This is a genomic window from Pantoea sp. Lij88 (assembly GCF_030062155.1).
GTDB lineage: Bacteria > Pseudomonadota > Gammaproteobacteria > Enterobacterales > Enterobacteriaceae > Pantoea.
Genome location: NZ_CP118269.1, coordinates 2,357,098 through 2,414,768 on the forward strand (window position 1 = coordinate 2,357,098; position 57,671 = coordinate 2,414,768).

The window sequence follows — 57,671 nt, forward strand, 5'->3', positions numbered from 1 at the left end:
CAATGCGGGTGCCTGGTATCTGGATCTACTGGCTGAGCGCCACAATCAGTCACTGAAAGAGGAAGGCAAATTCTATGGCTACACCGCCCGTCTGGCGATAGCCGGAGAGGATGTGCGCCTGCTGGTGCCGACCACCTTTATGAACCTGAGCGGTAAAGCGGTGGCGGCAATGGCGACCTTTTATCGCATTGCACCGGAAGAGATTCTGGTGGCGCACGATGAACTCGACTTGCCACCCGGCGTAGCGAAATTCAAGCAAGGCGGCGGGCATGGCGGCCATAACGGGCTGAAAGACATCATCAGCAAACTGGGCAATAACAATAATTTCCACCGTCTGCGCATCGGTATCGGGCATCCCGGCGATCGCAACAAGGTAACGGGATTTGTACTGGGCAAGCCGCCTGCCAGTGAGCAGAAGCTGATTGATGATGCCATTGATGAAGCGGCGCGCTGCACCGAACTGTGGCTGAAAGAGGATCGCATTAAGGCGATGAACCGGCTGCACGCCTTCAGGCCTGCTTAAACGCCCGAATCGTCGCGATTCCGTGTATAATGCGCGAAATTTTTCTATTCGTCTCCGACAGCCCGCTTACTGGCGCGCTGTCCATCCAGTTATAAAGGGTATCAAACCATGGGATTCAAATGCGGTATCGTGGGCCTGCCGAACGTCGGTAAATCCACTCTGTTTAACGCGCTGACTAAAGCGGGCATCGAAGCGGCTAACTTCCCCTTCTGCACCATTGAGCCAAACACGGGCGTGGTGCCAATGCCTGACCTGCGTCTCGACCAGCTTTCTGAGATTGTTAAGCCGCAGCGCGTGGTGCCAACTACCATGGAATTTGTCGATATCGCGGGTCTGGTAAAAGGCGCGTCAAAAGGTGAAGGCCTGGGCAACCAGTTCCTGACCAACATCCGCGAAACCGAAGCGATCGGCCACGTGGTGCGCTGCTTTGAAAATGACAACATCATCCACGTTGCGGGTAAAGTTAACCCGGCTGAAGATATTGATGTCATCAACACCGAACTGGCGCTGTCCGATCTTGAGACCTGTGAACGTGCCATTCAGCGTGTGCAGAAGAAAGCCAAAGGCGGCGACAAAGATGCCAAGGCTGAGCTGGCTGCGCTGGAGAAGTGCCTGCCGCATCTTTCTGAAGCGGGCATGCTGCGTTCACTGGATCTGGATGCGGACGACAAAGCGGCCATCCGCTATCTGAGCTTCCTGACCCTGAAACCAACGATGTACATTGCGAACGTCAATGAAGATGGTTTCGAGAACAACCCATACCTGGATCAGGTTCGCGCTATTGCTGAAGCAGAAGGTTCCGTCGTGGTACCCGTGTGCGCCGCCGTCGAGTCGGACATTGCCGAGCTGGAAGATGAAGACCGTGACGAGTTCATGGCCGAACTGGGACTGGAAGAGCCGGGTCTGAACCGCGTGATCCGCGCCGGTTACTCCCTGCTGAACCTGCAGACCTATTTCACCGCTGGCGTGAAAGAAGTGCGTGCATGGACTATCCCGGTTGGCGCAACGGCCCCACAGGCAGCCGGTAAAATCCATACCGACTTCGAGAAAGGCTTTATCCGCGCCCAGACCATCGCGTTTGAAGACTTCATCGCTTACAAAGGCGAGCAAGGCGCGAAAGAAGCCGGCAAGATGCGTTCAGAAGGTAAAGAGTACATCGTGAAAGATGGCGATGTGATGAACTTCCTGTTCAACGTCTGATTAAACTTTGCTGGCTTATGGGGTTTCAGCAATCCCATGAAGTCAGACAGACTCCCTGAAATCCACGCCATTGCGTGGATTTTTTATTTCATAATGTCTGACTTAACCCCGCAACAACGATACTCCGGCCTCTTCCTGAAGCCATTTTTTGTGCAGCACCTCACTAAGTAAATTACCCTACTCCGCCAGCATTGATCTCAATCGGTTGAGCCAGGACTCCGTATTGTTCAGCAACTCACAACTGAGATTTTCAATGGTCATGTGTTGCGCCATTGAGGCACGGCGCAGCAGGCTGTAGGCGTCATCCTCCTCCAGCCGAAGCGCAGACATCACCCGCAGCTGCGCGGAAAACAGAAACTTCCGTGCGCGAAGTCGCTCCTCCTGCCGTCGGAGTTGCGCTTCAAGCTGGCTGATGTGTGCAGCATGGTAGAGCGCCAGCGTAAAAGCAGTCATCACACCATCAAAGCGCACCGGTTTACGCATATAGCTGTCGATCTTCTGTTCGGCAATCCACTGTAAACGCGACGGCGTTTCAATGGCGGTCAGCGCAATCTTTGGCAGCGCGGGCCAGGGAAGCGGGTTCGTGGGGTGAAACAGGGTGGAGTTATCGCCGTCGAACACCAACAGCTGCTGGTCAGCCAGCTGGTTCTCGTCCGGAAACGCCGCACAGAACAGGCCCTCAATCCCTATGCGGCTAAACTGCTGCGCCAGATGGTGGTTATCACGGTCGGAACAGCCGATCACACAGACTTTTAATCCGCGCATCTGCACGTTTTTTCGGCTCATGCGGGACCTCCGCGCTGCATGAGGCTCGCGAGATCCACCCAGGCCAGCCAGGGATCGGGTTCCACCGGCGCATCAGCCTGCCAGAAACTCTCCAGCCTGCCGTTGTGGCAACGCGCCAGATGCGGGGTCAGCCAGCAGTGATTATTCCCGGCGTTAAGGCGGATCCGCCCGGCTGGCGAATCCATTTCATCCTGTAATACCGCATTGCGCACACCTTCGACGTCATCATTGCCGTGGCTCGCAATGGCTCTCGCCAGCAAATGTCCGGCCAGCCAGGCACTCTCGCTATCCACTGACGGCGAAACATGCTCACCAAAGCGTTGGTGATAGCTGCTCAGAAAACGCCGGTTGGCGATGCTGTCTATCGACTGAAACCAGCTTGCCGAAACCAGATATCCCTCTAACGCTTCTGCGCCGATTAACTTAACTTCCGGTTCACACAAGGTCAGGCTGAGCTTGAGCACCTCGTTTAACCACGGCTGCTGCTGGCAGGCCTGATGCCAGGCGCGATAAAAACTGTAGGCGCTTTTCCCGACCAGGGTATTCAGGAGGACTTTCGGCCGGCAGGCGATGATATCGGCGATTAACGTCTCGACATCTTCTTCGCCCATCGGCAGTAATTTACTTTGCAGCACGCTGCCGCCCGCAGGGATAACGGCTTCACGGGTGATGCGATCCATCTCCCAGGACCAGACATAGTTTGAACCGATGTGATAGATCTCCGCCGCCTGCTGCTGCAGGAGCCAGCTAAGCATCGGCAAAATATGCTGATTAGGGGTGGCACCCAGGTAAATCACGCTATTGCTGCTCTCAAATCCCTCATAGCGCGCGGAGTGCCACAGCAGCGCGTTGGCCCCTTCGATCAACGGCAGAATGGTCTTACGCGCCGCGGACGTGTAGCAGCCAATTACATGACGCACACCGTGGCGATAGAGTAAGTCGTGGCAATATTCGTAGTAGAGATCCAGCGAACCCTGCGGATCGCGGATCACGGGCGCAAGGGTAAATTGATGGGCGGGATTGGCGTTTATCTCCTCAATTGCCAGCAGAATGCCGTTGAGCATCTCACGCCCGATAACCGCATAATCGCCAGAAACAGAATAGAGAATACCGACCGGAATAACGCGTTTAGGCAGCGGCTGAGTGACAGACATAATAGCTCCTGAATCAACGCGGCCCACCACAGGCCGCGTCTTGGGGTCATCGCGGTGGTTTAGCAACCAGCGCCGTGTAGTAATGCGGCTGACGCATCAGCACCAGGTCTTTACGTCTGACAACATGATCGGGATATGACGTACCGGCTGATCCCGTGGAGATATTCAGCACCGCCAGCCCCTTCGCACCGGTCGCTTTCGCTTCCTGACGCGGAAAAGCAAACGTATCGGGGCCAAATATCCCGCTCAGACCAAAGCTTTCGCCTTCCGCGGCTGGCCAGTTAGCAAACGCCAGCCAGACGTTGTTCTCACCCGCGCGAACGCGCGGCAGCAGCCAGTGGTAAGGATCGGCGCCGCGCGGAATCGGCCAGACGTGGGGGATCGCCGTGCCTGCGTGCGCCATGGGCGCAGGTGAATGAAGCCGCGCCGGACAGGCAATGATGTCGCAGCCTTCCAGCGCCAGAATCCGTGCGGCTTCCGGCACCAGCAGATCCTCACCCAGCAAAATACCGACCCGCCCGCAGGGCAGATCGCACGTCACCCATTGATTGCCTGCGCTGGCCCAGTGCCGATCCTGGTCACTGACATGAATCTGCCGATAATGGGCACTCAACCCCTCACTACTCACCAGCACCGCGCTGTTATAGCACTGCTCCCCTTCCTGTTCGGCGAACCCCACCAGCAGCGCGATATCCAGTTCCATTGCCAGCGCGATCAGCGCCTGTACAGGCGCATCATCCCGTTTAAGTGCATAGCGGCTACCGTCACCACCGGTCAGCGCGCGTTCCGGCAATACCAGCAGCTCTGCGCCGCCCGATTTCGCCTCTTCGGCCTTCTGCCGAATCTGTGCCAGATTGGCATCAACATCGTCTTGCGGACGAAACTGCGCCACCGCAATGCGTGAAGCTTTACCGTCGGGCAAGGGATTACGGCCATATAAGCCAAAAAAGTCCCCTGGATTCCAGAAGAACGTGTTGGTCATCAAACGCTGATACAGCTCAGGCCGACGTTTATTCAGTTGCGGATTCTGCTCTGGAAGGGGTAATTCAGCACTGAGTATTCGATCGCCGCTGTCGCAACTGGCCAGCAGATGTCCGTGGCTATCCACGATACAACTGCCGCCGCTGAACTGCACGCCCCGCTCCCATCCCCAGCGGTTACTTTCAATCAGCGCACAGCCATTCTCCCAGGCGCGCGTAAGCCAGTAAGGCGCTGGCGTGCGTTCAGCCAGCCAGTTGCTGATGTGGCAGATAATTTGCGCCCCACCCAGCGCGGCCAGCCGGGCGGTTTCAATAAAGTGAATATCCATACAGATCAACAGCGCGATATTGCCGATCTCCGTCTGAAATACCTGATGACCGCTATCACCATTCGCCGCCCATTTCGGTTCTGAAATATAGGGATGAGTTTTACGATGAACGCCGATTACGCCCTGCGGCCCGACCAGAATGGCGCTGTTATAGTAGAGGTCGGTGACCGTGTCCCGCTCCGGCATGCCGAAGACCAGAAAGCAGTTAAACTCCCGCGCAATGGCAGCAAATGCCTGGCTGGTGGCACCGTCCGCCGTTTCGACATAGGGGGCGACTTCCGCGCGATCCAGCCAGCAGTAACCGGTGGTGGCCATTTCCGGCATAACGATCAAACGCGCGCCACCCCGCGCGGCCTGGGTTGCCAGTGCCAGCAGGCGAGCAACGTTCTCCTCTTTTCTGAACTGCGTGGGTTCAAACTGGATGGTTGCAACATTGATGCGCATTATTCTGCCTCCTTGCTCAGTAACGGATTAAATACCGGTTTCGGTCCCTGGTAAGCATCGGAGGGTTTCCAGTTTGTTTGCATATCTTCAGGGAAGGTTTTGAAGTAATAGCTGCCGCGGGTGGCCACGCTGATCGCGACATGCAGCACAGGGCCAACCAGCATGGCAATAAACGAGGCGTACACCATCGGATAGAGGCCTAGCACGCCCGCCGCGCCGATTGCAACAGCGACGCACAACGCAATGACGCCGGACGGGTTCCACATACGCAGATACGCTTTGCGGAACTCCACGAAATCAGATGGCGCAAGGTGCAGCACTTTGCGGCAGATAAAGTAATCAGCAAGGATAATAAATACCCAGGTGTTGGTGAGAATGCCGGTAATGGACAGGAAAGTGCCGGTGTACTGCAGGATATTGCAGATATAGAACACCACGCCGAGCAGCCAGACCAGTAACATCCACCACTGACGCCCAGGCCGATAGTTAAACGCCATATCCATGGTATTCGACAGTGCAATTGAACCTGAGTAGAGATTGAGCACGTTAATGCGGATCTGGGTAATCACCGCAAATAACACGCCGGTCAGACCAATAATCAGCGGGAAGACGAAGCCCGGATCGAGCGCCAGCGACCAGACATCTTCGCCCTGAATATGCGGCATCAGGGTATAGGCCATAAAGGCGCCAAACAGCATGACCACGACAATCGGGATCAGCATCCCCAGCATGATCGTTGCGGTGCCTTTATGACTGATGCCCGGACGGGCAAAACGACCGTAGTCGGTGGCCATCAGGCCCTGAAAAACAATCTGCCCGTTGGCCATATTCATCACCAGCCACAATGCGTTACTGTCGACCTCCCCTTTTGGCTGCCAGCCGCTGAAGCTGACCGCCGGATAGTGGTGCGTTAATTGCCAGATACAAAAGCCAAACAGCACAATGAAAATGGGAACGCCCCAGGTTTGCAGAAATTGCATTGATGACATGCCTTTCCAGACAAACCAGATGGCGGCCAGCCCCATCAGCGCAAAGATGGCGATACCGATCGGGGAGTTGACCGGCACGCCCGCATAGTTGGCGATGGCGTGGGAAACAATGGTGCCTTCGAACAGGAAATAGAAAATGAAGTTCACCGCGTAAATCAGCGAGGTGACGGCTGAGCCCATATAGCCAAACCCCAGGCCGCGCGTCATCAGATTGAGTGAAAGTCCCTCTTTGCTCGCCATCTTCATAATGCATGAGCCAATCAGGGTGGCGAACACCACCATATAACCTATCGGCAGCAGCAACATTGGCCAGCCGACCTGGTAGCTCATGTCCGCGCCAAGGCTGAACCAGAACATAGCGGTAGAGTTGCCAAGCAACACCAGAATAATGGCCGGGATGGGCCAGCGATAGTGCGACGGCACGCGGCCAACCGCGTAATCCTCAACGGCCTCTGCTTCGGTGATATCCTGCGGCCCCTGAAACCAAGCTTTCAACTTATTCATAGATTTACTCCAAAAAAAAGCCCTGCCGACAGCATTGCCGGTAGGGCTTCTTCGCCTGAAATCGATGTTGTGGAGTGGCGGGTCGCCACAAGCCGCTTACCAGGCTACGGTGCCTGTTCCTGCCAGGCAGGATGCGGTAACTTTCAGAAAGCAATTACTGCGCCAACTGTTAAAACAGCGGAGTATGGCGGTGAAGAGGCCTGATGGGGAGATGAATGCGCATGATGTCAGTGCAGCGCGCACCATTGTGATACAGACGCTCTGAGCGTGATTTCACGCCACACCGGGGTCAATAACTGGTCGAACTTCAAGCAAAATGCCTCCGCAGGCACCTGTTCAGCCATGGATAAACTGCGTCTCACACTGCCGGGCGATCTCCCACAGTCTGTTACGGATGACCTGCTTAAGTTGCAGAGTGGACTGCGACTGAGGCTGGTCACGACGACTGATCAGCATCACTTCAAACGGCAGGGGCTGCGCGATAGGCAGCAGTTTTAACTGTTCGGCATAGCGACAGGCAGTGAAGAGATCCACGACGCCCGCGCCGCCGCCTGCCAGCACCATATCCGCAATGACCGAGTAGGTTTTGATCGACAGCGAGACGGCCGGGTTCAGTTTTTTATCGCGCAGCGCACGATGCAGTACGCGCCCCAGCGGATCCTGCGCCTGCATCATCAGTAAATTATTGTTGCACAACCACTCCAGCGTAACGGGTTCATGCCGGGGATGATGGAGCGGTAACAGCGCCACCATCGAGGACTGGAACAGAGGTTCAGCCAGCAGATCCGCATCGACCTGCTGACCAAAAACCAGCGCGAAGTCGAGCTGATTCTCCAGAATCATCTGGCATAAGGTACTGAAGTGCTCGGTGACCAGTTCCACACTGACGGAGGCCATCTGTTGCCGCCAGGTGACCAGCGCAGGAGCCATCACCATCTGACCAAACGCGTGCGCCGCCCCGACGCGGACTAATTGCCCTTCGCCACGCCGCAGCTGCTCGGTGAGCTGGGTGATAGATTGCAGGCGCTGGCAGAGATCCTCTATTTCAGGCAGCAGGCGTCGCCCTTCTGCCGTCACACTCATTCCCTGTAGCCGTCGCTCAAACAGCGCAAATCCCAGCTGCTGCTCAGCGTGATTCAGCACACGGCTGATATTCGGCTGCGACACATTCAGCAGGCGCGCCGCTGCACTGATGCTGCCGGTCTGTACGATGGCCTGAAAGACCTCTATATGGCGGAGCCGCATGGTGATTTACCCTGGCTGGAATAGCGAACACGGAGGCCTCTCCGACCGGCTGCACCGGCGGAGAGTGAGAGAGCCATCATGATCATGAAGCAAAAACTGTACCGCAAAACCGGCGCAGTCACCCAGGGATAATGCCGCTACGACTGGGTACTCGCCAGATAAGAGAATGCGCTGAGTAAGCTGATTAACGTCTCCATCTTCTCCGCCTGATACGCCACGGTAACGGCATCGAGGCGCGTGACGCCGGGGATCAGGCTGAACAGATCGGCCAGCACCGGTTTAGTGGCCTGAAGCTGCATCGCGTAAGGTGCCGTCAGGCGGGTTGTGCTCACCTGAGGGGGATGTTGCAGTGCGGTGCTGGCGGCGGTGGCGATGGCACGCTGGGCCGCCTGGGGGCTTATCGATTCCGCGCAGGTATGAGAAATGGCGCGTTTTACACAGACGTAATCGACTGACGGGTAGTGTTCCGCTATCCAGTTCTGTAACTGATCGTCGCCGGTGACCAGCAGCAATGGCGTGCCCTGTTCAGCGGCAGCGGCGGCATAAATATCGGTTTCTCCCATCACCAGGCCATTGATATGAATACGCCAGAATGCACGACCGTTGATGGTATGCGCCAGTACGCCGGATTCACCTGCTGCGCTGTGAAATCCCACCAGAAACAGCCCGTCGAACGTCTGCTGTTCTATCCCCTCCACCATCGACAGGCAGCGGGGTTTTCCCTGCACCAGTCGGGCGCGGGGATCGATATTTTCCGCACGTAAATTGGTCATCTGAGCATGGCTGTCTGCCACAACCACTTCCGTTGCCCCGCCTGCGAAAGCCCCTTCAATCGCGGCATTCACTTCCTGCTCCATCAGTCCCCGGGCCAGCTGATGTTCCGGGTGACCAGGTGTACATTGCTCCGGGCGCATGACCCCCGCGATACCTTCAATGTCGGCCGAGATAAAAATTTTCATGAGGTTAATTTATCCAGAATCTGCGTCAGTGAGGGGCGATGATGACCGCGAAAGCCGGTAACCGCCTCTGCGCTCAACAAGGCATCCAGTACAGCCTGTTCCGTTGCATCTGCCGCCGCCGCAAGCAGCGGCTCCAGCATGTCATCCTGTGGCGGCTGCGGCAGCGGTTGTGTTGAAAATGCCACCGCAATATCGCCGGAGCCGTGGCCCCAGTAACTGCCCAGCCGTCCCAGACCAGCACCGGCCCGCTTCGCAATGCGCTTCAGCTGACGGGCGTCCAGCGGGGCATCCGTCGCCATGATGATGATGACAGAACCGGCATCCAGCTGTGGCGCATCTCCCGCCAGCAGCGGCGCAATCATCTCACCCGTCCGCACGCCATCCAGCGTTAACGCCTCCAGCGTGCCGAAATTGGCCAGCACCAGCACGCCAAGCGTGGCGTTGAGCGAGGGAATCACGCGCGAGGCGGTTCCGATGCCCCCTTTCAGGCTGAAACAGCTCATCCCGCGTCCCGCGCCAACGCTGCCACGCGCAAAGTCGGCAGAGGCCGTCTGCAGCGCCGCCTGCGCCATCGCCTCACTGATAGCCAGCGCCTGGATATCATTCAGCCAGCCATCGTTGCACTCCAGCGCCAGTGGGTTGACCGTGGGCAACGTGCGGCCCAGTTCCGGGTTGCGACGGATGGCATCCCGCACCAGCGTGGTAAACAGCGTGCCGACCGCCAGCGTGTTACTGAGCAGGATCGGCGTCTGAAGCACGCCCAGCGCCTCTATCTGGACCAGTCCGACGGGTTTGGCAAAGCCGTTCAGCACCTCAGCGCCACACGGCAGCGGCGTGAGAAACAGATTGTCGCCCGGCGGTACGATAGCGGTGACGCCAGTCTGCTTTTCGCCTTCATTCAGCGTGTAATGTCCGACACGTACGCCCGCAACATCGCTGATGCGATTAGTGGGGCCGCATGCGCTTCGCGGCTGCCCAAGCTGACGTCTGTCACGCCAGCGATCCAGCAGCAGATCGCGCTGCCGTTGTTGGAAATCCATAGTCAGCCCTTGAGTTTGGGATCGAGCGTGTCGCGCAGCGCGTCTCCAAGCAGATTGAATGCCAGCACGGTGATAAAGATCGCCAGCCCCGGAAATACGCTCATATGCCAGGATCCGGCCATCATCATGCTGCGGCTCATCGCCAGAATGTTGCCCCATTCCGGCACGTCTGGCTCCGGACCCAGTCCGATAAAACTCAGGCCCGCCGCGGTCAGAATACTGGTGCCGATGCGCATGGTGAAGTAGACAATGACGCTGGAGAGCGTGCCGGGCAGAATATGCCGCAGAATAATCACCCGGTCTGGCGCACCGGCACAGCGCACGGCTTCAACATAGGCAGCCTGCTTCAGAGAGAGCGTTGATGCCCGCACGATACGCGCAAATACCGGTACGCTGAATACTGCGACCGCGATAATAACATTGTTCAGGCCCGTGCCCAGCAGCGCCACCACCGCAATGGCCAGCAACATGCCCGGAAAGGCAAATAATACGTCGGCACCGCGCATGATCAGCATATCGACCCAGCCGCCGTAATAGCCCGCCAGTAAACCCAGCATGACCCCAACCAACATACCGATCGTCACCGACAGCACGCCGATATAGAGCGAGATACGCGCGCCATAGATAATGCGACTGAGCAGATCGCGCCCCAGTTCGTCGGTCCCCATCCAGTGTGCCGCCGTGGGTGGCGATGATAACGCCATCCAGTCCGGGGCCATGGGATCCCAGGGCGCCAGCCAGGGTGCAAAGATCGCCACCACAATTAATAACAGGACGAACCCGCCTGAAACCAGCGCCAGAGGGTTACGTACAAAGGCATGCAGGAAGTCACGCCACGGCGAACGAATGATCTGAGGCGGGTTTTCAGTCAGCGATTGAATACTCATTTCGGCTCCTGTCGCAGACGAATAGCCGGATTGACCACCGCGTATAGCAGATCGACCAGCAGATTAATCACGATAAACTCAAACACGAACAGCATCACCAGCGCCTGAATGACCGGCTGATCCTGCGCTTTGATCGACTCAATCAATAACCAGCCTAACCCTGGCCAGTTGAAAACACTCTCCACGACGATGGAGCCGCCCAGCAGAAAACCGAACTGCAGGCCCAGCATGGTAATCACCGGGATGAGCGCATTGCGCATCACATGTTTCCACGTGACCAGGCGGTTACGCAGCCCTTTTGCCCTGGCGGTCCGCACGTAGTCTTCCTGCGCGACCTCCAGGAAGGCCGAGCGGGTAAAACGCGCCATGACCGCCGCAACCGATGAACCCAGCGTGATGGCGGGCAGGACAATATCGCTGGCCTGGTTAAAGCCGCTGACCGAGAACAGCCCGAAAGGCATCGCGACGAACTGGATGAGCAACAGTCCCAGCCAGAAGGCCGGCATTGAAATGCCGCCTACCGCCGCGCTCATCAGCGTCCAGTCCTGCCATCGTCCCCGTTTCAGTGCAGCCATCACGCCGAATAACAAACCGAGAATGACGGACCAGGTAAAACCCGCCAGGGCGAGCCACAGTGTCGGCATGAAGCCTTCCCTGATCACCGTCAGCACGGGTTGCTGGGTGCGATACGTGGTGCCCAGATCGCCCTGCAACAGGCTGCCGATCCAGTGAACATACTGCTGCGGCAGCGGATCGTTAAGCCCGAGATGCTGACGCGCCGCTTCGATCGCCTCAACCGGCGCATCCGGCCCGGCATAAATGCGCGCCGGGTCGCCCGGCATGAGCTTGATAAAACCGAAAACCAGCAACGAGACCACCAGCAAAACCGGGATCATCTCCAGCAATCGGCGAATGATGTATGCAAACATGCCATTCCCTGAAATGAGGTGCGACTGGCCTCCTCACGCCCCCGACCCGTTGCGGACAGGGGGCGAGAAAGAAGAAACCGTCTTATTTAAAGGACGCCTGAGTGAACAGTAAATTGCCATCAGGCAGCATCGAAACGCCGCCGAGCGTGTTGCGCTTGCCCACCAGATTGTCTGGCGTGCCAAGGAACGCCACCGGGGCTTCTTTCCACAACACCTTCTGCGCCTGGGCATAGGCGATGCCACGCTTTGCCGGATCGGCCGTCGCCAGCCCGGCCGCTATCGCTTTGTCTGCGTCAGGGTTGCTGAAGTAAGAGACGTTATAGGAGGTCGGCACCCAGGATTCGGTGGCAAACAGCGGACGCAGCGCCCAGTCGGCATCACCGGTTGAGGTCGACCAGCCGCCATAATAGAGGTCAAACTCCGCCTTTTTCGGGTCCTGAACGCCCCACAATTTTGCATTGCGCGTACCGGAATCCATCGGGGTTACCGTGACACGAATGCCCGCCGTGGCCAGTTGTGCTTTCAGCACCTGAGCGGCACGGACGCTGGCCGTGGCATTCGTTACCCAGAGCTTCAGATCCAGCCCGTCCGGATAGCCCGCCGCTTTCAGCAAGGCTCTGGCCTTATCCGGCGCATAGCTGTAATCAGGATCGCCCTGTTTCTGATAGAACTGTACGCCTTCCGGTATCGCGGAGGTGGCCGGTTTGCCCAGACCGGCAAAGGCCACTTTCAGCCACAGATTACGGTCAATCGCGTAGTTGATTGCCTGACGCACCCGAACATCGGCCAGCGGTTTGTGCTGCGTGTTGATCGCCATGTAATAAAGATAAATGCTCGGATCGCGCTGAATGGAGAGATGGCTGTCCTGCTTCACGGCCGCGATCAGGTCTGACGGCAGCGGCCAGATGGCATCCACCTGACCCGATTTCAGCGCCGCTACTCGTGTCGCATCTTCCGGACTCGGCGAGAAGATGACATGGTCGACTTTAGGCCATCCCTGCTGCCAGTAGCCTGCATATCTGGCCAGGGTAACGGCTTTGCCCGGTTTCCAGTCAACAAAGGTAAACGGACCGGTTCCCACCGGATGCAGCCGCAACTGCGCTTCGACCGGATATTGCTTCAGAATCGCTGGACTCCACATCACCGCGGAAGGATGCGCCAGCGTGTTGATAAAGGCCCCGAACGACTGATTGAGATCGATTTTCACCCGGTCGGGTGCCAGCACCGTGACCTTATCGATCATTTTGTAGAGGCTGTTACGCTTCAGCCCTTTTTTCTGGTCTGCCAGACGCTCAAGGTTAGCTTTAACGGCTTCGGCATCAAAAGGGGTACCGTCCTGGAAAGTGACGCCTTTGCGCAGCGTCAGCGTAAATTCGGTGGCACTGTCATTGGAGGTATAACCGGTCGCCAGCCAGGGCTGCAGCTTCATCTGAGGATCAAACTGGAACAGGCGCTCGAAGATGCCGCTCTGAACCGAATAGCTGACATTATCCGAGGTGTCGTGCGGATCCAGCCCCGTGATATCGGCATACATTGAAATGCGCAGATCCTGTGCCTGCGCAGTCATGACCAGCGTCGTCGTCAGTGCGAGGGCTAGCGTAGTGCGGCGAAAAAGCGTTTTCATACATTCTCCTGGTCGTTGAGGATTACTGCAATGCAATGCCGTCAGCGACCCAGTGCTGGGGCGCAACCTGGCGATAACGGGGTTTGGTAACCGTTTCGCCCACCTTACGCAACGGCGAGGGAATTTCGCTGTCATCGAAAAGTCGGGGCTGACGGTTCTCTGGATCCGCGACCGGCACGGAGGCCAGCAGACGTTGGGTATAGGGATGTTGCGGCTGATTAAAGACTGACTGGCGCGGTCCAAGCTCGACTATCTGGCCGAGGTACATCACCGCGACGCGATTCGCAATACGCTCGACGACCGCCATGTCGTGAGAGATGAAAATCCATGCCACGCCCGTTTGCTGCTGCAGGTCCATCATCAGATTCACCACCTGCGCCTGAATTGAGACATCGAGCGCCGACACCGCTTCATCCGCAATAATCACTTTCGGTTTCAGCGCCATGGCGCGGGCAATGGCAATACGCTGACGCTGACCGCCAGAAAATTCGTGCGGATAACGACGCGCGTGCTCTGGCAGGAGGCCGACGCTTTTCAGCAGCGCATCGATCTGTGGAGAGGCCTGTTCAAGTGAAGAGACCATGCCATGTAACAGCAACGGCTCGGCAATGGTGAACCCTACTGTCAGGCGGGGATTCAGAGACGCATAGGGATCCTGAAACACCATCTGGATTTCACGCCGGAGCGGCTGGAACTCCGCCTCTTTCAGGTCAGAGATTTCCTTTCCTTCAAAATGAATGCTTTCAGCCTCACTGTTGATGAGGCGCATCAGCGCCCGTCCGGTTGTCGATTTGCCACAGCCGCTTTCGCCCACGATCGCCAGGGTTTCACCTGGCCACAGACTGAAATCAACCTGCTCCACCGCATGCACATGATGCGTCAGGCCCGAAAAGATGCCGCTGCGGATGGGGTAATAGACTTTCAACCCGCGTACATCCAGCAGCGGCGCCTCGTCATAGCGCGCGGTTTGCTGCTCGCTTTGCACAGCGTCCCGCGCGCCGGGCAGAGGAAAGCGGTGCGGCCACGCGTGTTCCCGCATATCGCCGAGTCTGGGTACGGCAGCCAGTAACGCCTGGGTATAAGCGTGCTGCGGGGCGGCAAAAATCTCAGACACGGTTCCCTGCTCGACCACTTCGCCTCGCAGCATGACCACCACGCGATCGGCGATTTCCGCAACCACGCCCATATCATGGGTGATAAACAGCACCGCCATCTGTTTCTCGCGTTGCAGGTCACGCAGTATATGAAGAATGCGCGCCTGCACGGTGACATCCAGGGCAGTGGTAGGCTCATCAGCAATCAGGAGTTGCGGATCACAGGCAAGGGCCTGCGCAATCATCACACGCTGCCGCATGCCGCCTGACAGCGAGTGCGGATAGCTTTTCATGACGCGATCCACGTCGGCGATGCGCACCTGTCGCAGTAATTCACATGCGCGCGCATGGGCCTGCTTTCTGTCACACAGGTGATGATCGCGTAATGCCTCGGTAAGTTGATCATCAATGCGCAGCACCGGATTCAGCGAGGTCATGGGCTCCTGAAAGATCATCGCCATTTCACGGCCACGCAGTGTGCGGCGCTGAGCGTCATCCAGCGTTTCTAACGCATGCACTTTTCCGCTCCGGTCGCGAAACTGCATGCTGCCTCGATCGATACGGCCGTTGTTTGCCAGCAGGCCCATCACCGCCAGTGACGTGACCGATTTACCCGATCCGCTTTCACCCACCACGGCGACAATTTCACCCGGATTAATGGCAAAACTGATGCCTTTGAGTGCCTGATTCTCTCCGCTGCGGCCATGAAATGAGACGCTGAGATCCTGAATCGCCAGCACGGGAGATGGCGAAGCCGCGCGGGTTGCCGGGGAAGTACGTTGTGTGTCCGTCATCGTCGCCTCGCAGAGTTATAGCCAGATACGGCCTTCGGAGTAGCTCAGGAAAGGAGAACTGTCGGCGGCAAGCCAGATAGGCCCATCCAGATCGACGAACTCAGCGTTAACCGCGACGGGCAATGCGGCCTCCATGGCCAGTGACGATCCCAGCATGCAACCGACCATGATGCGCATATTCAGCATCCGGGCTTCATTCACCATCGCCAGCGCTTCGGTCAGGCCACCGCACTTATCCAGTTTGATGTTGACCATCTCGTAACGATCGCGTAATCCGGCAATGTCTGCCCGCGTATGGCAGCTCTCATCAGCACAGACCGGTATCGGATGCTTAAAGCGTTGCAGGTCATGATCCTGTCCGGCGGGAAGGGGTTGCTCCACCATCGCAATGTTGAAGGCCTTCAGTGCCACCAGCAGGCTTTCCAGGTCCAGCCCCGACCAGGCTTCATTGGCATCGATAATGAGCGTGGCATGCGGTGCCGCCGCACGAATCGCCGCCACTTTTTCCAGAATCTCACTGCGGTCGAGCTTAATTTTGAGCAGGATGGCACCACGTGACACGGCATCCGCCGCCGCGAGAGCCATCAATTCCTGTGTATCCAGGCTGAGGGTTTCTGCCGTCACCACCGACGCTGGCTGAGAGCACGCACTCATTTGCCACAGCGTCTGATTCGCCCGTGCGGCATCAAGTCGCCAAAGCGCACAGTCCAGCACGTTGCGCGCTGAACCGGCGGGTAAACGGTGTTGCAGATCATGACGGCTGAGACCCGACTCCACGTCAGTGCGTACCGCTTCGAGCAGGGCCTGAACGCTGTCGGGCGTCTCATCGTAGCGGGCCGTCGGGGTACATTCGCCCTGCCCGATGAACCCCTCCTGCTCCAGCGTGACCCGGACGACCGTCACGGCGGTACGGGTTCCGCGTGCGATAGCAAAAGGCCGGGCCAGCGGCAGCTCCACCACCTCAATCTGCAACTGTCGCATTTCAGCCACGCTCCTGAAGCAGTGCGGCGATCTCATCAATACCAAAACGCACAGGATCCGTGGCCGGTAAGCCGAACTCAGCGCTGATTTCGGCGCAATAAGCGAGCGCCTCTTCTTCGCTGTAACTGGAGGTGTTGATAGCAAAACCCGCCAGCTGAACCGACTCACTGGTCACCTGCGCGGCACGCAGATTGGCTTCAACGCACGCCTGCAGGCTGACCATGGGCTGGTGTGGCAGATGACGCATATGAGGACGTCCCATTTCATGGCACATGACCAGCCAGTGCGGTTGCGCACCGTGCATCAGCCCCATACTCACGCCCGCATAAGAGGGATGGAACAGAGAGCCCTGGCCTTCGACGATATCCCAATGGTCCTCGTCATTTGCCGGTGACAGCGCTTCTGCTGCACCGGCAATAAAATCAGCGATGACCGCATCGACAGCAATGCCCTCACCTGCGACCAGAATGCCGGTCTGCCCCGTGGCACGGAAATCAGCTTTCATGCCGCGCACACGCATTGCCGCTTCCAGCGCCAGTGAGGTGTACATTTTGCCCACTGAGCAGTCCGTACCCACCGTCAGTATCCGCTTACCTGAACGCTTCTTACCGCTGCCCACACTGAGCGTTGGTCGCATATGACGCAGGTCAAAAAGCTCAACACCCGAAGCCTGCGCAAGCGCTACCAGTTCCGGCTCATCCACCAGCCGATGGTGCAGACCACTGGCAACATTCATGCCTGCTTTGATGGCACTTTTGATGGTTTCCAGCCAGTGTGCAGGCAGATAGCCGCCGGCATTGGCTGTGCCAAGCACCAGCGTTTTTGCGCCGCGCGCTATGGCACCGGGAATATCCAGTTCATCGAGACCCAGGCTGACCGTACAGCCCGGCAGTTTGATTTCGCCAACGCACTGCTCCGGCCGCCAGATATGAACGCCGCGCGCCGTTTTTGCCGCGAGGGGATCGGTTACATCGCCAAGAAAGAGTAAATAGGGTTGTGGGATTAGCATGTTGTCTCTCGTTTCAGCCAAAAGATCAGGTTCTGAAACCACTATTTCATGCGTTCTGAAAGGTGACGAATGCTTGTTTAGCAGGAGGGTATAACGGCAGGTTATAGCCAGAGGTAATAGTGATGATGGGTGGGTTTTTCAGGGGGTTTGGGACAGGGAAAGGAGTAAAAGAAGAGGTGGGTCATAGGAAAAAGATTGTGTTCGGGAAGGAGGGATATGGGCAAGGGGAGGAAATGGCTTACGGAGTCACTAACGCCGGGCCGCTGATGAGAGCATTCATGGCGAATGCCAGCGGCCCTGCCGGGTTATATCAGGGCAACAAAAGAATCCCCTACCTGAAATTAATCCGTTTCTTCCGGTGCGAGGTGAAACAACTCTTCTGCCATCGAAAGGATTCTGTCTTTATCGACTATTTTATCAACCCACTCTGCAGGAATGCCTGACAGTCCATACAAAGCGCCTGCTAACTGACCTGCGGTGGCTGCCACGCTATCAGCATCATCAGCAAGATTTGCCGCCAGCAAAATGGCATCTTTGAAATTGTCTGTATGCCAGACGGCCCATAATGCGGCCTCAAGGGTGTCGATGACATAGCCAGAAGAGCGGATTTGATCACGATGCTTTTCTTTATATTCACCGGCATTGATGATCAGAAGTCTTACCATTAAAGACATTTTATGAGGCGCGAGGGCTTCATTTTTACCAAAACCATTTAAAAGATAATGTAAAATGGAATTCAAATACTGACAGCTATTTATTGACTCTGGTGCACCATGCGTTGCCATACTTTGAATGCTGGCATCACGCCAACCATCAATAAAAGATTTCCTTCTAAAAATAGCCACGGGCGCATGCCGAATCAATGCAGCATTACCTGCTGTTTCGGGAGAGTTGTTGCCCAACCAATCAGGCCCATGCTTGATAACTTGTTCCAGAGCATAGCGGGTCGCATTACCGATATCAAAACAGATTCCATTCGCGCTATTATGCCCCGTTTTGTACCACTGGATTAATTTTTTCCTGAATAAATCAATGTCACAGCTTTGCTTTTCAATATAGGTTTCTGCCAGACACAGCGCCATTGAGGTGTCATCGGTCCACTCTCCGGCCTTAAGATTGAAAGGACCACCGCCAACCATATCGTAAATATGAGAACTGTCGCGGGTCTGGAATTCCAGCGTGGTTCCCACGGCATCACCAACAGCAAGTCCAATCAGTAAACCTTTGGCTTTGTCTAAAGCCTCAACATCGGAAATGCGTTGTTTCAGCGTATACATCCACTCAGGTTTCGTGGGCTTTTCATCGGGCATCGGCTGATGTTCGTATGCCATCCGGTTGATGAGCTGAGGCGATAGCTCAGGAAGTAAATGCGCATACTTCCTGGCGTAAATATTAAGATCAAAATCCGGCAATCTTAGGTCTATCATAAAAATTCCTTTTCAATTACGTGGGAGAAAAAACTCTACTACATTTCATAGTCATTTTTCTCTGTTGCGCAGCAAGAGCTAAGGACCAAAATAGTGCATTAATGTATCCATATCATTCCAGTCATCTTGTGTAAGTGGCTGTTTCTCCATGCTGTCAAATTTATGTCTGATACCTTTCATTGGAATTGAGTACTCATTTTTTGTTGCTAAATCCATTAACAGGGCAATATCAGCCTGATTTTTTAAAGTGCGGGTTAAAAGATTCAGTAACATCATTTCAGCGTCTTTTCTCTCTGGAACACACATTTTTAACTCATCCATAGATTCTCATTGAGCGGGATTTAATCCTTCCCAGACTGATATACGTATACACCTCATTTTTCTTGACCTGTTAAGGCCAGGAAATTGTTTGCTTTTACTCCAACTCCCCCTCACCGCAGCGATATCAGCCGCATCCTGTCAGGCCTCCAGACTTTGCTTCAGCCCTGACGGGTTTATGATCCATTCAGAGCCCTGCCTGGTGTACTAAAAACCTGATTATTTAAGAAAATTCATGGATGATTAATGCCTAACACATCCCTTTCCCATTGAGTTTCTTTTTCACTTTTTGTTCTCAGCCTGACAATCATAACACCCAGAACTTTAGTCTGTTTATCATTGAGATAGAGTTCAAAACCATAGTGCCTGTCATAACCAGCTAAAATATATACATAGCATCCCTGATAGAGACTAAGATTTTCTTTTAACGAGACACTTCCTATAACCTCGCCCCCCATATTTTTGACGCCAATGAGATGAATATCAATTTCTTCCTTTGCTCTGCCCGTCATAATGCTCCTTGAAAAAAAAGACTCTATATTTTGAAAATCTATATAATGACGTAACAAATCTGGAGCCAGGAAATATAAAAGCTTTTTGTCTGAATTATTTACTGTCATAGTAAACCCCTCTTTATTACTCTTGAAATCTTAAGAGTTAAATGTCGAGTAAAAGTAGCTCATCAAAAAAAATGGACTCAATAAAAGTGTAAGTAACTTCCAGAAAAAATTGATAAACTTAAGACCTTTACACTATCGAAATACAATCTACAACCTAATGTTATGACCTCACAACTATATTTATTCGCCCGTTAATTATTAGATAGATATAAACAATTAGCCCACTTAGCATTTCACTTAACTATATGCTATAATCAAGAGCATAAGAGATATTTCAGCTAAATCAGGCGGTATTTTGCATCCTGAAAGATCAAGAAACTAAATTTATGGCTTAAAAAACACATCATCCTTCATATTAATATCATCGTGAATTTAATAGCATTCACAATCACGCCTCTTATCCTGTTTCGTTATTGTTAAAAGTTATTTTTATTAATTCTATTTATCGGGTGCAGAACGATAGTGACAATTGACTGTAGCCGTTCTGTTATAAACGTCATAAGCTACACCAATGCTACCCCAGACCCCGTTTAAAGGTAATGAAGATCTCGTTTGTTCCTTAAACCAACGTTTTAACCTTTGAGTTACGTTCCCAGCCAGGCTTTCCTGCTCGCCTGCCAACAATTTGTCTGGTGCAAAGTTCCAGTGCGATATTGCAACGTCTGAGTTACCTGACTCAAAAAAACTGACAACCAAATAAATATCGCCGCTATTAGTTTTTTTAAGCGGAAAAACACTTCTGTATGAAACTGTATTTCCACCATTATCTGGCCATGCCTCCCAGGTAAATCCAGGGATTGACATTAACTCCTGCTTTGTTATTTTTGGGTTCAAACTCAAAGAATCATTAAAAACCAGCTCTCCAGTTGCGTATTTTAAGCTCATATTTAAATACTCATCTTTGTTATTACAGATTGAGACAAGATTATAACCCTGCCCTTACCTCTCCATCGACAGGACACTAAATTTATTGTGCATTTCACACGATTGCATCATGCTCATTACGGCAATGCGTTGTTAGAACGCGAGCCTGCTTATTTATCCGGAACATCACTCCACTTCCCTGTTTCGGAAAGTATAAGCTTACCATTAACACTAACGGAAAGATTATTGATCACGTTATTAATAATATAATTTGCATCATGATTTCTAAATGTATAGGTGAGAATTGGGCAAGAGGCTTTACCACAGTCGCTTTTCATCGCTTTACCTTTCAGTCTGGCAACTGCTCCATCTGACTTTCGAACGCCTTCATAGCTAACATCATTGCAATCTGAATCAGTCATACAAAGCGAGGTGATTTTAATCCTGAATTTATTTGTCTCGAAAAAGCGTTCTGTTTTGCTGTTCTTTTTGTGTTCAACAGTCACAACAGGTGGCGGCACCTTGTCAAAACGCTTCGCCCAGCCAGCAATATCTTCCTGTATTTTCCTTTGCGGTGCGTTAGTGACATAATGCACTTCATTGTTTTCCGGAGAAAACCACGCAGCATAAATGTCCCCATCAGGCTGTATGACAAATGCTGAAGCCTGTTCAAGATAAAGATCTTTTAGCCAGCCCTCAACGAATAAACCACCTTCTTTAGTTTTATGAGGCTCACCAAAAACATCGAAATTCTGATTAAATTCATTGTAATCTTTCCCCAGCACAGATTTCAATCTGGAAACAACTGCATGGTTATTAAAGATAGCTGAAATATTACTTAAATTATCATACTGAGACAACGATTGTGAATTCTCAGAAGCCATATCGGCACCTGTTGTGACACCTAAGACAATAATCAAAAAAATCACTCTTATAAAGAATTTCATTATTACCTGCCTGAGAAAATTTAATCGTCAGCGATGTCTCTACATTAATGCCTTGAATAGGGGTTAAAGGAAAATCAGTTTCATCGAATCTTTACAGATTTCGATACGCTATTATAATAGTACTCCCTGAAACGAGAGCTCCCGTTCGTTACTGTTCTGGCTGCAGCAAAACACTGGCATTAAAATCTGTACCCATCCTGAAAATCACATTCAGAGAAAATCAAAATCACGCTTACTTATTTGGCTTTTTGCATAATATTTGTAGGAAATCCTGATATTTTCCGCTAACCTCTCGCACGTACTCACCAGGTCTTCTGCGTTCAGTAGGGAGTCAGTGACAATAAAAAATCTCTCAACATCGACTTTGTAATCTCCCTCACTGAAAATGACCTTCAGTACATGCGTCTCGGTACCACACCGATATAATGTGAAATCCCAGGGTTTCATGGCTAATTTCAATTTACTCATCAGTCGTCGTCCTGTAACGTTGACCCTTTCAGTCTCATACCGTTGAAATGAGGCATAATCCCTTCTTATATCCTTAGATAATGCATCAAGTGCTTCAAAATCACCTGACTGTATCAGCCCTGATATATCCAGCTTAAAATCTCTGCTCACATCAAAGTGAGAGTTTTTGTAGGCATTAGGAAACAAAACACTGATTATATAACCCTCTTTAGTTTCAAGAATCGCATAGTCTCCTTTTCTCACGTGAATCAAAACTCCATCGCTCATACCCTTTTACCCTCTCTGGAAAGGTTACTTACATTTTCACGCCAGACAGAATGCCATTATGAGATTAAAATTTTCGCGTCACAAAGAACGGAGGTGGATTGTCAGAGGTTTTTCCTTAGTACCTATTAACACAACTTTTTTCCCTCTATCCAAAGCCCTTCTTTAGAACGACTATGGCCACGTTTAATGAAAGCACAACCAATAATTTCATCACCGATGATGAAGCAACTTCCAGAAATAAAGCTATTTTTTAACGGGAAAACAATGACTTTGGCGTTATCTTCAAAGGCTGCTAAACACTTAATCAGGGTATTCAGGCCCAGGGTATCGCTGATATCAATTTCAGTTGAACGCATTCTGCTTCGATATTGGGGTAATAATAAACTTAGTGATTCCTCATAAGAAACACCAATTTCCAGGCTATCAGAAAGAAGCATTTCACTCAAAAACTGAGACCAACCCTCTCTTTTTGCTGGCATCGCAGAATGCAGATAGCTTAGATCATCCATATTGCTACACCTCCCGGTTCTGTTACGATTCCACTGATCAGCGCACCTGCCAGAAATATGAAACGTGGATGGGCCTCCTGAAGCCACTTTTTGAAAGAGTGAAACAGCTCTGTCAGAGCAGTCGTATTTCAGGCAGAGGGTGATCAACACTTATCTGTTGAATGTCCTCTATTGCCAATGATGCAGTAAGACTGACCACATTTCTTTTTCTTCGGGAATGGCAGTAACTACACTTATGTTCGCTTTTACATATTGCATGTAGGTTTCGTAAATTGCCCTGATTGTCACCGTTTGTTCAGATCGGGATCCTTCTACCAAACTCAGTAAGCTTTTACGGTAGAACGGTGATTCAACCCTGCTGTTAAAAAACTCGTTTAAATGGTCAAGTACCTCATGGCACGAAGGGTTATCCATTTCTTCCTCCGAAAATAACGCTGCTTTCATCGCTGACTTATGCTCTTTAAGAAGGCACCTATTACAGACTTAATCATGTTAAACCGGTTGCTATGGTTTAGTGGAGATCTCACACTGCTTTGAGGTGTAATCCCCATGTGCAAGGCTGAACTTATCTGAAACAATACCTATCTCGGCACATTCCAAATTGCCAGCCTAAAATTTAGCAATGTTAATCCCATCTCTAACCTGGGTTAACAAAATGATTTCATTAGCATCACCCGGGCTGCGTTGAGCTTTGAGCGCTTCGTCCTTACTTATTTCAGACTCAATCTCTTTACTGACTAAACTGCCATCATCATATCGGATATAAAAAACCCCATCTCTTATTACGATATCAATACCATAGTTACTAAATAGAGTCTCGCTCATACCGTTCTCTTAAATATTTCAGTTTGAAGGATTGCGCATTGCCGCACTAAGCTCAGGCTTTAAAAACAGACCGGGCTGCCTTTGGGGGTAACGCTCTGTAAGAGACGAAAGCATTACACGGTGTAACCGTTGTGAGGCTGTACACTCCAGGGACAGATGGTGCTAAGCGGCGTTGTGCTGCCGTTATCGTCCTGCTTAATTGGAGATATGTGCAACATCACCTGATTCACTTTTTAGCCGTGATGATCACTTTACTCAGGCAATCCGGATTTCTGACAGCAAAAGAAAATGTGATTACCTGACCATCCAAATCCGGGGGGGATGTGTAGCTGGTCACTTCATTTTCAGATTGGCCACGAGGATAGTCACTCAACTTAACACCCGGATACTGTTTCCTGACATCATCACGGGTTGTGCATTTACCATCGGGAGAAAAGCTCAGAAAAGGGGCGATGCCGCCTGATGATTTACTGACACGCAACTCAATATCAGTAATACTCGCATCATCTTCCAGTTTGACCGAATTAACCTGATAAACGTTGATGTAGTCATTTTGGGTTTCTAATGTCAGCGCCAGCGGAAACTGAGTAAGATTTTTCACAGAGAGACTTTTAAGTGAAGCACTCAACTGACGGATAAAGCTCCACATATCTTTATTTTGCATCTTCGCTTTTGCGAACCCGCTAAACAGAAAAAAAGTCAGTATTAACAGAACCCTGTTTCTTTGATGTGTCATTTTTTTCATACTAACCCTTGTATTGCTCATCATAGTAGCCCCAGGTGTCACACTCTCCGGAAGGGATAATGGATTGATAACCTCTTCACACTCTTATCATCTAAAAGGAGTTAACAGGGCAGGCGGAGGATGGTCGTCTTTAAAGGGTTGTGTGCGTGCTCACCCAGCAAAAACATAGATGAGCCTCCATCAGTAGATAACAAGTCTCCCGGATGGCCATTGCCCTTCCCATCCACAGGGGATGTGACCATTTTCATAAATCACCGTCAGCCGACTAAAAAATGGCTCGTCAGGTAAATATGACTTATAGGCATCTTCAGCAAGAAAACTGACTAAACTCCACTTCACAACTCGCGTTAACAGTAATCAAAGTCAGTATAATTAGCTGGGCTTATAATAATTAAATTTTTATAATATTAGTAAGCTCGTGATAAACGCACCAGTTGATTCGTTTCAGGATAGAAAGAGAAATGCCAGTCACTCCAGCCATCAAATTTTTCAGTAAAAACGCAAACCACTAATACTTCTTTCTTTGAACCTACTGTCATGTAGTAGAATGCTCCACCGTCGGGAGATGAAAAAGATGATAAGATTTTACCTTGCGCATTTATTATAGTGAGTCTTTCAGGCAAATTTTTCTTCTGATCAAGAACAAATATTAAATCTCTGCTTTCATCAGCTAAAATCTGATCGGCTTCTGAACATGAAAATAAAAATGCTTCTCCCATGTAGTTCCACTTTATAGCGGACTGATCAGTTAACAACGTTAACTCACTTATCTTTTTCATATAAAAAACCTGACTTTGTTACTGGCGAATTATTAGTCAAAAAATTAAATTTTGCGCTCAATTAAACAAACTTTCATTCTAACTTTCATTGTCAACTCTTATCACCCCTATCAAGGGTAATAATCATGAATGCTATGATGCCTATCTCACTATCCTCGTTGTTAAAACCAGATCCGCTCAGAATTTCACTCAGTGTTAGACTTATTTTTTCAGAGTAATAATCGTTTCGTTTAAATGGAAATAGCGTGAATGACATGATGTTTACATCCTTCTCTTAGCAATAGCCTATGATGTTGCCAGACGATTTGCCCTGTAACAATTGCTAGCAGATTTACTGATGCGACGCCCCAACGGATTTTAGCGGGAACTCACATTAGTGCATGGCATATTGCGGTCCAGCGGTATGCTGAGGAAGTCTGTTGAATTGTGCTTACCATCATAACGGTAGCCTATGGGACTAAGCCTCATCCTTATCGGTGTTAGGACCTATTGCCAGCGGATATTGTCAGTGAGGTTGTGTGGTATGCATGATGTCAGAACCAGCATGGTAATATAGCGGGTTGACCATACTCTCCCAGTTCAACTGTTCATTACAGGGCTGCGCGCATTTCTGTTACAGCAGACGAACGGCGCTATCGAAGTTCAATAATGTCAGGCTGAACGGATTATCGTCACGCTCTTCAGTGTTGAGGTTATAACCGTAATCGAAGTCGCGCTAAAGAAACCTGAATATTACAGGCCTTTCCTCTTAACCAATAGTAATCAGGGACCGCTTGCACCTGGTTTGAGGTTTGAGGTTTGGAGAGGTGAAAGGTATGACAGAAGTCGCGGAAAGGGTATTCCGCGATAACAGCACTAAAGACCACGATGGGTTATTTCATGCGACGCCGCCGGGCCACACTGGCGAGGCGTTGGGTCCGGCAGTAAATGGCAAGCAGGATGAAAGCCTGCCCATTGAGTATCCAGCGAGCACCCACCAAAGCAGCGAGTGCCAGAAGTAACCACAGGCCCGAGTGGCTGCCCGTAACAACGCTGTAGCTTAAGAGTAAAACGGTCGATATAACCAACATTGCCCAGATGTAAACCAGCCCCTGAACACCCGCTGTATGACCTCGCGCAAGCAGATAACTGGCGGTGAGAATCGCGCCAAGAATGACGATTGAGGGAACAAAAAAACTCAACGCATGTATCTGTGGAGTAAGAGGAGGTAAAGCGTGCAGAAACGTCAGTAAATTAAATGCAAACGCAACCAGTAACAGCACCAGCACTAGTGCAACCGGGAAGCCGTTCTGCCGGGGAAGCAACTCGGAAGGCTGTTTAAAATAACGCTCAAGCTCTGTAGTGGAACGGGCAAGTATCGAATTATCCTGCCGTGCAATTACCTGATCTATTTCGCGACCATGCTGCAGTACTTCAGTGATATTACGCCCAACAAGCCATGATAAAAATTGCATTAAAATACCGCCAGCGATTGAATTGTTCCCACTATATAACGCCCGGTGCGCGGCACGTTACCTGGAGTAGCAATAATACCACTGACAGCACTGCCTGCCACAGCAGCTGCGCTCGTGACGACCTGCGCGAGTTGCTTAACAAGTTCTTTTTGCACCGACTCTACAGGGAAACGTTTTGGATAAAGTCCTGCACGGATGGCGGCTTTAAGCTCTTTATTACTTATACCAGGGTTTTGTGCCTTAATAATTAATTCAGTCAGGCGCGCGCGATCCTGCCCTGGATAGTTCCTGAGCCACTCCGTTGCTTTTAAAGAAGAGACCGATTTCATCGCTCGCCATGTTGCCAGGGCTTCTTTTAACGCACCGCCCACACTGGCTAGTGAAATTAGGTCAAGGGACGTTGAAGTGGCAACGTACCAATCCTGAGAGTCCAGCCACGCTACGTTTTGACCACCGTTTTCGACAAGATCATAAACGCGGTAAATACCATTGACACATTGCACGCCTGTTGCGGCAGCGCCGGCATAACCAATAGCAACAAGCACCCCGCTACTGCCAGCGGTTATAGGTGTTGCTGAAGCGCCGATAACCGCCACACCAGCTGTGATAATCATTGCGCCACAGGAAAGCACGGTTGAGGCAATCTCCGTTCCCATTGCGGTTGCGCTTACTGCTTCACTAAGTGACTTGCCCGTATTAGACGCTGTGGCTTGCTTAGGCGTTTTGGTCACAATAAGATGTGTGACGATACCACTTTGGCCATTAGGATGACGCTGACCGTCTAGGTTCGACCATAATGATGATAAATGGTTTATCCACGATTAATTTATGATTATCCTGACGAATATTTTGCTTATCATCCGCTGCAACCATTCTGTCTGGGTCAGAAAGTCAAATCCCAAGATGGATATTTTTATATGCGCCAATGACAATGATTTTGACTGATCGATGTGTTAAATGTGTTAGTTTTATCAGTTTTGGAGCAAATACAATATTCGAATAATTATTCATATTAAAAAATCCAAATTTTCATTTTTAAATGAACTACCGGAAATATATTTCCCATCCATAAATAACAATGCACACTATACATATAAATAAATTTATTTTAAAAGCACAAGATTTAACACTTAAGAATACTATTCAGTTACGTTCCAAACGATATAAATCCCGTGATCGAATGATCTTGTCTCGTATGAGACTGAAACTCGTCCCCAATCGAAAATCCATCTGACCATCTCATCCTCTTTTATATCAGGATCACCTAAACTTAAAGATTTTTTTAACCAATCAGAAAGGTTTTTCACTGATTCATTCAACATATCGATATCGGTTCGAGCATCCCAATCTTTTAAAGATCTGAAATATTGACTGTTTTTATCAACAAGTTGAACCATAAAAGGAAAGCCAAAGCATATTGGATTTAAACTAACCTCAAACTCTTTATCATAAAAAGTCGCTACATCGACAAGGTAGCTATGAGGTATATTACTCTTTATGCAACCACGATTAATTAACAACTCGTAAAGCTTACTATTACAAAAACCTTCTTCTGTATCAATCTCCAAAGGAATATCATCAAAACTTAACTTGCCCGCGATTGAATTAAATCTTAAATTTATCATATATCTATTATCTTTCCTGGAATTAAAAGGTGTCTCGACTCCTCAGGGATAAAGAACTGAAGACCGCCTCCGCCACCATATTTACTATTAGCTGCTGCTCGACCATAAGCAACATCTATGTCTTCACTTACGTAGAAAGCTCTTAATTTTGTACGAACCGGCCATTTAGGGTCTAATTTAACTTGTAACGCCTGATGATAGCCCAATGGATTGCCCCTATATTGTCTGACTGTAGGAAATGTCACTGTATAAGAAGGTTGTTGGTTCCCATTCGGATATAGCGCATAAAGAACAGTACCTTTTTTGAGCTTTCTGTTTTTATAAACATCCACACCTGGATAGACATCATTTCCCGGACCTTGCCATTTAGTCGCTTCTTTAGAAGGGTCTTTACAAGTACGACTCAGCCCCCACGGATCCACCCAACCCAGCGCGTTCGGCGCATACTGGTAAAGGTTGATCCCGCCAGCCAGCCCTATCGGGTCCTGCTGGGTAAACCGTCCGCTGTCAGGGTCATAATAACGAAACAGATTGTAGTGCAGTCCGGTTTCCCGGTCCAGGTACTGGCCCTGCATACGCAGGTTCTGCTGAATTACAGGCATCCGCTGGCTGGACTCGCGCAGCAGTTTGCCCCACGGGCTGTTTATGCCTTCCCAGGCTTTTTGCCCTTCACCGTCAGTCAGCAGCTCCGGCATCCCGTTGGCCGCATTATGGAACCAGTAAATTTCCGGGCTTTCCACGCCATCAATACGCGCCAGAGGCTCATAGCTCTGGCTGTCACTGTAAACGTAAGTCAGCGGAGTGCCGTCGTGGTTTTCCTGCAGCAGGCGGTAACCTTCCCACACGAAGCGCGTCGTGACGGCGTTGCCAGATGGTCTTCCCTGTAACAGCTGCTGGCTGGTTTTACTGATGCGACGTCCCAGCGGATCATAACGGAAACTCACCTTAGTGCGCGGCTTGTTACGGTCCCGCGGCTCGCTGAGCACCTCCGTCAGGCGATGCTCCCCATCGTAGCGATATCGCCAGCGGGCCTGGCCGTCATCTTTTTCTGTGGTGCGGCCATGGATATCGTACTGCCAGCGGATACCGTTCAGTTCAGTGACACGGTTGTGCAGGACATGGGCGTTACTATGGCGATCCAGCGGGTTGCCTGCGCCATCCCAGCGCCACTGTTCATTACCCGGCTGCGCACCGTCCTGTGACAACAGCCGGCCGGCGTTATCGTAGTTCCATAGTGTCTGGCTGAACGGATTATCATCACGCTCTTCACGGATCAGGTTGTTACCGTAATCGAAGTCACGCCGGCGGGACCAGACGCGCGGTGCAGGACGCTGCGAGTCACCCCTGAACACATCACGGCGGCGCAGTCTGCCTGACCGGTCATATTCACTGCGCATGGTCAGGCCACCCTGCGTCCGGCTCAGTTCCCGGTGCAGCGTGTCACGGGTAAACTCGGTGACCGGCAGGTTGTCTAATGCGATGCTCAGTAAATGGCCGCTGCCGTAATAAAGCTGCTTCAGGTTACGGCCATCCGGCAGGGTTAAGGCAGTGCAGTTACCCAGCGCGTCATACTCCCACGCCAGTTCGCCCTGCTCCCCCTGCTCAGCAACAATGCGGCCCAGCGCATCATATTTAAAGGTAATCTCCTGCTCGGCCTGCTGGCTCCACTCGGTGTCAGACAGCGGCAGATGCTGCGACACTTTACCCAGCTGACCGCCACCGCTGTAGTGATAGCGCGTCTGGCCCTCCGGCGTGGTTCGCGCCAGCAGTTGTCCCGCACGGCTCCAGTGGTAACGATGGGTAATGGACTGAGGATGCCCGGCGGCAAAGGTGCGTGATACCGTGCGTCCCGCCGCGTCATAGCCGTAACGCGTGGCAACGCCATCCAGCCCAACCTGAGCCAGCAACAGGGAATCTGCGCCCCACTGGAACTGATACTGCTCGCCGTTCTCGTTTTGCAGCGCCGTCAACCGGCCACGGCTGTCCCAGCTTCGCTGAACCGTCTCACCCTGCGCATTGCGGCTGGCGATCAATCGCCCGACATTGTCGTAACGGAATTCACTGCGCTTACCATCAGCCGACTCATAGGCCAGCGGCAGCCCGTTTTCGCTCCAGTGCAGCCGCTCTTCCCATCCCTCTGCACGCTCCAGCTGAAGAGGGCGGCCTGCAGCGTCATAGTGATAACGGGTCTCTTCACCATCCGGCGCGGTGACAGAGCTGAGCCAGCCCAGCGGATGATAACGGTAGCGCGTGGTCAGCCCTGAACAGTCCGTTTCACGGATAACCTGCCCGGCATCGTTAAACTCACGGCGGTAGCTGTTACCTGCTGCGTCGATCTCCCCGACAACCAACCCGGACTCATCCCGCTTATAGATCGTGCTTTGCCCGAGCGCATCAACCACGCGCTCAAGACCATGATGGGGATCGTAATAGTATTTCGTTGTGGAGCCATCAGCTCCGGCAACCACCGTGGGCAGTGAACGGTGGGACAGCCACTGCACCGCCTGCACACCGCCGTCAGCATCTTTCTCTTCAACGCGGTTACCCAGATCGTCATAGGTGAAGCTTACCGCGTTGCCCAGCGGATCGATGCGGCGCGTCAGAAGTTCGTTTTCATCCCACTCATAGCGCCACTTCTGGCCCCGCTCATCAATGAAACAGGTGATGAGGCCCGCGGCGTTCCAGTGGTGTTCGCGCTGCTGACCGTCATAGGTCGATACGCGCGTGATGCCCGCCTCAAGATCGTAATGCATGTGGCAGCCGTCACCGGTATTGGTGCGGTTCTCCACCACGCGCCAGTGATCCAGCTTCTGCCAGCGATATTCGCTTTCCAGCCCGCCGGGAAGCTGATGCCAGACCATCAATCCGTCGTCGTTGTAACGGAAGCGCCGGGAGACAACGCCTGCGGCATCGGTGACGCTGGCAAGCTGGCCCTGGTCGCTGTAGGTCCAGCGCGTCAGAGGCCAGTGCTGATCGCCATCAAAATGGCTGGCGGATGTCGGGCGCCGCGCATGCTGTTTGTCGTTATAGTGCAGTGTGACGTCAATCGCCAGCTGCGCGTCATGAATACGCACCAGACGAGCCTGTTCATCCCAGCCCATCTCCAGCGCATTGCCGTACTCGTCGCTCAGTGAAGCCAGGCGAAGCACCTGCGGATCGGCAGCCGTGCGCCGGTAGAGACGCCAGACCGCACCGTCATCATCGGCAATGGCGATATCGCCAGACTCGTTGCGCCGCACCATCAGCCCTTCGCTGATGCTGTAGAGCACCTCTTTTTCACCGGGAACGTCAAAACTCAGTTCGCGCCCGTTGTCATCAAACCAGGTCGCCCGGTTCCCTTCCAGCGTCAGATAGCTGTCAAACACCGTGGCCCAGCCCTGACCAAACAGGCCAGCGCGCTGAGTCAGGCTGTTATAGCTGCGCTGAAAACTCAGCGGGAAACGTCCGGGAAGGGAAAAATCGCGCTCGGCATCATCATTCAGGACTTTGACGCCGGTTGCCGCATGAACCGGGAACAGCGACGAGAAGGCCGCGTTAATAGCCATGTCCGCCGCCATACCGCCCACGGCACTGGCCAGCGCGCAGGGCATGTTTTTGATGATCTGACCGGGGCGACCACGAAGGAGGGAAAGACCGATCATCATCACGGCCAGACCCGGGAACTTGCCACTTTTGATCTCTCTGACCGTGACGGTTTCACCACCAATGATGACGTTCGGGGAAACATCGTCACTCACGGTGGCATCACAGGTGGTTTTATCCTTTGCGCGTACTGCAGGCTGGCCATTAATAAAGACGCTTTTCGAACCCTGTGCCAGATATTGCGGTGCACTGTGCTTTTCACAGGCCACTTTGTCCTGCTCCAGCGGAGAGGTGCCCGCATCGGCAGAGGCGACCGTGGGCTGCCACATTGCACTGCCAAACTGGCCGACCGCAGACAGCAGCATGCCGCCGTAGTCCGCAAAGCTCTGCGGCGATTGCGGTTCCGGTGGCGGTGTCTCACCTAGCGTGAGCATCCCGGCCGCGCGTGCGGCTAAAAGACCATTAACATAGACATTCTCTGAACCACTGGATATCACACCGGCTGGAGAAGGGGGGAATATCATATTACCCAGCTCATCCGCCGCTTTGCTGATCTCCTTTGACAGACCCACGGCATTGGCCAGGATACCCCCCAGAATCCCGCTGAGCAGGCAACTGTTACCCACGGCTGCGACACTCGCCGCTGCCACTCCTGTCCCCAGCAGGGGCGCTGCCGAGACGATAGCGGCACCCACTGCGGCACCAATAACGGCATAGGCCGCACCTTCCGCCACAATACTCGTGATATCAGCGAAAATGCTGGAGTGAATGATCTCGTCGCCCACGCGGGCCGCATGGTTATCCATAGGTTATGCTTTCCGTGGATTGTTCAGACTCAGGCTTTGTTTAAAAGCACTCCAGCGCTGTCCGTCTTTTTCATTGAATGGGCGCATCGCGGAGAGCGTAAAAATCATAAAGATGTTCGAGTCAGGCACCTGTGTAGCCAGCTGTTTCTGCCACACCGCTTGCCCGTTACGGTCAAATATGGTTTCAACTTCTACCGCATGTAATGTGTTATTCACACCGGCCATCGAACGTACAAATTCACTCTGCTGGATGTGGCCCATCTGACTCCGCAACGTGTCCCACTGACGCCGGAATTCTTTTTCCGCATCACTGCCCTCAGAAATAACACCACGGCTGACAACCCATGCCAGTCCACTGGCTTCATCGCGGAGAATATTCATGGTGGTGTCCTGCCAGTCAGCAGGAAAAAGCGCAAAGGCGCCCTCATTGAAGTGGTAATTCATATTGGGTGTCCGTTTTATTAATGGTTTGTGGCGGGTGGAATCAGGCTATGGAATTCGCCATCGACGTTATCGGCATTAGTGAGTAGCTGTGTATTATCACGCGCAACTTTAATTTCAAAAAGTCGATGCGTAATATCAGGATCGCCACCGCAACTGCGGTCGTGATTATCTTCACGAACCGTAATGACAAAGAAACGTTTATCACTGCTGTCGTCGAGATCGTAACGCAGGCATTTATCATCGAGGCTGGTCAGGTGCCAGGTATGAATCGCTTCCGTTGCGGCGCTGATAGCCTGATAAGCACTAATTTCGCTTTGCTCTTCACCCAGGTCTGTTTTTAACATGATGCAACTGACCTTTCCCTGGTCAATCTGGAACATTAACTGTTTCCCGCCCGACTGATAGACAAGCCAGTGCTGATTATCACTGTTATCTTCTTTGCCGGGTCCATAGGCTTGCTGAACCTGTTCCAGACTATCGCCTACTTTAATATTCCGGGCTGTCGGCACGCTGGCACTTCCCAGAAGGATCTCAGCCAGAACCGGGTGGCTGGCATTTCCAACCGCCGCCGCGCTAAACAACTCAAAGCCGTCATAGCTATGCTGGAAGTAGTTGTACTGCTGATTGTTGATGTCCACTTCTCCGGCCAGAACTGAACTCAGAGCTTTACCTGCGCGTACAAAATTTTCGTTGTTCCAGGTCTCACCCGGAGTGAAAGCATAGTCGTTCAGCAGAACGGAAAAATCGCCCTCGTTAAGCGCAGGAACAGACGATTCCGCGGCGGATTCAGCCCTGGCAATACAGGATAAAAAGAGGAGTACAGGTACACATATAAGGCTGGTGAAAAAACGATTTACAATCATTGGCTTTTATCGGAGTAAAGACATAAGAGCCTCAAATATGAGGCAATGGATTCAACATCACGTTCTTTTACTCATCGGCAGTGATAATGATTTTACTCAGGCAATCAGGATTTTTGGCAGAGAATGAAAACGTGATGAACTGTCCATTACCATCGGGGGATGATGTGTAGCTGGTCACTTCATTTTCAGACTGTCCCCGTGGATAATCGGTTAACTTCACACTCTGATAGTGCTCTTTGACTTCATTGAGCGAGATGCATTTTCCCTGGGGAGTAAAGCTAAGAAAAGGAGCCATCCCATCAGACGTTTTACTTAAACGCAACTCTATATCCGTAATCGTCGACGCATCTTGCAGCTTTACCGGATTAGCCTGATAGAAGTTGATATATTCATTTTGATTTTTTAATGTAAACGTCAATGGTGCCTGATGAATACTTTCCACAGACAGAGTCTTTATGGAGGCACTCATTTGCGTGACAAAAACCCACATATCTTCTTTTTGCATCTTCGCTTCCACTATTCCGCTTAACATAAAACCAGCCATTAATAAAATAAACATCTTACTTTGTCGGATAATTTTTATCATACCAGCCCCCATAGTAATCTTCGTAAAGCTGATTGGTAGTGGAGGTTTTTTCACCTTTACCGAATATACGACCAATCTGCGTCCTGGCTTCGCTTTCGCTTATGTTACCTTTACTGAGAGAATCATAGATTCCGTTGTACCCTTTCTGATTTGCTGCATTGCCCGCTATCCCAATGTCTCCGCCCTGATTTGCAATAATTTCGCGCTGTACACGAATATTATTGAGTGTGGCTGCCCCTTCATCACTAAGCGCACTATTCAGGTAGGTTTCACGTGAGGTTACATTGATATCAGGCTTATACAATGCATGTCCACTCTCATGTGATAGTGACTGCACCACTTTTGCGGCATCGTTCATATTACTTTTATCAACAGTAATAGTCCTGCTCTGACGATCGGCAAACGTACCTTTACCTGCAGCCCCTTCTTTAAAAACCCAGCCGCGCTTTTTGAGCGTCGTGATGTCCTGTTTCATGGTCGGTGATTTCTCAACCATATTATCTACATCTGCGCCAAAGCCACTAAAAGAAGGAGCCTGAGAATTCGCAGCTGCGCCAGCATTTTGTGACGCGTCGGCAGGTGCGCTTGCTATTGCACCTGCCTTATTCTCCTTTCCCGGCGTAAACTTCTCCTTAACAGCCGCATCTATATCGCCTTTATGACCTGCACCCGGCGCAGACGTGCCAGGTTTAGCACCCGAAGTGTTCAGATTCAGTTTACCGCCGGTGGTGATATGTCCGTCGTTCTCAACAAAGAAGTTAAAATCTTTTCCAATAAGATTTATTGTGCCATTGGCATTGAGTTCAATGGCACTTTCACCAGAAACAAGTCTCAGCTGCGATCCCGATGCCAGAACATATTGTTCAACGACTGCATCAACTTTACTCAGGCCAGTCAGGATTTCAGTTCCGCCTTTTACGGCCTGAATCTGATTGCCTTCAACCCTGTTAAGCTCATTTTTAGCCACATAGTGGCTTCGCTCTCCACCAACACTGTGTGATTCGTCATTTTTAACATGCGTATCCATGTTCTTCTGCGCCTGAATCCACAGGTGTTCTTCACCCGCCTTGTCCTCAAACCTCAGCGCGTTCGCGGTTTCCGCCGTGCCATCCTTTGACCGGCTCAGAAAGCCCATCTGCGTCGCTGCCGCCGGCAGCGCCCACGGCGGCATGCTCGCCTCGTTATACACGCGGCCAATGATTAGCGGACGATCCGGATCGCCGTTGATGAAGTCCACCACCACTTCGTCGTTAACCCGCGGGATCTGCACCCCGCCGAACCCCTGACCGGCCCAGGCGCTGGAGACGCGCACCCAGCAGGAGCTGGTGTCGTCGCCCTTCGCCAGCCGGTCCCAGTGAAACTTCACCTTCACCCGGCCGTAGCGGTCGGTCCAGATCGACTCGCCTTTCGGGCCGACCACCTTCGCGGTCTGCGGGCCGTGGGTTTTCGGCCACCGCGTTTCCGGCGGCGTGCGGTACGTCACCGACGACGGCAGTACCGTGAAGTGGATGTTGTGCCGGCTGTCGCCGGTGTCGCCGCTGGCGTAACTGTTCTCGGCGAAGTCATAGGTGGCCGAGGTCACCAGATACTCACCGTTGTCGCTGAAGTGCGGCGCGTTGATGATGGAGAAAGTAAAGCCCGGCGCGATGCCGGTTGCCGTGCCCGACCCGCTGACGCTGTGGTGCTCGGCCTGCCACACCTCCTGACGGATGCGCGCGTAGGACTCGCCGTGGCTGTGGTCGACAAAATGGCCCGGCCAGTCGTAGACGTCCACCGAGCCCGGTACCGGCGACGCCGGGTTCTGGCGGGCCTGCAGCATCCACGCGTTCGGCTTGCGGAAGTCGTAGTCGTCGGTGCTGTAGATGCCCGGCGTCACGCTCTCCGCCAGCGACCACTGGCTGATACCCTCTTCCGTGACCACGCCGCCCGACGGGGTGACGTGATAGGCGATGGTCTCATAGCCGGGAAACGCCTGGTGCTGGTCCGGCGCGTCGCACAGCACCAGCGTATGCTTGTCCGCCTCGTGGCTGAAGAAGTAGTAAATCCCCTCCAGCTCCATCAGGCGGCTGATAAAGTCCAGGCTGCTCTCCTGATACTGCACGCAGTACTCCCACACCCGGTAGTTGCCCGCCAGCCGCGTCTCAACGTTGACCGCGTACTCCTTCAGCAGCGTCTGCACAATCTGCGGCACCGTCTGGCTCTGGAAAATGCGCAGGTTGCGGTCGCGCTGCATCGGCCACAGGTCCGGCTCAACCGTCAGCTGATAGACCGCGTAGCGCGTGCCGCTCAGCTCCTGGCTGCGCACCGCTATCCGGGTGATTTTGCCGTTGAGGTAGCGCGGGCTCAGCGCGTTCATCAGGCCATCGGTCGGCAGCGTAAACGTCACCGGCTTGCCCAGCAGGGCGTGACGGTCGATGCGCGCGTCGGTGGCCAGCAGTTCGGCGGTGAGCACAAACGGACGGGACAGCGTCTCGGTGCCCGTGAGCGTATGGAACAGCAGGCCGTCCGCCGGTAGAAGGACGGTGATACGATCAAACATAGTGATTTCCCGGACAGATGGTAATCGGTGAATTAACCCGGGGATTCCCCGGGTCAGGCAATACCAGAGGGTCAGACAAGCGTCTTTTATTATTGCAGCGGATCACATGACGAGTTAAAAGCAGGTACCTTAATACTCATTGCTACGAGGCGAAATGCCAGCTAAAGAGGTCTAACTAGCAGGATTATTATTTCACTTTGATATTCAGAGTCGCCAGAATAATTTCTACGCAGCGTTTATTCGCTTCGAAGTGATAACTTTTATAATTTCTGTGCTGCCCTACTAAATCAACGTAGCACCACAAGCCTGAACAATTGAATATGTAACTCTGATAAAAGGCACGCATTTTCTCTTCGTCGCTGTAGAGCTCACCTGTACAGGTCGATAATGATCCCAGCGCAGCATTGATATCATTAGGAATGGGTTCCAGTTCGTTTGCCACCAGCGTGACCGAATGCTCATGCTCCCGGAAACGTTGCGTCGACTTTTCAAAAGCATCCTCTGCGGAATGGCATACGGTACCGGAATAAAAGTAAAAATTAATGACCCCGTAATTCACACCACCTATTGTATGATCAACGATAAGTCTGTTCTCAGCAATGACGCTGGCATGCCATGAAACCGGTATTTTAAAAGCGTTTTCCCCGTCCATGTTAACCGAGGTCAGCAACTCCGCCATGGCTAAGTTACTGCGATTCAGCAGATTCCAGTTAACCACTGTAAAATAGATGTCATTGGCAAGCGAAGGATAGTCGCGTGCCGCACAGGACGCTTTTAATAAGAGGTAATTCCCACCGCCGCTGTCCCGATTGTAATCTTTTTGAACAGTGTATCGTGAGATCACATCGTCACCGGAAGCGTGCGTTTTTAGGGTCAATACATCTGCAAAAATACCGTTTTCCGAGGCCTTACCGACAAGACGGCGGTGCAGGATTTTTTCGCCCATCATGGCGAGTTTTTTAAACAGCCAGTCAGACGCATTCATCTCCCACTGGCAGCGTTCATACGCTGCCCAAACTTCCAGATAGAGTGAGTCATCCGTAGTTAAGTAGCGTCCGATATTGGTTAAACCGACATCAGGGAAGGCAACCGGCTCCAGTTCCACAGGTTTGAGGCTTTTAGGCAGCACAACCCAGTAATGCAGCATTTCTTCTCTGGCCGATGTATAAAGGCATTTCCAGAAGCGTTGTTCGATTTCTTCTTTAGAGAAACCCGGCGTAAGGGGAAAAATATAGTCCGTTTCAAAATTCATAGCCTGTTTCCCTTCTTAATTTAATTCGCTAGCCAGATGCCGTAATAAATCACTATAGAGCCAAGAGAAACCACGCATTTTGCAAAGATGAGCATGCCCGGCACTAACTTACTGGCAGTAGGTGAAATTCGGGCATAATTATCAGCATTATATTTTCTTTGAAAACCCACAATCCCACTAAATAAAGTGCAAATCATGATAATCATAAACTTTATACCAAGGATAAATATAAAAGAAATACCTATTTCTTCCATTAAATCTCCAGCAAGATCATTACTAAACCCGGGAATAACTAACACTAATCCTTTGAGCGCAAAGGCAAGTACTACAATACCAACCAGCACACCTGCAAACTTCTTACCAAATGCTGCCCATTCTTTTTTATTATAAAAATCCTTTCCGTTCCAGACATAATAAACCGTTACAATCCAGAAAAATAAAAATGCTATAAATTTCATGTTAGAATTAACCCTATCTTTATTTAACCGCCAACTAAAACCGTTGCGCAACCGTTGATGATAGCACCATCTGCACCACCATTGCTGCCAGATTTTTCTGTACTATCCCTTTCACCAAAAAGCAGGTCGCGGAGGGGTTTTAATGCAATTTTTACATTAATTTCGCCTGTTATCCCCAGTATAAAAGCTAACTTACCTGAGAGCTTTACTGTAGCTGAGTAATCGGTTTCATCCGCATAGGCAGTTAAACCTCCTGCTGCACCTACTGCGCCTAAATGTACTCCGCCTTTAGCATCAGCTACTACAATACCGTACAGGCTAACTTTCCCCGTAACGCTCTCTTTCACTGCCGCTGCACCTGCGCCACCCTCAACACTGAACCCATATCTTCCTTTATTGCCGGTATATACTTCTGCAACCGCTTTTGCATCAGCAGTGCCAAGCGTCACATCGCCGGTAGCGATGGCATACAATGTGTTCTCTGTTCCTATTGAGCCCGTCGCGCCATATTGCATACCCGCCGCTGCGGCTTTGCCATTAATGCCATAGATTCCGCTATCACCGGTGTAAAGTGAGCCAGTTGCATTGGCATCCGCTATTTTATTCCGCAACTCACCTTTCAAAAGGGCGTCACTTTTCATATTCGCTAATGTGAGGTTTTCAAGCGAAAATCCTGCCGACACAGTGTCATAACTGCCATCATTAGTGCTGTCTTTCAGGCTGGCATACGCCCCTAAAATTCGCGCATCGTAGTGCTCGCCATGTAACATCCCATCATCACCAGCCTTCTTCGCCAGCGAGCCTCCCCAGTATTGAGGCGGTGCAGGTTTACATTTCGCGGGAGCCGACGCCCCACCTGCATGACACTGCGTCTTATCACCCTGACGGGCCAGCGCCATACCGTTAACGAATACGCTGCCGGAGCCGCTGACGATAATACCGCCACCGTGTTGCTTACACGAAAATTCATCACCTTTTCGCGCAGCGGGAAATCCGCCAATGATAACGTCAGGACTGCCGCATTGAATGGGGCCATCGTGAGCCGCTTTATCCACAGAAGCTCTGGCCGCAGGCATACCCATACTGATGTTCCTTCCAATAAGCGATTAACTGTTAATATTGACGACCGCGCCTTTGATGTCGGTGATGTTCGTGCCGGTAATGCTTACCTTGTCATTCGCCTTTAATTCTGCATTTTTACCGGTACCTAAAGTGGTCAACTCATTGCCTTTAAACAGTGCCTGCAACTCGCTTTCAGCATGGATACTTCCTGTTTTCACTTGGATTTGAATAGCTTCAGGGGTGATCAGGATGTAATTCTCTTTCACCTTTAATTTGATGCTGGTATTGGCTTCAAGCAGCGCATTGCCCTCTTTATCCATGGTCAGCACCGTTTCGCCTTCGCCAACATTAATAACGTGCTGGATGCCCGTATTGCTCACCGCATGTTCACCCACGTTGGCCTGACGATTGCGCTTAATAGTGACCTTTTCGTCACGGCCTATGGTTTTCTGCCGATCCACACCGACATGGTGCGTCTCACAGCTTTCCACTTCCGTATCCATATTTTTTTCGGCGTGGATCCAAATCTGCTCATGTCCTGCTTTGTCTTCAAAACGCAACGCATTAGCAGTATCGCTGTTACCATCCTTCGACCGGCTCAGAAAGCCCATCTGCGTCGCTGCCGCCGGCAGCGCCCACGGCGGCATGCTCGCCTCGTTATACACGCGGCCGATGATTAGCGGACGATCCGGATCGCCGTTGATGAAGTCCACCACCACTTCGTCGTTAACCCGCGGGATCTGCACCCCGCCGAACCCCTGACCGGCCCAGGCGCTGGAGACGCGCACCCAGCAGGAGCTGGTGTCGTCGCCCTTCGCCAGCCGGTCCCAGTGAAACTTCACCTTCACCCGGCCGTAGCGGTCGGTCCAGATCGACTCGCCTTTCGGGCCGACCACCTTCGCGGTCTGCGGGCCGTGGGTTTTCGGCCACCGCGTTTCCGGCGGCGTGCGGTACGTCACCGACGACGGCAGTACCGTGAAGTGGATGTTGTGCCGGCTGTCGCCGGTGTCGCCGCTGGCGTAACTGTTCTCGGCGAAGTCATAGGTGGCCGAGGTCACCAGATACTCACCGTTGTCGCTGAAGTGCGGCGCGTTGATGATGGAGAAAGTAAAGCCCGGCGCGATGCCGGTTGCCGTGCCCGACCCGCTGACGCTGTGGTGCTCGGCCTGCCACACCTCCTGACGGATGCGCGCGTAGGACTCGCCGTGGCTGTGGTCGACAAAATGGCCCGGCCAGTCGTAGACGTCCACCGAGCCCGGTACCGGCGACGCCGGGTTCTGGCGGGCCTGCAGCATCCACGCGTTCGGCTTGCGGAAGTCGTAGTCGTCGGTGCTGTAGATGCCCGGCGTCACGCTCTCCGCCAGCGACCACTGGCTGATACCCTCTTCCGTGACCACGCCGCCCGACGGGGTGACGTGATAGGCGATGGTCTCATAGCCGGGAAACGCCTGGTGCTGGTCCGGCGCGTCGCACAGCACCAGCGTATGCTTGTCCGCCTCGTGGCTGAAGAAGTAGTAAATCCCCTCCAGCTCCATCAGGCGGCTGATAAAGTCCAGGCTGCTCTCCTGATACTGCACGCAGTACTCCCACACCCGGTAGTTGCCCGCCAGCCGCGTCTCAACGTTGACCGCGTACTCCTTCAGCAGCGTCTGCACAATCTGCGGCACCGTCTGGCTCTGGAAAATGCGCAGGTTGCGGTCGCGCTGCATCGGCCACAGGTCCGGCTCAACCGTCAGCTGATAGACCGCGTAGCGCGTGCCGCTCAGCTCCTGGCTGCGCACCGCTATCCGGGTGATTTTGCCGTTGAGGTAGCGCGGGCTCAGCGCGTTCATCAGGCCATCGGTCGGCAGCGTAAACGTCACCGGCTTGCCCAGCAGGGCGTGACGGTCGATGCGCGCGTCGGTGGCCAGCAGTTCGGCGGTGAGCACAAACGGACGGGACAGCGTCTCGGTGCCCGTGAGCGTATGGAACAGCAGGCCGTCCGCCGGTAGCTGTGCAGTAATGCGTGAGAACATAAGTAATCCCTGACTATTAACTGTGTGGATCGAGCAACCAGACACCTTCTTCGCTGATGTTCAGCGTCTGCTGACGGGTGCCACTCTGGCCGCTGATGGCAAAGGTGTAGTTACCCGGCGCCAGCTGCAGCGTGGCGAAGCCATTCACCGCCGGGACCAGCGCCTGCGGCTGACCGTTCACCTGAACGCGTTCACCCTGTTGCAGACGGATATAGACCTGAGCAACAGGTGCTGGCGGCGGTGCCGGTTGTGGATCGGGTTCACGCGCAGCGGTCTGCGCGGGCTCTGAAGTCTGGACCGGAGCGCTGGCAACACTATCCGGCGGGGTGTCAGGCTGCGTCGGTGGCGCAGTAACCGGCTGATTAACCGGTGCGACGGTAACGGCAGGCGCGGTGTTTTGCGCGGTCTCAGCCGGCGTCGTCTGTTCGTTACCGCGTGACATCAGCAGACCGGCGCACAGGCCGACCAGCACGCCAGCGGCCACCAGGCCTGGCAGTGCAAAGCGATGTCCCAGCAGCGTTTTCAGCGGCGAAGCGGGTTTGACAACCTCCTCTTCTTCTTCGATCGGCACCAGCATGGTGCCCGGCCCGCTCATTTTTGCGCTGAGCAGCGGTTCCGGTTCGCGATCCGGCAGCGCCATCAGCACAGCAAAATCATCAATGCTCTGCGGACGATCTTCCGGTTTCAGCGCCAGCGCGCGGTCGACGGCGCTGAGCAGCGCAGTCGAATAACCCGCCAGACGACGCTGTACCAGCGGCTGATAGTTATCTTCGATGCTGCGCACCACGCTGACCGGCGGAGGCGCACCGGTGATCAGCGTATGCAGCACCGCGCCAAGCGCGTAGATATCGGTCCACGCGCCCTGCTCGCTCTCATCGTTATCGCTGTACTGCTCGATCGGCGCATAGCCGGGACGCAGCATAGTCTCGCTCTCATCCGACAGGTTGCCGATGGTTTTACGCGCCGACCCAAAGTCCAGCAGGATCGGCTCACCGCTGCTCTGAATCTGGATATTATCCAGCGAGATATCGCGATGCAGATAACCCGCTTCATGGATGGTTTTGATCGCGCCCAGCAGCGGAGGCAGCATGCGACGGATCCAGGCCTCATTCACCGACTGCGGATTACGTTCGCTGAAGTTCGAGAGCGTGGTGCCGCTGTAGAACACCGTGCCCATGTAGGCGGTGTCGTTCTGCACCCAGAAACGCAGCACGTGCAGCAGGTTAGGATGGTTAAAGCGCGCCAGCAGCCGCGCCTCCTGAATAAAGCTGTTCAGGCCGGCGTGAAAGGTTTTGCTGAACCGCTCACTGCGCAGCACCAGGTTCAGGTCATCGCTACGTACCGCCAGCGAGGCGGGCATAAACTCTTTGATCGCGATATCGCGCTCAAGCTGGTGATCCCAGGCGCGATAGACGATGCCAAAGCCGCCACCGCCGATGACCTCTTTGATTTCAAACTCATTGAAGCGGTAACCCAGCGGCAGGGCGTTGGGGACATTCAGGGGTTGATCATGTTCCGACATATTCGAAAACTCTCTGATAGGCTTTAAACAGCGAACTGGCAGACAAATTCGCCCTGCTCACAACGCACTTCAACGCGGCGATAGCGTTCATCGCGGGCGTGGGCGCTCAGCAGTATCTGGCTCATCTGCGGCAACAGCGTGTTGGTGAGGATGGCATCCACCATGCGACCGCCCGACTCCACCTCGGTGCAGCGCTGGACGATCTGGCTCACCACCGACTCGTCGATCTGCGCCTCAATGCCATGGTTGTCGGCCAGACGACGCACGATACGCGCCAGCTGCAGCCGCACAATCTCTGCCAGCATCGCGTCGCTGAGCGGGTAATAGGGCACTACCAGCAGACGGCCCAGCAGCGCAGGCGGGAACACCTCCAGCAGCGGCTTACGCAGCGCGGTGCTCAGGGCGTCGGGATCGGGCATCAGCTCAGGATCGGCACACATAGCACTAATCAGCTGCGTGCCAACGTTCGAGGTCAGAATGATGATGGTGTTGCGGAAGTCGATGTGGCGACCTTCCCCATCTTCCATCCAGCCTTTATCGAACACCTGGAAGAAAAGCTCATGCACATCCGGATGGGCTTTCTCAATCTCATCCAGCAGCACCACGCTGTAAGGCCGACGTCGAACGGCTTCGGTCAGCACGCCGCCCTCGCCGTAACCGACGTAGCCTGGCGGTGCGCCTTTCAGCGTCGAGACGGTGTGCGCCTCCTGGAACTCGCTCATGTTGATGGTGATGATATTCTGCTCACCACCATACAGTGACTCGGCCAGCGCCAGCGCGGTCTCGGTTTTCCCGACACCGGACGGGCCGCACAGCATAAAGACGCCTGCGGGTTTGTTGGGGTTGTCCAGGCGTGCGCGCGTGGTGCGAACCCGCTTCGCGATAAGCTCCAGACCGTGACGCTGGCCGATGACGCGCTGGTTCAGGGTATCCGCCAGATTCAGGACGGCGTCGATCTCATTCTTCACCATCCGGCCCAGCGGAATGCCGGTCCAGTCCGAGACCACAGCCGCTACCACGCCCGCATCGACGGCGGCAAACAGCAGCGGCGTGTCGCCCTGCAGCGCAGTCAGTTGCTGCTGTGTCGCATCGCGCTGTTCACGCAGCACCGCATCCTCTTCGGTTACACAGCGGGCACGCAGCGCAATCAGCGTCTCGACCAGTTCACGCTCCTGCAGCCAGCGTTCCTGCAGTGCATCGCGTTCAGCTTCCAGCGCTGCACGCTCACCGGCAATCGCCTGCTGACGGGTCACATCGCCGAGGCCCACCCGGATTTCGCGTTCAATGATCTCCGCTTCAATCTCCAGCGCGGCCAGACGGTGCAGGCAATCTTCCAGCGCTGCAGGCTGCGCGCCCTGACTGACTGCCACGCGGGCGCAGGCGGTATCCAGCAGCGCCACCGCTTTATCGGGCAGCTGGCGCGCCGGAATGTAGCGATGGGATAGTTTTACCGCTGCACTGACCGCATCATCCAGCAGCAGCACCCGATGGTGTTTCTCCAGCGCGCTGACGGTGCTGCGCAGCATCAGAATTGCTTTGGCTTCATCCGGCTCCTGCACCTGCACGGTCTGGAAACGGCGGGTCAGCGCCGGATCTTTCTCGATGTACTTTTTATATTCGGCCCAGGTGGTCGCGCCGATGGTGCGCAGCTGGCCGCGCGCCAGCGCCGGTTTCAGCAGGTTGGCGGCATCGCCGGTGCCCTGCTGACCGCCCGCGCCGACCAAGGTGTGAATCTCATCTACAAAAAGCACAATCGGTGTCGGACTGGACTGCACCTCATTGATCAGTGCCTGCAGTCGCGCTTCAAATTCCCCTTTCATCCCGGCACCCGCCTGCAGCAGGCCGATGTCCAGCAGCCAGAGCTGCACATCGCGCAGCGGCGCAGGCACATCGCCCGCCGCAATGCGTAGCGCCAGGCCTTCGACCACCGCGGTTTTGCCGACGCCCGCTTCACCGGTCAGCAGCGGGTTGTTCTGGCGACGACGCATCAGGATATCGACCATCTGGCGGATCTCATCGTCACGCCCGGTCACCGGATCGATGCGGCCTTCACGTGCGCGGGCGGTCAGGTCCTGTCCATACTGCTCCAGCGTGCTGCCACCCGCTGCAGGGGGTGCGCCAGCGACATCAGCCGGTGCGCTCAGCGCCTGCTGGGCTTCTTTGCTGTTGCTGAGCAGCGTGTCGAACTCCGCCAGCAGCGCATCGGCGTTGACGCGGCTGAACTGGCCGGAGATGCCTTTCAGCACGCTGGCGAGGTTGAAGGTTTTCAGCATGCCGATCAGCAGATGGCCGCCGCGAATGCGGGTCGCGCCATATTTCAGTGAGGCGTAAACCCACGCCCGCTCGACGGCGCTGTCGATATGCTCGGAGAGGTCGGAGACCGCACTGGCACCGCGTGGCAGGCGATCCAGCGCGGCAACGATGTCCTGAGTCAGGGCCTTTTCATCCAGTGAAAAATGTGTGATGACCTGCTGTAAGTCGCCATCCTGCTGCTGCATCAGCTGATGCAGCCAGTGCACCAGCTCGACATAAGGATTGCCGCGCAGTTTGCAAAAGGCGGTGGCGCTTTCCAGCGAGGTAAATAACAGCGTATCCAGTTTGCCGAATAGCACGGCACGGCTGATTTCTGACATAGGGGGCTCTCTTCAATGAAAGACGCAGGCTGTGTAACAGGGAAAGCGGCTGGGCTAGCGCGAAGCAGCCTCAACCTCAAACATAAAATCTTCTCGATCCTGCGGCTGCGGCATCTGCCCCAGCCAGCTGGTGTAACCGAGTCGGGCACTGCCGCCCAGCGCCACACCCTGCACCTCGTCAGCGGCCAGGATCAGGCTGAGATCCCACTGCATTTCGATGCCGAGGTAATGACGAACCCAGTCGCGCACTTCACGCGCGCCGGTGGCATCGGGCAGAAAATGGGCATACTGCGCGGCGCTGAGCGGGCCAAGGTGGAGACGGAAACGGTGCTGCACGTCGCGCACCGCTACCCCGAGAAAAGCGGAGGTACCCAGCCGGGGCATATGGCGTCCCGCACCCAGTCGGGCCTGATCGCGGCTGTCCAGCGTCAGCCAGTGCGGCAGGTTCTGCGTCAGGCGGACCGGCACGCCAAAGTAGTGGCGCAGAATCCGCACCAGCCCTTCGGCATCATGGCCGTGACGGCTGAGATGGCCCACCAGCATTAGCCGGGCATGAAGGCTCAGCGAGCTGGCCTGCTGCTGGGCCGGTAAACCGATGCCCGCCAGGCAGGCGAGATAGTTCAGGAAGCGGCTGTCGTCCGGACGATCCAGCGACACGGTCGGCTGCGCATCGGCCCAGGCGCGATAGAACAGCAGCGTAGCGCGATGGTGAAACAGATCCGCAAACGCCGACAGGCTGTGATCCTGATGATGCACAATACGTTCGTGCACATATTCGGTCAGATGGGTCGGCAGCGGACCGTTGGGGCCAAACAGGCCAAAGCTGTAGATCGATAGCTCATGCCTTCCCGACTCGTCACGCGGCATGGCGCTGGCAACGGTAGCGGGCGCAAACGCCAGTGACGGCGTCTGACCGATGCGCACCGATTCAAACTTCGGCAGCGGCGCACGGCCCAGCGGATAGCGCTGCCCGCCCTGCGCATCCAGCCGCCGCAGCAGCTGAAACAGATCGTAGCGCCAGGGCGCGGCCATCACTTTTTGCCAGAAATCATCCGGCAGCCGGGTCAGCCGCGGCAGCGTAATGACTTTTTCGCCACTCATATCAGCGCTTTCCGGCCCATGCGCGGCGGCCAGTAGCCCACTTCCCCGCGCTGCTGACTGTTCAGGGTGAACTCTGTGAAGCTGTTCAGCGCCACCAGGCGGCCACAGACCCGCTCCAGTACGCTGCCAAACAGCCACGGGCTGGCACCTGAAAACGCCTGCTCATCCACCTCCAGAGTGATGCTGACGCCGCGCGCAAACACCACGGGACCAGGCTCCGGCACGCGGCGGTTGACGGCGCTGAGCGTACAGTGGCGGATGCCATCTATCTGCCGGGCAACCGGCGCCTCCGCGAGGTTGGCATAGAGGCTCAGCAGCTGACGCAGTGCGGCCGCGCCTTCCCCGTCGCTGCTGTCCATCAGACTGAGATAGTTCATCTGCAGATGGCTGATCAGCCGCCACGCAGAAAGGCCCTCGGCCAGCGCCGGACGCGGCGGTGTCGGCCCTTTGCACAGTTTCAGCTCCGACACCGGAATGGAGTCCGGCATCACGAAGTTGCCCTGATCCTGCTGCAGCATCAGCGGCAGATCGCGACTGGTGCACATCACCTCGGCAGAGAGATAGCGCACGTCATCGCGCCACGGCGTGTGATGCTCATCCACCAGCGACAGAAAGACTTCTGAACCGATGTAACCGGTGCGCGTGCCGTAGCGCTGCGCCTGCTCTGACAGGGTGCGCTGTTCGCGACGCAGCGAGAAATAGGCGCCGTAGTCGCCCTGGTCACCGCTGAAGGTGCTCCAGAACGGGCGAAACATCTGCTCTTCCCGTTTGCCTTCTACGGTCGCGAACAGCCGCTGCACTGAATGCACTTCGTAATCCAGCGGCCGGATGTTATCCACCACCAGATGATATTCATGCTGGCTGTCGCTGACCTTCAGACGCTCGGCGGTTTTCGGGAACAGATTGATGACCGGCGTACAGTGCAGCGCCAGATGGCTGTGATCGACCACGCTTTCCAGCGCGCTATCCGCTTTGTCGAGCAGGATGATGATGTCGAACGCCGTGGCATTGTCGCAGCGGCGCAGAAACGGGCCAAGCTGACTCAGGCTGATAAACTGGAAACGGGCCGGAAAGGCGAAATACTCCTGCAACAGGCGATAACCGTCGAAGTTGCGCAGATCGTCCGGCAACAGCGCCTGCTCCGGCGCAAAACCTTCCTGCTGCAGGGCATCATCCGTCAGCACCTGACGCTGCGGCCGCTTCTCTACCGACTGCAGCACGATGCCGACCCGGTGCTGCATCAGCAGCTCCAGCAGCTTCAGCGCCTGGATATCGGGACCGCTGAGGAACAGCATCAGGTCATCCACGTTGAGCTGACTCAGCGAGGAGATCCCTTCACACGTGATGCGGATGCGCAGCGCACTGGCTGCGCCCAGACCCGTGAGTTTCAGCTCGCCAGAGGGCAGATCGCCCGGCACGCCGCCGAGGCTGGCTTCGCTGATGCGCAGCGGATGCAGCACCACATCGTGTGCGGTGGTGTAGCTGCAGGTCACCCCGGTTTTTTTCAGGTTCTGGCTCTCCATCATGGTGCCGCGCGGCACGCGGAAGCCCTGGGTGATGTCACCCTTGCGGCTGTCCGGCGTCAGCTGTGCGATGGCCATTGACGGCGTTGGCGAGAGATAGGATGGCGCAATCATCTCCAGCAGACGCTGTGAGAAGCGCGGAAATTCCGCATCCATCTTCAGCTGGACGCGCGACGTCAGGAAGGCGAATCCCTCCATCAGCCGCTCTACATAGGGGTCCGCCACGTCAATGCCATGCATGCCGAGACGTCCCGCGACTTTAGGGTATCGCGTGGCGAACTCCGCCCCCATCTCGCGCAGGTAGGCCAGTTCACGGTTGTAATAGTCGAGCAGATTGCTGTCCATGATCACCCTGCATCCTGAAGTTCGAAATGGCCGCTCTCCAGATCAACCTGAGTGCGGAACAGAAACGCCAGCGGATAAGGCACGCACCAGAGCCGCCCTTTGATCTCAATCGACAGCACGTTGTGCAGGCTGAGCGAGCCGAGATCGCTGACGCAGCGCACCTGCAGACCCTGCGGCAGAATGCGCGGCTCAAAGTGGAGAATGGCGTTGGTCATTTTGCGCTGCATATCCTGCCATTCGATATCGGAGACGTTCTGCCCGGCCAGCGGCGCAACGCCGAAGTTCCAGACCGAGCGCTGCACCTGATCGAAGCCGCTGAGATCCTGCTGCGCTTCGTTATTAATGGTGTTGAACAGCCACTGCAGATCGCGCAGGACGTGGCGGCGCAGCGTGCTGTGGCTGATCAGCATGCTGTTCTCCGCCTCCTGCTGCTTGTCCGGCGCGTTGTCGGTCAGGCGATCCAGCAATGAGGATTGCAGCTTGTCGCGGGCGGTTAACGCGTCACGCTTTTTGCGCGCGCGAAAGCCGCCATGCAGCTGGGCATAGCCGTCATTGTGCGCGCCAGAATCATGACTCATCGGCAGACTCTGTGTTGTCGAACGCGACCTGTTGCAGACTCAGCAGCGAGAATTCTGCGCTGTCGCTGAGCCACATTTTTTGCCCCTGCCCCATGAACTGGTCCGGGTCGTCGCCCAGCGGCTGCCATTCGGTGACGCTGGCGCGCAGAAAACGCTCGTCTGCACCCGCCAGCAGCGGATAGCGCGCCGGGATCTGACACACCTGTTCGCTGCCATCCACCAGCTGCACCCGCGTGTGACGCCACACCAGATCGGTGACGCTGGCAGGTGCCTGAAACTGCATCTCACGAATGGCGGCAAACGGGATCCAGTAATAACGCCCCTGATTGATCACTTCACACACCGGCCCGAAACGGCTGTCGCCATCCATCAGCCAGCTGAATGCGGTCGGCTGATCCTGCTGAGTGGCCGTGCCGGGATTGGCGGCAGCAAGCTCCAGCGCGTCGGCCCGCAGTGCGCTGCCGCGCGTGGCATCACCTGCGGTTTCGGCCTGCAGGGCGGCCAGCAGCGTGTCGCACCAGTGCCAGGCGCTGCCCGGCAACACCGGCTGTGCCTCACCCCGCAACACCGCGTCACGCTGCAGCTCACCGGCAATCGCCTGCTGCAACAGAGTGACGGTCGGTTGCGCCTGCGGGCTTAACGCCAGCCAGGATTGCAGCTGTGTCTGCGCACGTGTCCAGTTGCCTGCCAGACAGAGCAGCTGCACAAAGGCAGCCCGCAGGTCGGCATTCGCCGGATTGGCCTGAATCTGGCGGGTCACATCAGCCAGCGTCTCGCTGAGTGTGGCGCTGGCCAGACGGTGTTGTAAGGATTCCATGCAAACTCCTTTTTGCGTCAGTTAAGGGTGCGATAGACCGCAGCGGCGGGATCTTTCAGTTCAGGATGCAGTTTTTCCACCAGCTTTACGCTCAGCATGGCATCACCGCTGACCCACGGTGACCAGACTTTGCGGACTTCCTGCAGACGCGCCTGCACCGCACTCTCATCAGCCGCTTCGCTGGCGGGCATCTGCACCACCACCTGACGCGTTGCCTGCCAGCCGTTAAAGCGGTTGCTGAATGGCAGAACCAGCCAGCTGTCCGGGGATTTTTCATTGCTCAGCACCATGCGCTCGCTGTTGACCGTGGTGATGTGCAGTTCAGCGGTGGACGACTGACTGCTCAGTCCCATCACCGGGAAGCCCTGCAGGAAGGTCACGCCGACGGCTGCCGGCGCGCCGTTGCCCTGCTGCGTCAGGCGGCTGTGTCCGCTGAGCCAGCCGTCGGAACCGCAGACCAGCCCCTGTTTTGCCGGAACAAACAGCGCGCTGCCCTGCGCCGGGTGCTGCCACCAGGTGCGGAAATGGCAGCCATCAAGCAGGCTGAACTGCAGCCACGGCGAGGTGTCCGCCTGAGCGGCGTTACGCAGTGCGTCAGCGGGAACGGCTGCCAGGGCTGGCTGCTGCTGTTGCTGCGGCACAGGCGGCGTCACCACGGTTTTCCACTGCTGCGATCGGGCAGCGCTGCCGGTGGCGATTTCACTGCCCTCTGCATCGGTCAGCTGCCAGTGCAGCTGCTGAAGCGGTTTACACTGCGTCGCCATCAATCCGGCCACCCGTGGCAGAAACTCTTTTAAGACCGTCGGGTTTTTCTCACCCAGCGTGACGATGCGCAGGTTAATAGTGCTGTTACACCAGCTCGACAGCTGATTGTTTTTGACGTTATCAATCCAGACATCCAGTTTCTGTGCCGGGGACTGTACGATGCGATAGTTTTCAGCATAAGCCTGCGTGCTGAGCAGCAGCGCAGCCAGACCCAGTAATCCATATTTCATGTTGGCGTTCTCAATCTCGCAGAGGGAAGAACTGCGCCGCTTCAGAGAGCGAGTGCAGCAAGGTGGTGTCCTGGGGCGATCCAATCCAGACGGCCAGCGCGCTGAAATTATCCTGCTGCCCCTGATCCGACTGATCGTTTTTGATGATTTGCTGCATCAGCGTCAGCCACTCTTCCGGTGTGTTCACCATGTGCAGTGACTGCTGCATCTGCTCCAGCGTTACGCCGTGCCAGAAACCATCAGTGCAGAGTAAAAAGGCATCGCCATCTTCAATCTCGACCACGTCGCTGTAGCTGGCGTCGCGCTGCTCATCGCCCATCCCCAGCGCAAAATAGAGCAGATTGCTGTTGATGCCTTCGGTGCGATGTCCGGCATCTTTCATCTGCTGCACCAGACTGTGGTCGGTGGTGACCAGGTAGAGATAGCCGCGACGAAACAGATAGAGGCGGCTGTCACCGGCATGGGCCCAGCAGGCAAGATGGTAGTCGCGGTCGATGAACAGGCTGACCAGCGTGGTTCCCATCCGGCTGTGTTCGCTGCTGGCTTTCTGCTGCTGCCGGATGGCATGGTTCGCGTGGTTGACGTAGTTGCGAATCGACTGCGCATTGAGGTGCGCATCGCCATCAAACGATTGCAGCAGGCTGCTGCGGGCGATGGCGGCTGCTTTATCCCCGCCGGGAAATCCTGCCACACCGTCACACACGACAAAGCAGGCTGAACGCTTACCGATGACATCACCGATCTGATCCTGATTACTGGCGCGATCGCCCTGATTCGACGTCGAGGCAATAGTGATATTCATGCGTCATCCGTGTGGGTTTGTGAGTCTTTGTACTGATTGACTTCCAGGTCATAGGCGTGCAGAAACGCTTCGCCAAACAGGGTGTGGAAATCGTCTTCGATCTCGCCCGCTGTCTCGCCGTAACGCTCTACAAAATGTTCCCACAGTGCCGCTTTGCGGCTGCCCGGCAGACCGATACGTGAAACCGAACCTGCCTGACGCGCCTCTTCTTCCAGCTGCTCCGGGTTAAAGGATTGCAGCATTGAGGCGATGATGGCGCGGATACCGGCGATCATGCCTAGCTGGTGCGCCTGCAGATCGATTAGTGCATCACGCACCGCCTGACGCGGCGGCATAAAGCCCGGCATCCGGCTGCCGAACATCTGCATTAATACGGTTTTACCCGACGGCAGCAGCTTGAATGGGTTGTTGGCATCGTCGAGGATCACCGTCATGTCGGCTTTGACGCCCCGCTTGAGGATCGAACGCGACGACAGCAGTGCAACCGTACCCTGAGAGAACATGCTGAGCATCTGACCAAACTGTAGCATCTGCTCACGGTCAAATTGTGGTGTCGGCTGCAGGTCACGCAGGCCCATGCCTTCCAGCAGCGCATCCAGCAGTTCGCCCTTGAGAGCATCACCGCTGCTCTGGCTCGGCGCTGAAGGATGAACAGCGGTAGCATGATGGCGACCGGAAGCAACCGGATCGATGCGCAGCCGCCCTTTTGGCGTTGGCGATGGCGTGCGCTGCACCGCCTGCGGCGTCGGCAGCGTAATTCCGCCGTAGTCGTTCTGCGGATTCACCGCTTCCGGCAGGCCGAACTCTGCTTCATCAGCCTGCGGCATCTGGCGTGGGGTTTCGCTGTGAGGCTGGTCATCAACAGGTACGTCGACGCCGCTGAACAGCGGTGAATTTTCCATTTCATTCAGGCTGACGGATGCCTGCCCGTGTTCACGGGAAGTAACCGGCTCCGGCTTTGCCTCTGGTTGAGGCGGCACATGCAACGTGGCGGGTTTCTCTGGCTCCGGCTGTGCCAGCGGCACCGCATTCCCCATCATCAGTCCTAATGGATCATCATGGTTGCGCACATCCACGCTGCTCTCGCCATCAAACAGGCTCAGCGGGTCCAGTTCATCGGCGGGCGCTTCAGCCTGCTTTGGTGCGCTGTGCTGCTGAGCCGACAGCGTGCTCGGCGTCCGGTCGTCAAAAATGCTCTGCTGCGCGAACAGCGCATCGCCGTCGTCAAACAGACTGCTGCTTTTGGGTTTCTGACCATAATCCAGCGGCGCATCGTCGATCAGCTGTGCCAGTGGATCTTCCGGATTCCGGTCTGGCATGGCAGGCGCGGTCAGCGGATGAGCATCCGGCATCTCCGGCACCGCTTTGCGTTTAGAGAGATCGTCGGAAATCGAGAATTCTTTCGCCAGACTGTCCCAGATTTCACTGGGAATGGCGGCGGTGGTACTGGCTTTTTCGGCTGCCGGTTCGCGAGCAGGTGCGACAGGCTGGACCGGCTCAGGACGCGGAACGGCCCTTTCCATCTGTGGCTGATGATCGCTGTTGAGGTCGCTGACCAGCAGCTGATAATCATCGATGCCCAGTATGTCACCATCCTGCAGCTCAACCTGCCGACCGCGTTCCAGCGGGATATCGTTGAGCAGCACGCGCGTCACATTGCCACGGTTGGTCAGGCGACATTCGCCGTTAGCCGTGATGTGCACAATCGCCTGCAGGCGGGAGAGCGTTCGATCGTCATCCGGCAGTACCAGATTGTTATCCACGCCGCGACCAATGGTGCCGCCGGGCGGGAAGAAATCACAATGAGTCTGAGGCGGCTGTTGGCCGGGTTTAGTCGTTATTATCGTAAAGCGCATAACGGATTCCTGCGGTTAGCGGTTCGGCATCTATACCGCGCACCTCTCAGGGAAAGGCGCGGGGTATAGGAAGCGGAGAGTTTTAATATTGGGGTTGGGTTTATTTAAATTAGTTGTGCCGGATGTATTACTGAAAATGACTGCGCGACAGGTTAATAAAGCAAATTTAGTACTTCTGAATTTAATAAACCCTGAGCTTAAATGGGTGCAGCATAAACACGGAACCGGAAAAACATAAATTAAAGATAAATAAAAAATGAGTGGATTTTTAAATTTGAACAGACATGAATCCTGCCAGGTAATCAGTAGGGAAGTTGCTTCAGAATCGCGGTGCGTTCCTTATCGAGACGGTCAATACAGAAATTCATAACACTCACATAAGCATCGCTGCCTTGTTCTGCGGCATAGGCTTCCAGCCTGCACTGACTATCACGGTATTTAAGCCAGTTACGCTGAGTATCAAGAAAGGCGGTTCTGTACTGGCTTGACTCCTGATCGTGGCCCTTATAAATTTGCTCAATACGCGTCTTCGCAGCCTTATACTCTTTATTTAAATTCAGCTCTGACTCTGTTTTATTTTTTTCTGCACATTCATTAACTTCCTGAACGTTATTTCCCTTTGAACAATCACTCATCGCGTGAACGGGGAAAGTATAAACAACTGAGACACATAGCATTAATGATAAATAAGATCGCATACGAACCCTTAAATACGACAACTAATAAGCCCCAGCAAAACACACTGGTAATTATTTGTTAGTTCAACAGGCATTATAAAAGAAAGGTGCAGCATCACCCTCTTATCTAAGGCATGCTTTTTATTATTAATTATTAACTTTCATATAAATAAATGTTAACTGAAGAAAAATAAGGTTAGAACGATGTGATAACCTGGTGTTTTTAAACCAGACATTGAGGTTATCAATCTGTTGATAACCTCAATTTATTAAATTAAGTTAGCTCTTTTCACTCAGCTTCTTTTTTAACTCTTTAATCGTTTTTGCTCCGGAAGCACCCACTTTCTGCGTTAATGCCTTATCAATTTCAATGTCATTACTGGAATTATCTATAGAGAAAATGATCGCTTCATCAGCCGTGGAGTTTGGTGATGCTACCTCATAGATAACGGCAATCCTGGTTTCAGGATCATTATCCGGGGAAACAATACCCACAGATTTAGTAGCATTACAAACCTCAGCTTCCCAGTCATCAAATCCTATTGTTGGGATTAACGTCTTAACTGCAGGTTTTTTTTCAGACCAGCCGACAAAGCAAACGTTGTCATCATGTGCATTGAAACCTTTACCTGCGATAAAAGTTCCCAGCACTTTTCCTTTATTAGTGAGCGTGAAAGTCTGTCCATCAACAGGCGTTCCACCCTGAACAGACTTTTCTGTCGCTTTCTGGAAGAGATCTTTCTGAAATGCTGTATCACTCACAGCATGTAATGATGTCTGAGCAAACGCAGCAACCGGGAAAAACAGAACTGGAATTAAAAAAGATAAGCGCATATTTCCTCTCAAGAATTTCTTAAAGCTGCCTGATAGTTATTGGCAAGCTTATTATCATAGTCGTTCTTTTTAAAGTTTTTTCCGTTATAAGTTCTTGCAAAAGTAACCCAGTGTTTATTTTGCAGAGCACTTTGCAGCGGAGGCGTATTTTTAATAAAACTAACAAACGCATTTAGTTGCCCTTGCACTGTTTCCATACCTTTCACAAAATCTTCGACAGATGCAAAACCTGCAGCTTTGTAATTCTCTCCCATAATCTGAAAAGCCCCCCATGAAGCTGATTGCAAAGCGGCATTTCTATCAAGAGCAATAGCTTTATTCAACTTACCATATTGGGCACTGTACTTTCCATACCCTCCGGCGTCTTTATTGGAGAGGACAGGATCGCTATCATATTTCCCATTGGTCAATCGATGGAAATAATGACGCTCATAGAGAATAGTGGGTTTACCGTCATCACCAAAAGCCCCACGTGGCGTCTCAGTCAGTACAACCGCTTTGATCGCTGCGACTTCGCACCCAAGGCTCTTTGCCGCCTCAACCAGTTGTTCCTGGCTGAAAACAATTGCCCGTGGCGCTCTGTTGGTTGATGTATGGAATGATGAATGCACAACTAAATTGCGCATGGTGATGCCGGTTGGAGAAATGATTCCGTCAGGATTTTTTAAATTAACAACCTCCTGCTGAAACTTCTTAATTCTTTCTGCAGTGGCAGGACCAAAAACCCCATCCTCGCCTAATTTATTTGACGGTGTAGTTATTTTTTTATTTTTATTTAACAATACCTGAACGGTAAAAACATCCGCGTAATTATTTTTCTGTCCGATACCCACAGGCGAACTAATTCTTGCCATACCTTCACCTCAATTACTGATACATCCCGGTACATATTGAGCGTAAAAGATGAGCCTCCTGCCAGCAGGAGGCTCTTACAATTATGCTTCTCTGTTTTCTTTGATATTCCAGCCAGCACTGCTCTCTGCGCCTTTTCCGCCGGAGGAGCTCTGTTCCCAATACTGCTGTTTGACTTTGGAAGACTGGAAAGAATAGGACATGCCTACTAAGTCACCATTATCTGCGCCGTTATATTTAACAGTCGTTACCAGAACATCTTCAAGTGTGATGCGAGCATACTCAACCTGAGTACCACCAGCCTTACAGATTGATAATTCGACTTTAGACAGGTGTTTGCCGCTTGCGCAGTTTTTCAGTAATGCCGTTACTGACTTATCAATCAGAGCCTCAACATGCAAGTCCTCAAAATTAACCTTACCCGCACCGCCGCCGCCGCCAACAGACATGTTGCCTGGCTGAGAAGCACCCCATGAGAAAGAGGTGATATCAGTCCAGCCAGTGTGGTTTGAGTCTTTAGACTCGCCGGTGACTCCGTCAACCTTCATAAACATATCAATAGCCATTATCTTTCACTCTTTATTGGTTGAGATTATTGCTTTCAAAAAAGCAAGGATATGGCAAAAAGAAAAGCATGGGGCTGAATAAAACAGTCCATATTTTACCTTTGCCTTGCTTCTGAAATATCGTCATAAACAATATTTCAGATACTGCGTTGCCAGGCACCAGGCCGGGCAATGTATTTATTCATTTCTCATGATGAGAAATCGAGGTTCTGACCCGCTATTCAGGACGCAGAGAAGCGCTTAATAAATTTCTCTTAGCTTAGCCGCCGCCCAGTAAAAACCTAACGACACAGTGCCTGAAATAATAATCAGGACACCGTTAGTCACTTTCCCCATAACAGGAATATTCCAGTCAAAGAACAAAAGGTAATAACCTGCACAGGTGATTAAAATAAGAGCGGAAATAAAAACCAGCAGATAATGCAGCAAGTATAGAGCTGACTTTTTAAGCATCCTGTCATCCTCCCTGACGTTTATCTCAGCAACCTTCCTGTCAGGCATCAGGCGCAAAACCCTTTCGCGCCTGATAACCCTGCAACTCAGCCCTTAAGCATTGTCATTTTTCAGTGACGGCAGCTTAGAGACCAGACGCAGAGAAACCGTCAGGCCTTCCAGCTGGTAGTGCGGACGCAGGAAGAACTTCG

52 protein-coding genes (2 of these 52 only partly in view) are annotated in these 57,671 nt (G+C 53.5%); 2 read left to right on the plus strand and 50 right to left on the minus strand.

The features are described from left to right. Together pth and ychF are read left to right on the plus strand one after the other, a co-directional pair. Window positions 1–523, plus strand: the 3' portion of a protein-coding gene (gene pth / locus PU624_RS14790) for an aminoacyl-tRNA hydrolase (RefSeq protein WP_283545587.1). Its footprint begins 65 nt before the window's first position; 523 of the gene's 588 nt are visible here — the last part of the coding sequence; its start codon lies beyond the left edge, outside the window; the stop codon is at window positions 521–523. Window positions 524–631: 108 nt separating this feature from the next. Next, window positions 632–1,723: a redox-regulated ATPase YchF gene (gene ychF / locus PU624_RS14795; protein WP_003850816.1), complete on the plus strand. Its 1,092-nt coding sequence runs from the start codon at window positions 632–634 to the stop codon at window positions 1,721–1,723. 177 nt (window positions 1,724–1,900) lie between these two features. Here ychF and PU624_RS14800 read toward each other — a convergent pair whose 3' ends face one another. The 50 genes from PU624_RS14800 to tssC all read right to left on the minus strand — a co-directional run. Further along, the gene (locus tag PU624_RS14800; protein WP_283545588.1) at window positions 1,901–2,509 is read right to left on the minus strand and encodes an ANTAR domain-containing response regulator; all 609 of its coding nucleotides are present in this window, start codon (window positions 2,507–2,509) and stop codon (window positions 1,901–1,903) included. After that, a complete protein-coding gene (locus tag PU624_RS14805; RefSeq protein WP_283545589.1) occupies window positions 2,506–3,663 on the minus strand; it encodes a transporter substrate-binding domain-containing protein in 1,158 nt (385 codons plus the stop codon). Before PU624_RS14805 ends, PU624_RS14800 begins: the two co-directional genes overlap by 4 nt. 46 nt (window positions 3,664–3,709) lie before the next feature. Then, on the minus strand, window positions 3,710–5,416 hold the full coding sequence (locus PU624_RS14810) for a nitrilase-related carbon-nitrogen hydrolase (protein WP_283545590.1): 1,707 nt from the start codon (window positions 5,414–5,416) through the stop codon (window positions 3,710–3,712). Further along, on the minus strand, window positions 5,416–6,909 hold the full coding sequence (locus PU624_RS14815) for a purine-cytosine permease family protein (protein WP_283545591.1): 1,494 nt from the start codon (window positions 6,907–6,909) through the stop codon (window positions 5,416–5,418). Before PU624_RS14815 ends, PU624_RS14810 begins: the two co-directional genes overlap by 1 nt. A gap of 336 nt (window positions 6,910–7,245) precedes the next feature. After that, complete coding sequence (locus tag PU624_RS14820; protein ID WP_283545592.1) at window positions 7,246–8,154, minus strand: LysR family transcriptional regulator; 909 nt, start codon at window positions 8,152–8,154, stop codon at window positions 7,246–7,248. Between the two features lie 137 nt (window positions 8,155–8,291). After that, a complete protein-coding gene (locus PU624_RS14825; protein ID WP_283545593.1) occupies window positions 8,292–9,113 on the minus strand; it encodes a M55 family metallopeptidase in 822 nt (273 codons plus the stop codon). Beyond that, the gene (locus tag PU624_RS14830) at window positions 9,110–10,153 is read right to left on the minus strand and encodes a DmpA family aminopeptidase (RefSeq protein WP_283545594.1); all 1,044 of its coding nucleotides are present in this window, start codon (window positions 10,151–10,153) and stop codon (window positions 9,110–9,112) included. The genes PU624_RS14825 and PU624_RS14830 overlap by 4 nt, the downstream gene beginning before the upstream one ends. Before the next feature lie 2 nt (window positions 10,154–10,155). Next, window positions 10,156–11,040, minus strand: a complete 885-nt coding sequence (locus tag PU624_RS14835) for an ABC transporter permease subunit (protein WP_283545595.1) — start codon at window positions 11,038–11,040, stop codon at window positions 10,156–10,158. After that, the gene (locus PU624_RS14840) at window positions 11,037–11,969 is read right to left on the minus strand and encodes an ABC transporter permease (RefSeq protein ID WP_283545596.1); all 933 of its coding nucleotides are present in this window, start codon (window positions 11,967–11,969) and stop codon (window positions 11,037–11,039) included. The genes PU624_RS14835 and PU624_RS14840 overlap by 4 nt, the downstream gene beginning before the upstream one ends. A gap of 82 nt (window positions 11,970–12,051) precedes the next feature. Continuing rightward, window positions 12,052–13,593 (minus strand): glutathione ABC transporter substrate-binding protein, encoded by a 1,542-nt coding sequence (locus tag PU624_RS14845; RefSeq protein WP_283545597.1) that lies wholly within the window; start codon window positions 13,591–13,593, stop codon window positions 12,052–12,054. Between the two features lie 22 nt (window positions 13,594–13,615). Next, window positions 13,616–15,481, minus strand: a complete 1,866-nt coding sequence (locus PU624_RS14850) for an ABC transporter ATP-binding protein (RefSeq protein WP_283545598.1) — start codon at window positions 15,479–15,481, stop codon at window positions 13,616–13,618. Between the two features lie 15 nt (window positions 15,482–15,496). Then, window positions 15,497–16,462, minus strand: a complete 966-nt coding sequence (gene dgcA, locus PU624_RS14855) for an N-acetyl-D-Glu racemase DgcA (RefSeq protein ID WP_283545599.1) — start codon at window positions 16,460–16,462, stop codon at window positions 15,497–15,499. Between the two features lies 1 nt (window position 16,463). Beyond that, window positions 16,464–17,471, minus strand: a complete 1,008-nt coding sequence (gene dgcN / locus PU624_RS14860) for an N-acetyltransferase DgcN (protein ID WP_283545600.1) — start codon at window positions 17,469–17,471, stop codon at window positions 16,464–16,466. A gap of 341 nt (window positions 17,472–17,812) precedes the next feature. Next, window positions 17,813–18,898, minus strand: a complete 1,086-nt coding sequence (tri1, locus tag PU624_RS14865; RefSeq protein ID WP_283545601.1) for an ADP-ribosylarginine hydrolase Tri1 — start codon at window positions 18,896–18,898, stop codon at window positions 17,813–17,815. A gap of 78 nt (window positions 18,899–18,976) precedes the next feature. Further along, entirely contained in the window at window positions 18,977–19,219 is a 243-nt protein-coding gene (locus PU624_RS14870) for a hypothetical protein (protein ID WP_283545602.1), read from the minus strand. Window positions 19,220–19,449: 230 nt separating this feature from the next. Beyond that, the gene (locus PU624_RS14875; RefSeq protein WP_283545603.1) at window positions 19,450–19,836 is read right to left on the minus strand and encodes a hypothetical protein; all 387 of its coding nucleotides are present in this window, start codon (window positions 19,834–19,836) and stop codon (window positions 19,450–19,452) included. A 438-nt stretch (window positions 19,837–20,274) separates the two neighbouring features. Continuing rightward, window positions 20,275–20,721: a hypothetical protein gene (locus tag PU624_RS14880; RefSeq protein WP_283545604.1), complete on the minus strand. Its 447-nt coding sequence runs from the start codon at window positions 20,719–20,721 to the stop codon at window positions 20,275–20,277. Window positions 20,722–20,870: 149 nt separating this feature from the next. Then, window positions 20,871–21,647 (minus strand): Ivy family c-type lysozyme inhibitor, encoded by a 777-nt coding sequence (locus PU624_RS14885; protein ID WP_283545605.1) that lies wholly within the window; start codon window positions 21,645–21,647, stop codon window positions 20,871–20,873. 210 nt (window positions 21,648–21,857) lie between these two features. Further along, on the minus strand, window positions 21,858–22,382 hold the full coding sequence (locus PU624_RS14890; RefSeq protein ID WP_283545606.1) for a hypothetical protein: 525 nt from the start codon (window positions 22,380–22,382) through the stop codon (window positions 21,858–21,860). A 125-nt stretch (window positions 22,383–22,507) separates the two neighbouring features. Then, entirely contained in the window at window positions 22,508–22,891 is a 384-nt protein-coding gene (locus PU624_RS14895) for a hypothetical protein (RefSeq protein ID WP_283545607.1), read from the minus strand. Window positions 22,892–23,500: 609 nt separating this feature from the next. Continuing rightward, on the minus strand, window positions 23,501–23,716 hold the full coding sequence (locus PU624_RS14900; protein WP_283545608.1) for a hypothetical protein: 216 nt from the start codon (window positions 23,714–23,716) through the stop codon (window positions 23,501–23,503). A 226-nt stretch (window positions 23,717–23,942) separates the two neighbouring features. Continuing rightward, a complete protein-coding gene (locus PU624_RS14905; protein ID WP_283545609.1) occupies window positions 23,943–24,485 on the minus strand; it encodes a hypothetical protein in 543 nt (180 codons plus the stop codon). 383 nt (window positions 24,486–24,868) lie between these two features. After that, a complete protein-coding gene (locus PU624_RS14910) occupies window positions 24,869–25,240 on the minus strand; it encodes a hypothetical protein (protein ID WP_283545610.1) in 372 nt (123 codons plus the stop codon). A gap of 872 nt (window positions 25,241–26,112) precedes the next feature. Then, window positions 26,113–26,694, minus strand: a complete 582-nt coding sequence (locus tag PU624_RS14915; RefSeq protein ID WP_283545611.1) for a hypothetical protein — start codon at window positions 26,692–26,694, stop codon at window positions 26,113–26,115. Continuing rightward, window positions 26,694–27,350, minus strand: a complete 657-nt coding sequence (locus PU624_RS14920) for a hypothetical protein (protein WP_283545612.1) — start codon at window positions 27,348–27,350, stop codon at window positions 26,694–26,696. Before PU624_RS14920 ends, PU624_RS14915 begins: the two co-directional genes overlap by 1 nt. Window positions 27,351–27,833: 483 nt before the next feature. Then, on the minus strand, window positions 27,834–28,319 hold the full coding sequence (locus tag PU624_RS14925; RefSeq protein ID WP_283545613.1) for a hypothetical protein: 486 nt from the start codon (window positions 28,317–28,319) through the stop codon (window positions 27,834–27,836). Next, window positions 28,316–32,707 (minus strand): RHS repeat-associated core domain-containing protein, encoded by a 4,392-nt coding sequence (locus tag PU624_RS14930; protein ID WP_283545614.1) that lies wholly within the window; start codon window positions 32,705–32,707, stop codon window positions 28,316–28,318. Before PU624_RS14930 ends, PU624_RS14925 begins: the two co-directional genes overlap by 4 nt. 3 nt (window positions 32,708–32,710) lie before the next feature. Beyond that, window positions 32,711–33,151 (minus strand): DcrB-related protein, encoded by a 441-nt coding sequence (locus PU624_RS14935; protein ID WP_283545615.1) that lies wholly within the window; start codon window positions 33,149–33,151, stop codon window positions 32,711–32,713. 17 nt (window positions 33,152–33,168) lie between these two features. Next, window positions 33,169–34,014, minus strand: a complete 846-nt coding sequence (locus PU624_RS14940; RefSeq protein ID WP_283545616.1) for a hypothetical protein — start codon at window positions 34,012–34,014, stop codon at window positions 33,169–33,171. Window positions 34,015–34,081: 67 nt separating this feature from the next. Beyond that, window positions 34,082–34,600 carry a hypothetical protein gene (locus PU624_RS14945; RefSeq protein WP_283545617.1) on the minus strand — a complete coding sequence of 173 codons (519 nt, stop codon included), beginning with the start codon at window positions 34,598–34,600 and terminating at the stop codon, window positions 34,082–34,084. Continuing rightward, a complete protein-coding gene (locus PU624_RS14950) occupies window positions 34,575–37,139 on the minus strand; it encodes a type VI secretion system Vgr family protein (RefSeq protein WP_283545618.1) in 2,565 nt (854 codons plus the stop codon). Before PU624_RS14950 ends, PU624_RS14945 begins: the two co-directional genes overlap by 26 nt. 187 nt (window positions 37,140–37,326) lie before the next feature. Continuing rightward, window positions 37,327–38,391 carry a hypothetical protein gene (locus PU624_RS14955; RefSeq protein WP_283545619.1) on the minus strand — a complete coding sequence of 355 codons (1,065 nt, stop codon included), beginning with the start codon at window positions 38,389–38,391 and terminating at the stop codon, window positions 37,327–37,329. A 20-nt stretch (window positions 38,392–38,411) separates the two neighbouring features. After that, complete coding sequence (locus tag PU624_RS14960; protein ID WP_283545620.1) at window positions 38,412–38,849, minus strand: hypothetical protein; 438 nt, start codon at window positions 38,847–38,849, stop codon at window positions 38,412–38,414. 23 nt (window positions 38,850–38,872) lie between these two features. After that, window positions 38,873–39,931 (minus strand): PAAR domain-containing protein, encoded by a 1,059-nt coding sequence (locus tag PU624_RS14965; protein ID WP_283545621.1) that lies wholly within the window; start codon window positions 39,929–39,931, stop codon window positions 38,873–38,875. Window positions 39,932–39,955: 24 nt separating this feature from the next. Continuing rightward, on the minus strand, window positions 39,956–41,926 hold the full coding sequence (locus PU624_RS14970; RefSeq protein ID WP_283545622.1) for a type VI secretion system Vgr family protein: 1,971 nt from the start codon (window positions 41,924–41,926) through the stop codon (window positions 39,956–39,958). Window positions 41,927–41,942: 16 nt separating this feature from the next. Next, window positions 41,943–43,448, minus strand: a complete 1,506-nt coding sequence (locus PU624_RS14975; RefSeq protein WP_283545623.1) for a serine/threonine protein kinase — start codon at window positions 43,446–43,448, stop codon at window positions 41,943–41,945. Window positions 43,449–43,471: 23 nt separating this feature from the next. Continuing rightward, window positions 43,472–46,081 (minus strand): type VI secretion system ATPase TssH, encoded by a 2,610-nt coding sequence (tssH, locus tag PU624_RS14980; RefSeq protein WP_283545624.1) that lies wholly within the window; start codon window positions 46,079–46,081, stop codon window positions 43,472–43,474. A gap of 54 nt (window positions 46,082–46,135) precedes the next feature. Next, complete coding sequence (gene tssG, locus PU624_RS14985; RefSeq protein ID WP_283545625.1) at window positions 46,136–47,182, minus strand: type VI secretion system baseplate subunit TssG; 1,047 nt, start codon at window positions 47,180–47,182, stop codon at window positions 46,136–46,138. After that, entirely contained in the window at window positions 47,179–49,050 is a 1,872-nt protein-coding gene (tssF, locus tag PU624_RS14990; protein ID WP_283545626.1) for a type VI secretion system baseplate subunit TssF, read from the minus strand. Before tssF ends, tssG begins: the two co-directional genes overlap by 4 nt. A gap of 2 nt (window positions 49,051–49,052) precedes the next feature. Further along, window positions 49,053–49,628, minus strand: coding sequence for a type VI secretion system baseplate subunit TssE (tssE, locus tag PU624_RS14995; RefSeq protein WP_003853285.1), 576 nt, complete (start codon window positions 49,626–49,628; stop codon window positions 49,053–49,055). Beyond that, a complete protein-coding gene (locus PU624_RS15000; protein ID WP_283545627.1) occupies window positions 49,618–50,445 on the minus strand; it encodes a type VI secretion system accessory protein TagJ in 828 nt (275 codons plus the stop codon). Before PU624_RS15000 ends, tssE begins: the two co-directional genes overlap by 11 nt. A 17-nt stretch (window positions 50,446–50,462) precedes the next feature. Beyond that, window positions 50,463–51,440, minus strand: a complete 978-nt coding sequence (locus PU624_RS15005; protein ID WP_283545628.1) for a hypothetical protein — start codon at window positions 51,438–51,440, stop codon at window positions 50,463–50,465. A gap of 10 nt (window positions 51,441–51,450) precedes the next feature. After that, complete coding sequence (locus PU624_RS15010; RefSeq protein WP_283545629.1) at window positions 51,451–52,242, minus strand: PP2C family protein-serine/threonine phosphatase; 792 nt, start codon at window positions 52,240–52,242, stop codon at window positions 51,451–51,453. Further along, window positions 52,239–54,098: a type VI secretion system-associated FHA domain protein TagH gene (tagH, locus tag PU624_RS15015; protein WP_283545630.1), complete on the minus strand. Its 1,860-nt coding sequence runs from the start codon at window positions 54,096–54,098 to the stop codon at window positions 52,239–52,241. Before tagH ends, PU624_RS15010 begins: the two co-directional genes overlap by 4 nt. Window positions 54,099–54,400: 302 nt before the next feature. Continuing rightward, window positions 54,401–54,796, minus strand: coding sequence for a lysozyme inhibitor LprI family protein (locus PU624_RS15020; protein WP_283545631.1), 396 nt, complete (start codon window positions 54,794–54,796; stop codon window positions 54,401–54,403). 258 nt (window positions 54,797–55,054) lie between these two features. Further along, window positions 55,055–55,609, minus strand: a complete 555-nt coding sequence (locus PU624_RS15025; RefSeq protein ID WP_283545632.1) for a hypothetical protein — start codon at window positions 55,607–55,609, stop codon at window positions 55,055–55,057. Between the two features lie 8 nt (window positions 55,610–55,617). Next, window positions 55,618–56,463 (minus strand): N-acetylmuramidase domain-containing protein, encoded by an 846-nt coding sequence (locus PU624_RS15030; protein ID WP_266308227.1) that lies wholly within the window; start codon window positions 56,461–56,463, stop codon window positions 55,618–55,620. Between the two features lie 81 nt (window positions 56,464–56,544). After that, complete coding sequence (locus tag PU624_RS15035) at window positions 56,545–57,027, minus strand: Hcp family type VI secretion system effector (protein ID WP_266308228.1); 483 nt, start codon at window positions 57,025–57,027, stop codon at window positions 56,545–56,547. 240 nt (window positions 57,028–57,267) lie between these two features. Then, window positions 57,268–57,480: a hypothetical protein gene (locus PU624_RS15040; RefSeq protein ID WP_283545633.1), complete on the minus strand. Its 213-nt coding sequence runs from the start codon at window positions 57,478–57,480 to the stop codon at window positions 57,268–57,270. 93 nt (window positions 57,481–57,573) lie between these two features. Then, window positions 57,574–57,671 carry the end of a type VI secretion system contractile sheath large subunit gene (gene tssC / locus PU624_RS15045; RefSeq protein WP_003853307.1) on the minus strand. The gene runs 1,402 nt beyond the window's last position, so 98 of the gene's 1,500 nt are visible here — the last part of the coding sequence; its start codon lies beyond the right edge, outside the window; its stop codon occupies window positions 57,574–57,576.

What these genes read in the sequence shown, in the direction of transcription:
- PU624_RS15035 (WP_266308228.1), bottom strand. Translation starts at nt 57,027, where the DNA reads ATGGCTATTGATATGTTTATGAAGGTTGACGGAGTCACCGGCGAGTCT.
- tri1 (WP_283545601.1), bottom strand. Translation starts at nt 18,898, where the DNA reads ATGATAGACCTAAGATTGCCGGATTTTGATCTTAATATTTACGCCAGG.
- tagH (WP_283545630.1), bottom strand. Translation starts at nt 54,098, where the DNA reads ATGCGCTTTACGATAATAACGACTAAACCCGGCCAACAGCCGCCTCAG.
- PU624_RS14805 (WP_283545589.1), bottom strand. Translation starts at nt 3,663, where the DNA reads ATGTCTGTCACTCAGCCGCTGCCTAAACGCGTTATTCCGGTCGGTATT.
- PU624_RS14970 (WP_283545622.1), bottom strand. Translation starts at nt 41,926, where the DNA reads ATGTTCTCACGCATTACTGCACAGCTACCGGCGGACGGCCTGCTGTTC.
- PU624_RS14810 (WP_283545590.1), bottom strand. Translation starts at nt 5,416, where the DNA reads ATGCGCATCAATGTTGCAACCATCCAGTTTGAACCCACGCAGTTCAGA.
- PU624_RS14935 (WP_283545615.1), bottom strand. Translation starts at nt 33,151, where the DNA reads ATGAATTACCACTTCAATGAGGGCGCCTTTGCGCTTTTTCCTGCTGAC.
- dgcA (WP_283545599.1), bottom strand. Translation starts at nt 16,462, where the DNA reads ATGCGACAGTTGCAGATTGAGGTGGTGGAGCTGCCGCTGGCCCGGCCT.
- PU624_RS14905 (WP_283545609.1), bottom strand. Translation starts at nt 24,485, where the DNA reads ATGATGAGCAATACAAGGGTTAGTATGAAAAAAATGACACATCAAAGA.
- PU624_RS14900 (WP_283545608.1), bottom strand. Translation starts at nt 23,716, where the DNA reads ATGAGCGAGACTCTATTTAGTAACTATGGTATTGATATCGTAATAAGA.
- PU624_RS14880 (WP_283545604.1), bottom strand. Translation starts at nt 20,721, where the DNA reads ATGAGCTTAAAATACGCAACTGGAGAGCTGGTTTTTAATGATTCTTTG.
- PU624_RS14825 (WP_283545593.1), bottom strand. Translation starts at nt 9,113, where the DNA reads ATGAAAATTTTTATCTCGGCCGACATTGAAGGTATCGCGGGGGTCATG.
- PU624_RS14895 (WP_283545607.1), bottom strand. Translation starts at nt 22,891, where the DNA reads ATGGATGATCTAAGCTATCTGCATTCTGCGATGCCAGCAAAAAGAGAG.
- PU624_RS15005 (WP_283545628.1), bottom strand. Translation starts at nt 51,440, where the DNA reads ATGAAATATGGATTACTGGGTCTGGCTGCGCTGCTGCTCAGCACGCAG.
- tssH (WP_283545624.1), bottom strand. Translation starts at nt 46,081, where the DNA reads ATGTCAGAAATCAGCCGTGCCGTGCTATTCGGCAAACTGGATACGCTG.
- PU624_RS14850 (WP_283545598.1), bottom strand. Translation starts at nt 15,481, where the DNA reads ATGACGGACACACAACGTACTTCCCCGGCAACCCGCGCGGCTTCGCCA.
- PU624_RS14945 (WP_283545617.1), bottom strand. Translation starts at nt 34,600, where the DNA reads ATGATAAAAATTATCCGACAAAGTAAGATGTTTATTTTATTAATGGCT.
- PU624_RS14845 (WP_283545597.1), bottom strand. Translation starts at nt 13,593, where the DNA reads ATGAAAACGCTTTTTCGCCGCACTACGCTAGCCCTCGCACTGACGACG.
- tssE (WP_003853285.1), bottom strand. Translation starts at nt 49,628, where the DNA reads ATGAGTCATGATTCTGGCGCGCACAATGACGGCTATGCCCAGCTGCAT.
- PU624_RS14965 (WP_283545621.1), bottom strand. Translation starts at nt 39,931, where the DNA reads ATGGGTATGCCTGCGGCCAGAGCTTCTGTGGATAAAGCGGCTCACGAT.
- PU624_RS15040 (WP_283545633.1), bottom strand. Translation starts at nt 57,480, where the DNA reads ATGCTTAAAAAGTCAGCTCTATACTTGCTGCATTATCTGCTGGTTTTT.
- PU624_RS14975 (WP_283545623.1), bottom strand. Translation starts at nt 43,448, where the DNA reads ATGTCGGAACATGATCAACCCCTGAATGTCCCCAACGCCCTGCCGCTG.
- tssG (WP_283545625.1), bottom strand. Translation starts at nt 47,182, where the DNA reads ATGAGTGGCGAAAAAGTCATTACGCTGCCGCGGCTGACCCGGCTGCCG.
- PU624_RS14920 (WP_283545612.1), bottom strand. Translation starts at nt 27,350, where the DNA reads ATGGGAACGGAGATTGCCTCAACCGTGCTTTCCTGTGGCGCAATGATT.
- PU624_RS14955 (WP_283545619.1), bottom strand. Translation starts at nt 38,391, where the DNA reads ATGAATTTTGAAACGGACTATATTTTTCCCCTTACGCCGGGTTTCTCT.
- PU624_RS14815 (WP_283545591.1), bottom strand. Translation starts at nt 6,909, where the DNA reads ATGAATAAGTTGAAAGCTTGGTTTCAGGGGCCGCAGGATATCACCGAA.
- PU624_RS15020 (WP_283545631.1), bottom strand. Translation starts at nt 54,796, where the DNA reads ATGCGATCTTATTTATCATTAATGCTATGTGTCTCAGTTGTTTATACT.
- PU624_RS15030 (WP_266308227.1), bottom strand. Translation starts at nt 56,463, where the DNA reads ATGGCAAGAATTAGTTCGCCTGTGGGTATCGGACAGAAAAATAATTAC.
- PU624_RS14890 (WP_283545606.1), bottom strand. Translation starts at nt 22,382, where the DNA reads ATGAGCGATGGAGTTTTGATTCACGTGAGAAAAGGAGACTATGCGATT.
- PU624_RS14885 (WP_283545605.1), bottom strand. Translation starts at nt 21,647, where the DNA reads ATGAAATTCTTTATAAGAGTGATTTTTTTGATTATTGTCTTAGGTGTC.
- PU624_RS14840 (WP_283545596.1), bottom strand. Translation starts at nt 11,969, where the DNA reads ATGTTTGCATACATCATTCGCCGATTGCTGGAGATGATCCCGGTTTTG.
- PU624_RS15000 (WP_283545627.1), bottom strand. Translation starts at nt 50,445, where the DNA reads ATGGAATCCTTACAACACCGTCTGGCCAGCGCCACACTCAGCGAGACG.
- ychF (WP_003850816.1), top strand. Translation starts at nt 632, where the DNA reads ATGGGATTCAAATGCGGTATCGTGGGCCTGCCGAACGTCGGTAAATCC.
- PU624_RS15025 (WP_283545632.1), bottom strand. Translation starts at nt 55,609, where the DNA reads ATGCGCTTATCTTTTTTAATTCCAGTTCTGTTTTTCCCGGTTGCTGCG.
- tssF (WP_283545626.1), bottom strand. Translation starts at nt 49,050, where the DNA reads ATGGACAGCAATCTGCTCGACTATTACAACCGTGAACTGGCCTACCTG.
- PU624_RS14800 (WP_283545588.1), bottom strand. Translation starts at nt 2,509, where the DNA reads ATGAGCCGAAAAAACGTGCAGATGCGCGGATTAAAAGTCTGTGTGATC.
- PU624_RS14870 (WP_283545602.1), bottom strand. Translation starts at nt 19,219, where the DNA reads ATGGATGAGTTAAAAATGTGTGTTCCAGAGAGAAAAGACGCTGAAATG.
- PU624_RS14960 (WP_283545620.1), bottom strand. Translation starts at nt 38,849, where the DNA reads ATGAAATTTATAGCATTTTTATTTTTCTGGATTGTAACGGTTTATTAT.
- dgcN (WP_283545600.1), bottom strand. Translation starts at nt 17,471, where the DNA reads ATGCTAATCCCACAACCCTATTTACTCTTTCTTGGCGATGTAACCGAT.
- PU624_RS14950 (WP_283545618.1), bottom strand. Translation starts at nt 37,139, where the DNA reads ATGTTTGATCGTATCACCGTCCTTCTACCGGCGGACGGCCTGCTGTTC.
- PU624_RS14940 (WP_283545616.1), bottom strand. Translation starts at nt 34,014, where the DNA reads ATGATTGTAAATCGTTTTTTCACCAGCCTTATATGTGTACCTGTACTC.
- PU624_RS14930 (WP_283545614.1), bottom strand. Translation starts at nt 32,707, where the DNA reads ATGGATAACCATGCGGCCCGCGTGGGCGACGAGATCATTCACTCCAGC.
- PU624_RS14835 (WP_283545595.1), bottom strand. Translation starts at nt 11,040, where the DNA reads ATGAGTATTCAATCGCTGACTGAAAACCCGCCTCAGATCATTCGTTCG.
- PU624_RS14820 (WP_283545592.1), bottom strand. Translation starts at nt 8,154, where the DNA reads ATGCGGCTCCGCCATATAGAGGTCTTTCAGGCCATCGTACAGACCGGC.
- PU624_RS14830 (WP_283545594.1), bottom strand. Translation starts at nt 10,153, where the DNA reads ATGGATTTCCAACAACGGCAGCGCGATCTGCTGCTGGATCGCTGGCGT.
- PU624_RS15010 (WP_283545629.1), bottom strand. Translation starts at nt 52,242, where the DNA reads ATGAATATCACTATTGCCTCGACGTCGAATCAGGGCGATCGCGCCAGT.
- PU624_RS14915 (WP_283545611.1), bottom strand. Translation starts at nt 26,694, where the DNA reads ATGCAATTTTTATCATGGCTTGTTGGGCGTAATATCACTGAAGTACTG.
- PU624_RS14875 (WP_283545603.1), bottom strand. Translation starts at nt 19,836, where the DNA reads ATGACAGTAAATAATTCAGACAAAAAGCTTTTATATTTCCTGGCTCCA.
- PU624_RS14925 (WP_283545613.1), bottom strand. Translation starts at nt 28,319, where the DNA reads ATGATAAATTTAAGATTTAATTCAATCGCGGGCAAGTTAAGTTTTGAT.
- PU624_RS14910 (WP_283545610.1), bottom strand. Translation starts at nt 25,240, where the DNA reads ATGAAAAAGATAAGTGAGTTAACGTTGTTAACTGATCAGTCCGCTATA.